44 protein-coding genes, 1 tRNA gene and 4 pseudogenes (2 of these 49 running past the window's edge) are annotated in these 57,671 nt (G+C 62.7%); 28 read left to right on the top strand and 21 right to left on the bottom strand.

Features of this window, described 5'->3' with window-relative positions; genetic code table 11:
- The 4 genes from ACXAEH_RS12385 to ACXAEH_RS12370 form a co-directional block, all read left to right on the top strand.
- Positions 1-218: the 3' end of a LysR substrate-binding domain-containing protein gene (locus tag ACXAEH_RS12385; RefSeq protein ID WP_475033147.1), read on the top strand. The gene continues 679 nt to the left of window position 1, outside the view; 218 of the gene's 897 nt are visible here — the last part of the coding sequence; its start codon lies beyond the left edge, outside the window; its stop codon occupies positions 216-218.
- A 114-nt stretch (positions 219-332) separates the two neighbouring features.
- Entirely contained in the window at positions 333-1,034 is a 702-nt protein-coding gene (locus ACXAEH_RS12380) for a GDSL-type esterase/lipase family protein (RefSeq protein ID WP_475033146.1), read from the top strand.
- A 24-nt stretch (positions 1,035-1,058) separates the two neighbouring features.
- Positions 1,059-1,460, top strand: coding sequence for a hypothetical protein (locus tag ACXAEH_RS12375; RefSeq protein ID WP_475033145.1), 402 nt, complete (start codon positions 1,059-1,061; stop codon positions 1,458-1,460).
- Complete coding sequence (locus tag ACXAEH_RS12370) at positions 1,457-2,023, top strand: hypothetical protein (RefSeq protein WP_475033143.1); 567 nt, start codon at positions 1,457-1,459, stop codon at positions 2,021-2,023. The genes ACXAEH_RS12375 and ACXAEH_RS12370 overlap by 4 nt, the downstream gene beginning before the upstream one ends.
- A gap of 84 nt (positions 2,024-2,107) precedes the next feature.
- Here the strand turns inward: ACXAEH_RS12370 and ACXAEH_RS12365 are convergent, their stop codons facing one another.
- Entirely contained in the window at positions 2,108-2,527 is a 420-nt protein-coding gene (locus ACXAEH_RS12365) for a cupin domain-containing protein (protein WP_475033141.1), read from the bottom strand.
- 136 nt (positions 2,528-2,663) lie between these two features.
- Between ACXAEH_RS12365 and ACXAEH_RS12360 the strand changes: the two genes are divergently transcribed.
- Entirely contained in the window at positions 2,664-3,518 is an 855-nt protein-coding gene (locus ACXAEH_RS12360) for a LysR family transcriptional regulator (RefSeq protein WP_475033139.1), read from the top strand.
- Positions 3,519-3,560: 42 nt separating this feature from the next.
- On the opposite strand, the gene ACXAEH_RS12355 is transcribed toward ACXAEH_RS12360, so the two are convergent.
- Complete coding sequence (locus tag ACXAEH_RS12355; RefSeq protein ID WP_475033137.1) at positions 3,561-3,902, bottom strand: winged helix-turn-helix transcriptional regulator; 342 nt, start codon at positions 3,900-3,902, stop codon at positions 3,561-3,563.
- A 179-nt stretch (positions 3,903-4,081) separates the two neighbouring features.
- On the opposite strand from ACXAEH_RS12355, the gene ACXAEH_RS12350 reads away from it, so the two are divergent.
- Both ACXAEH_RS12350 and ACXAEH_RS12345 read left to right on the top strand, forming a co-directional pair.
- On the top strand, positions 4,082-5,047 hold the full coding sequence (locus ACXAEH_RS12350) for an MBL fold metallo-hydrolase (RefSeq protein WP_475033135.1): 966 nt from the start codon (positions 4,082-4,084) through the stop codon (positions 5,045-5,047).
- A gap of 81 nt (positions 5,048-5,128) precedes the next feature.
- The gene (locus tag ACXAEH_RS12345) at positions 5,129-5,677 is read left to right on the top strand and encodes a glutathione S-transferase family protein (protein WP_475033133.1); all 549 of its coding nucleotides are present in this window, start codon (positions 5,129-5,131) and stop codon (positions 5,675-5,677) included.
- Positions 5,678-5,711: 34 nt separating this feature from the next.
- On the opposite strand, the gene ACXAEH_RS12340 is transcribed toward ACXAEH_RS12345, so the two are convergent.
- Positions 5,712-7,063, bottom strand: a protein-coding gene (locus ACXAEH_RS12340) for an IS3 family transposase (RefSeq protein WP_475031037.1) whose coding sequence is annotated in 2 segments (ribosomal slippage) — positions 5,712-6,727 and positions 6,727-7,063 — 1,353 coding nt in all. Because the reading frame shifts where the segments join, the coding sequence is not laid out codon by codon here.
- A gap of 314 nt (positions 7,064-7,377) precedes the next feature.
- Positions 7,378-8,709: an aminotransferase-like domain-containing protein gene (locus tag ACXAEH_RS12335; RefSeq protein WP_475033132.1), complete on the bottom strand. Its 1,332-nt coding sequence runs from the start codon at positions 8,707-8,709 to the stop codon at positions 7,378-7,380.
- Between the two features lie 95 nt (positions 8,710-8,804).
- Here ACXAEH_RS12335 and ACXAEH_RS12330 point away from each other — a divergent pair, with 95 nt between their 5' ends.
- On the top strand, positions 8,805-9,965 hold the full coding sequence (locus tag ACXAEH_RS12330; protein ID WP_475033131.1) for an MFS transporter: 1,161 nt from the start codon (positions 8,805-8,807) through the stop codon (positions 9,963-9,965).
- Between the two features lie 174 nt (positions 9,966-10,139).
- Here the strand turns inward: ACXAEH_RS12330 and ACXAEH_RS12325 are convergent.
- Positions 10,140-10,940 (bottom strand): annotated as a pseudogene (locus ACXAEH_RS12325) (IS5 family transposase).
- Positions 10,941-11,436: 496 nt separating this feature from the next.
- Here ACXAEH_RS12325 and ACXAEH_RS12320 point away from each other — a divergent pair.
- From ACXAEH_RS12320 to ACXAEH_RS12305, 4 genes and pseudogenes are all read left to right on the top strand, one after another.
- Positions 11,437-14,315 (top strand): annotated as a pseudogene (locus ACXAEH_RS12320) (Hint domain-containing protein).
- 104 nt (positions 14,316-14,419) lie between these two features.
- Positions 14,420-14,698, top strand: a complete 279-nt coding sequence (locus ACXAEH_RS12315; RefSeq protein ID WP_475033129.1) for a hypothetical protein — start codon at positions 14,420-14,422, stop codon at positions 14,696-14,698.
- 622 nt (positions 14,699-15,320) lie between these two features.
- Complete coding sequence (locus ACXAEH_RS12310; RefSeq protein ID WP_475033128.1) at positions 15,321-24,065, top strand: Ig-like domain-containing protein; 8,745 nt, start codon at positions 15,321-15,323, stop codon at positions 24,063-24,065.
- 232 nt (positions 24,066-24,297) lie between these two features.
- A complete protein-coding gene (locus ACXAEH_RS12305; protein ID WP_475033127.1) occupies positions 24,298-26,355 on the top strand; it encodes an adenylate/guanylate cyclase domain-containing protein in 2,058 nt (685 codons plus the stop codon).
- Positions 26,356-26,714: 359 nt separating this feature from the next.
- Here ACXAEH_RS12305 and ACXAEH_RS12300 read toward each other — a convergent pair.
- The 3 genes from ACXAEH_RS12300 to paaZ form a co-directional block, all read right to left on the bottom strand.
- Positions 26,715-26,791, bottom strand: a tRNA-Met gene (locus ACXAEH_RS12300).
- Between the two features lie 152 nt (positions 26,792-26,943).
- Positions 26,944-27,756: a PaaX family transcriptional regulator C-terminal domain-containing protein gene (locus tag ACXAEH_RS12295; protein WP_475033125.1), complete on the bottom strand. Its 813-nt coding sequence runs from the start codon at positions 27,754-27,756 to the stop codon at positions 26,944-26,946.
- 72 nt (positions 27,757-27,828) lie between these two features.
- Positions 27,829-29,859, bottom strand: coding sequence for a phenylacetic acid degradation bifunctional protein PaaZ (gene paaZ, locus ACXAEH_RS12290; RefSeq protein WP_475035567.1), 2,031 nt, complete (start codon positions 29,857-29,859; stop codon positions 27,829-27,831).
- A 124-nt stretch (positions 29,860-29,983) separates the two neighbouring features.
- On the opposite strand from paaZ, the gene paaG reads away from it, so the two are divergent.
- From paaG to ACXAEH_RS12265, 5 genes are all read left to right on the top strand, one after another.
- The gene (paaG, locus tag ACXAEH_RS12285) at positions 29,984-30,769 is read left to right on the top strand and encodes a 2-(1,2-epoxy-1,2-dihydrophenyl)acetyl-CoA isomerase PaaG (protein WP_475033124.1); all 786 of its coding nucleotides are present in this window, start codon (positions 29,984-29,986) and stop codon (positions 30,767-30,769) included.
- 2 nt (positions 30,770-30,771) lie between these two features.
- On the top strand, positions 30,772-31,197 hold the full coding sequence (gene paaI / locus ACXAEH_RS12280) for a hydroxyphenylacetyl-CoA thioesterase PaaI (protein WP_475035565.1): 426 nt from the start codon (positions 30,772-30,774) through the stop codon (positions 31,195-31,197).
- Between the two features lie 15 nt (positions 31,198-31,212).
- Positions 31,213-32,523, top strand: coding sequence for a phenylacetate--CoA ligase PaaK (paaK, locus tag ACXAEH_RS12275; protein WP_475033123.1), 1,311 nt, complete (start codon positions 31,213-31,215; stop codon positions 32,521-32,523).
- Between the two features lie 3 nt (positions 32,524-32,526).
- Positions 32,527-33,123, top strand: coding sequence for a TetR/AcrR family transcriptional regulator (locus tag ACXAEH_RS12270; protein WP_475033121.1), 597 nt, complete (start codon positions 32,527-32,529; stop codon positions 33,121-33,123).
- Between the two features lie 104 nt (positions 33,124-33,227).
- On the top strand, positions 33,228-33,443 hold the full coding sequence (locus tag ACXAEH_RS12265; RefSeq protein ID WP_475033119.1) for a hypothetical protein: 216 nt from the start codon (positions 33,228-33,230) through the stop codon (positions 33,441-33,443).
- 48 nt (positions 33,444-33,491) lie between these two features.
- Here ACXAEH_RS12265 and trpS read toward each other — a convergent pair whose 3' ends face one another.
- Positions 33,492-34,520 carry a tryptophan--tRNA ligase gene (trpS, locus tag ACXAEH_RS12260; RefSeq protein ID WP_475033118.1) on the bottom strand — a complete coding sequence of 343 codons (1,029 nt, stop codon included), beginning with the start codon at positions 34,518-34,520 and terminating at the stop codon, positions 33,492-33,494.
- A gap of 101 nt (positions 34,521-34,621) precedes the next feature.
- Here trpS and ACXAEH_RS12255 point away from each other — a divergent pair, with 101 nt between their 5' ends.
- Positions 34,622-35,308, top strand: coding sequence for a rhomboid family intramembrane serine protease (locus ACXAEH_RS12255; protein WP_475033117.1), 687 nt, complete (start codon positions 34,622-34,624; stop codon positions 35,306-35,308).
- Between the two features lie 224 nt (positions 35,309-35,532).
- On the opposite strand, the gene ACXAEH_RS12250 is transcribed toward ACXAEH_RS12255, so the two are convergent.
- From ACXAEH_RS12250 to ACXAEH_RS12220, 7 genes and pseudogenes are all read right to left on the bottom strand, one after another.
- Positions 35,533-35,730 carry a YgaP family membrane protein gene (locus tag ACXAEH_RS12250; RefSeq protein ID WP_475033115.1) on the bottom strand — a complete coding sequence of 66 codons (198 nt, stop codon included), beginning with the start codon at positions 35,728-35,730 and terminating at the stop codon, positions 35,533-35,535.
- Between the two features lie 632 nt (positions 35,731-36,362).
- Positions 36,363-37,627, bottom strand: a pseudogene (locus ACXAEH_RS12245) (IS91 family transposase).
- A gap of 175 nt (positions 37,628-37,802) precedes the next feature.
- Positions 37,803-38,201, bottom strand: a pseudogene (locus tag ACXAEH_RS12240) (tyrosine-type recombinase/integrase); the annotation flags it as partial.
- Positions 38,202-38,582: 381 nt separating this feature from the next.
- A complete protein-coding gene (locus tag ACXAEH_RS12235; RefSeq protein WP_475033114.1) occupies positions 38,583-38,972 on the bottom strand; it encodes a Crp/Fnr family transcriptional regulator in 390 nt (129 codons plus the stop codon).
- Positions 38,969-40,519, bottom strand: a complete 1,551-nt coding sequence (gene murJ / locus ACXAEH_RS12230; RefSeq protein ID WP_475033112.1) for a murein biosynthesis integral membrane protein MurJ — start codon at positions 40,517-40,519, stop codon at positions 38,969-38,971. Before murJ ends, ACXAEH_RS12235 begins: the two co-directional genes overlap by 4 nt.
- A complete protein-coding gene (locus ACXAEH_RS12225) occupies positions 40,516-43,356 on the bottom strand; it encodes a [protein-PII] uridylyltransferase (RefSeq protein ID WP_475033111.1) in 2,841 nt (946 codons plus the stop codon). The genes murJ and ACXAEH_RS12225 overlap by 4 nt, the downstream gene beginning before the upstream one ends.
- The gene (locus tag ACXAEH_RS12220) at positions 43,316-44,482 is read right to left on the bottom strand and encodes a penicillin-binding protein activator (RefSeq protein WP_475033109.1); all 1,167 of its coding nucleotides are present in this window, start codon (positions 44,480-44,482) and stop codon (positions 43,316-43,318) included. Before ACXAEH_RS12220 ends, ACXAEH_RS12225 begins: the two co-directional genes overlap by 41 nt.
- An 88-nt stretch (positions 44,483-44,570) precedes the next feature.
- On the opposite strand from ACXAEH_RS12220, the gene rsmI reads away from it, so the two are divergent.
- From rsmI to ACXAEH_RS12200, 4 genes are all read left to right on the top strand, one after another.
- The gene (gene rsmI, locus ACXAEH_RS12215; RefSeq protein WP_475033108.1) at positions 44,571-45,428 is read left to right on the top strand and encodes a 16S rRNA (cytidine(1402)-2'-O)-methyltransferase; all 858 of its coding nucleotides are present in this window, start codon (positions 44,571-44,573) and stop codon (positions 45,426-45,428) included.
- Positions 45,429-45,431: 3 nt separating this feature from the next.
- Positions 45,432-45,806, top strand: a complete 375-nt coding sequence (locus tag ACXAEH_RS12210; RefSeq protein WP_475033107.1) for a YraN family protein — start codon at positions 45,432-45,434, stop codon at positions 45,804-45,806.
- Between the two features lie 71 nt (positions 45,807-45,877).
- Positions 45,878-46,813 carry a glutathione synthase gene (gshB, locus tag ACXAEH_RS12205; RefSeq protein ID WP_475033105.1) on the top strand — a complete coding sequence of 312 codons (936 nt, stop codon included), beginning with the start codon at positions 45,878-45,880 and terminating at the stop codon, positions 46,811-46,813.
- Complete coding sequence (locus tag ACXAEH_RS12200) at positions 46,813-47,721, top strand: alpha/beta hydrolase (protein ID WP_475033104.1); 909 nt, start codon at positions 46,813-46,815, stop codon at positions 47,719-47,721. Before gshB ends, ACXAEH_RS12200 begins: the two co-directional genes overlap by 1 nt.
- Positions 47,722-47,740: 19 nt before the next feature.
- Here the strand turns inward: ACXAEH_RS12200 and ACXAEH_RS12195 are convergent, their stop codons facing one another.
- The 4 genes from ACXAEH_RS12195 to cobU form a co-directional block, all read right to left on the bottom strand.
- Positions 47,741-49,243, bottom strand: a complete 1,503-nt coding sequence (locus tag ACXAEH_RS12195; RefSeq protein ID WP_475033103.1) for a YifB family Mg chelatase-like AAA ATPase — start codon at positions 49,241-49,243, stop codon at positions 47,741-47,743.
- A 114-nt stretch (positions 49,244-49,357) separates the two neighbouring features.
- Complete coding sequence (locus ACXAEH_RS12190) at positions 49,358-50,041, bottom strand: glutathione S-transferase (protein WP_475033101.1); 684 nt, start codon at positions 50,039-50,041, stop codon at positions 49,358-49,360.
- Positions 50,042-50,099: 58 nt separating this feature from the next.
- Positions 50,100-50,681, bottom strand: a complete 582-nt coding sequence (locus tag ACXAEH_RS12185) for a histidine phosphatase family protein (protein WP_475033100.1) — start codon at positions 50,679-50,681, stop codon at positions 50,100-50,102.
- Positions 50,678-51,196 carry a bifunctional adenosylcobinamide kinase/adenosylcobinamide-phosphate guanylyltransferase gene (gene cobU / locus ACXAEH_RS12180; protein WP_475033098.1) on the bottom strand — a complete coding sequence of 173 codons (519 nt, stop codon included), beginning with the start codon at positions 51,194-51,196 and terminating at the stop codon, positions 50,678-50,680. The genes ACXAEH_RS12185 and cobU overlap by 4 nt, the downstream gene beginning before the upstream one ends.
- Before the next feature lie 283 nt (positions 51,197-51,479).
- Here cobU and ACXAEH_RS12175 point away from each other — a divergent pair, with 283 nt between their 5' ends.
- The 5 genes from ACXAEH_RS12175 to ACXAEH_RS12155 all read left to right on the top strand — a co-directional run bounded on the left by ACXAEH_RS12175 (position 51,480) and on the right by ACXAEH_RS12155 (position 56,160).
- Entirely contained in the window at positions 51,480-52,358 is an 879-nt protein-coding gene (locus tag ACXAEH_RS12175) for an RNA polymerase factor sigma-32 (protein WP_475033096.1), read from the top strand.
- On the top strand, positions 52,355-53,191 hold the full coding sequence (locus ACXAEH_RS12170; RefSeq protein ID WP_475033095.1) for a ChaN family lipoprotein: 837 nt from the start codon (positions 52,355-52,357) through the stop codon (positions 53,189-53,191). Before ACXAEH_RS12175 ends, ACXAEH_RS12170 begins: the two co-directional genes overlap by 4 nt.
- A 239-nt stretch (positions 53,192-53,430) precedes the next feature.
- The gene (gene coaBC, locus ACXAEH_RS12165; RefSeq protein ID WP_475033093.1) at positions 53,431-54,627 is read left to right on the top strand and encodes a bifunctional phosphopantothenoylcysteine decarboxylase/phosphopantothenate--cysteine ligase CoaBC; all 1,197 of its coding nucleotides are present in this window, start codon (positions 53,431-53,433) and stop codon (positions 54,625-54,627) included.
- A 37-nt stretch (positions 54,628-54,664) separates the two neighbouring features.
- A complete protein-coding gene (gene dut / locus ACXAEH_RS12160) occupies positions 54,665-55,120 on the top strand; it encodes a dUTP diphosphatase (RefSeq protein ID WP_475033091.1) in 456 nt (151 codons plus the stop codon).
- Positions 55,120-56,160 carry a HesA/MoeB/ThiF family protein gene (locus ACXAEH_RS12155; RefSeq protein ID WP_475033090.1) on the top strand — a complete coding sequence of 347 codons (1,041 nt, stop codon included), beginning with the start codon at positions 55,120-55,122 and terminating at the stop codon, positions 56,158-56,160. The genes dut and ACXAEH_RS12155 overlap by 1 nt, the downstream gene beginning before the upstream one ends.
- Positions 56,161-56,264: 104 nt before the next feature.
- Here the strand turns inward: ACXAEH_RS12155 and ACXAEH_RS12150 are convergent, their stop codons facing one another.
- Positions 56,265-57,473: a trans-sulfuration enzyme family protein gene (locus ACXAEH_RS12150; RefSeq protein ID WP_475033089.1), complete on the bottom strand. Its 1,209-nt coding sequence runs from the start codon at positions 57,471-57,473 to the stop codon at positions 56,265-56,267.
- 110 nt (positions 57,474-57,583) lie between these two features.
- Here ACXAEH_RS12150 and ACXAEH_RS12145 point away from each other — a divergent pair, with 110 nt between their 5' ends.
- A protein-coding gene (locus ACXAEH_RS12145; protein ID WP_475033087.1) for a M3 family metallopeptidase crosses the window boundary here: on the top strand, positions 57,584-57,671 show its 5' portion. The gene runs 1,928 nt beyond the window's last position; the window shows 88 of its 2,016 coding nt (coding positions 1-88); it begins with the start codon at positions 57,584-57,586; its stop codon lies beyond the right edge, outside the window.

Raw genomic sequence — 57,671 nt, 5'->3', positions numbered from 1 at the left:
CCTACAACTTGGCATTCGACGCACTGAAACGCGGTCACGGTGCTGCTCTGCTAAGCCGGACGATTGTGAATTCCTCCGAGTTCGAAGACAGCCTAGTGCAGCTCGAAGGCCCGCAATTGCCGGGATATCACTACAGAGTGTTGCGCTCGCCCTCAGCGATGCGGAAACGGGCGGTGCGGCAGTTCGTGGACTGGATTTCAGACGCCGCCAAGGGCTGAAGCTCCCGCAAATGTGAACCGGATTGGCATAGTTACCAAAAAGTGCCTTCTGCATACAGCCGATCGCGGGCGGTAGATTGGCCAAAAAGCGTGCCGCCGAACGGAGAGCTTCTCATGCGCAAACACCTGATTGCCATCGCTATCTGCCTGCTGCCGAGCCTGGCTTTGGCGGAAGCGCGTATCCTGGTGCTGGGCGACAGCAATACATGGGGTTCGAATGCATCCGGTGCCCGGCATGATGGCGGCAGCCGCTGGGGCGCTGTTATGGGCGCAGAGCTGGAAGAGGCGGTTGTCATTGAGGAGGGCCGCATTGGACGCCGGACCGATTTGCAGCACGGGGCGCCCTTGGACAACATCGGTTTGGCGGTTCGCACCCCTATCCCGCAGGTGGCGGCGCAGCATATGCCGCTGGATCTCGCAGTCATCATGCTGGGCACAAATGACCTTCAGGCGGGGCTGCAGCGGGATGCTGAGACAATAGCGCGCTCAGCCTTCTCACTGGCCCGGATCCTGCGTGCGGGCGGGGTGCGGCAGGTTCTCGTCGTTGCACCGCCTCCCCTGATAGATCCGCACAAGGGGGCGCTGGGATATCTCTTTGGCGCTGCGGAGGAGCCTTCGGAGCGTCTGGCATCAGCCTTCAGCCTGATGTCGCAACGGACGGGCATACCGATGTTCGACGCGGGACAGATCATCAGGGCCGACGGGGCTGATGGCGTACACTTGTCTTCCGAGGCTCAACGCCGCTTGGGGCGGGCGATAGCTCCGGTGGCCCAGCAATTGCTGAGCGTTTACGCCCCGGATGCAGCCGAATGGTAGTTTTCCAGAACAGGAGATAAGATGATGAAAAGACGGATGTTTTGTGCCGCTGCAATGGTCGCGCTGGCCGTGGCCGCAGGTGGTCAGGCAAACGCAGCCGGGGCGGTTACGTTCCACTTTTATGGCGCCGAGGACTGCCCGCCCTGCATGGCTTTCAAAAGGGACCACCTGGCCGAGGTCAGAGCAGAAGGGAACGCGCTGGGTTTCGCGGTAGAGGACAACGTGATCCCGCGGACACGGGATGTGCCGACCCCGGGTGTCTACGGCGAGAGTGATCCAATCCTGCGTCTCGCGGCTCCTCATCTGGAGTTTGTCTATCCGCCGATCTTCTTTGTTTCGCAGGCTGGTGGGATTGTGTCAGTCCACGGCCATGACTGGCGTGCGGCAATGGAGGCAGCGCGGCAACTGGTAGGCCAAAGCGGATGAGCCGGCTGCGCGGCCTGGCCGGCGGCATCGGCCTGCTGATTGCGGGTGCCGCCGGAGCGCAAGACCTGCAAGGGCGTGACACCGCGGGGAATTGGCGGGTCACGCATTATTCTTCGCATGGCATCTGGAACACCATCTGCGATGAACGTGAGGAGCAGGGGGCCTTGAAAAAGAGGTGCTACATCCGCTGGGTGGATGTGTATGCCGAAGCCCCTAAATTCGGGGCCCTTTTTACATTCGTGACGCCGCAGAAGGATGCGAGCGGTGCGCATGATGTCATGTTTGGCCCAGAGCCGGGTACGGCCTTCGTGGCAGATGGTTTCCGGATAGACAGAGCTGGCCGGACCGTTTGGCAAATGCGGGACCGCCGGTGTCTTTTGTGGGCGGACTGCAGCCTGGATGAGGAAGAGTCGGCGGCAGTTCTGCAAGCCCTGCAGTTGGGCGGTGTTTTGCGGTTTGAATTCGTGGGCCGACATGGCCGCCGATTTAGCCTGGAATGGCCGCTGGAAAGGTTCGCTGAAGCTTTTGAAACTTATGAGCAGCAGTGGCGGAAACGGCAATAGGCCCTGCCCGGTGCCAGCAAGTTGCCTAGGCAAAAGCCGCCCCGGAAGGGGGCGGCTGTACTCGTGACAGACGGAACAGGCAGATTATTCGCTGTGGAAAATCGCATCGCCCTTGCCACTCTGGAAAACGAACAGAACGCAGTCCTCTTCGCTCACGCAGGCGTCACCGTGAAAGGCGTTGCCGGGCTGGGTAACGCGCGATCCGACTGGCAGCACCTTTGTTTCGCCAGCGAAGCTGTGCTGCCATTCGCCCTGGATAGTGATGCCTTCATAGGCGTAGGTGTGGGCGTGTTCGGGAACCTCGAAACCGCCAGGCATCTTCAGGTACATGGCATAGGGGCCGGTATTGCGGTCACCCCAAAGAATGGACAGCGACATCGGGGTGCCCTCGATCGGGGTCCATTTGATGTCGTCGAATTTCGTCATCAGCCCGGTGTCCGCAAATGCCGCGGTTGCTGCGGTGAGCGAAACCGCGGCTGCGGCGGCAAGTTTCAAAAAACCCATTTCATGATCTCCTTTGTCAATGGCAGGCGGCAGCCGATCCGGCTGCCCCATGGGCGGAAGTTGAGGCAAATGAACCTACGAAAATGGCGGAGAGGCGAAATATGCGCGGTTGCAATGATCTGTTTCGGGGGTGCCGATGAAACTGACCGGTGATGATCTCCTGGTAATCCTGGCACTGTGCCGGGAGCGGACCCTTGACCGGGCAGGCCGGTTTCTGGACCGGGATGTGTCTTCGGTGTTCCGGGCGATCAAGCGGATCGAGGCCAAAGCCGGCGCGCCATTATTTTCCCGCTCCAAGACCGGCTTTCACCCTTTCCCGGCAGCCGAAGAGCTGGCCGAACAGGGGCGGGAAATCAGCGAGGCGCTGTCTCAGGCTGAGGCCATCTGTTCTGGCTTGGATGATCAGTTGACCGGCCGTCTGCGGATCACCACTACGGATCTCCTGCTGGAGTATTTCATCTTGCCGAACCTTGCCGGCTTCCGGCGCGAATGTCCCAATGTCGACATTGATTTCAGCACCAGCAATCAATTCGCTAAGCTGTGGGAGCGCGGGTTTGATCTGGCGGTTCGCCCTTCGGCCAATCCGCCTGAACAATTGATGGGGCAGTTTCTCAGGAGGCTGGAATATGCTGCTGTGCGGGGCCATGGCTATACGCCGCCACATGGAGACGACAATAGCGGCAGTTTCGATTGGCTGGTGCCAGGCAGCGGCCTGGCACAGCATCCTGTCAGGAAATGGTTTGCAATGAACGCGGCGGAGTGTGCCTCGGTCACAAGTTTCGATTCTATGAGCCTCATGATACGGGCCGTTAGGGCGGACCTGGGTGTTTCACTGGTGCCGGACCTGCCTGCGCTCACCGATGGTTTGGTCAAAATGGATGGTCTGGAGGTCAGTGAGTTCTCCGAAATCTGGTGCTTGTACCATCCCAGCAACCGCGGCAATCCGCTGATCCAGGCCTTCAGTAAATTTATGAAGCGCACTCTGAACTGATACCGGGTTGAGGGCAGGGCGGGCACCGGATCAAGCGTGGCTTTACTTCCGGGTCATGTCCTCGAAGTTTTCAATCACCCAGTTGTCAAGCGAGCTGATCACGGCGGCCAGAGAATGCCCAAGCGGCGACAGGCGGTAGTCCACTCGGGGTGGTACCTCGCCATAGTCGCGGCGGGTGACCAAATTGTAGTCTTCCAGCCTTTTCAAAGTCTGGGTCAGCATTTTCTGTGAAATCCCTTCAATCGCCCGCATCAATTCGGCGTTGCGCATTGGTCCGTCCAGTAGCAGGGGGATGATTAGCAAGGACCATTTGTCTCCGATCACTGCAATGATCTGACGGGAAGGGCAGAGGGCTGCGTATGGATCGGGCTTGATATCAAGCATTTGTGAAAACCCTATAGGAACTAAAAGGTGCGTACTTTTGGTTCGGTTCCTTAAATCTTATCGTCTGCTTCGAGCGATGCAAGCAAGAGACACTGGTTTTAAGAACCTCACATGGGGTCTGCCGGCCGGTACGTTGTTTCCCCGGGCTTGCTTGCGGCTTATTTGCAAGGAGATCGAAGATGACACAAATCACTCGCAGACAGGTATTTGGTACCGCTGCTGCCGCTGCCGCCGCAACGGTTCTGCCGGCTACAGTTTCCGCCAAGGCTCCTTTGGCAAACGAGCAAGCCCCGGGATTCTACCGCCGCAAGGTAGGAGATGCCCAGGTCACGGCCTTGCTGGACGGTTATATTGACGTCGCCCACGGGTTTTGGACAGGTATCGAGCAGGCATCGGTGGAAGACTTGGCAGCAGCGGCTGGCTTGCCGGACAATGGCTCGATCCGGATTGGCGTCACCTCCTATCTGATTAATCAGGGCAACCGCCTGGTTCTGGTTGATACCGGATCGGCAGATTTGTTCGGTCCGACCGCTGGCAAATTCCTTTCCGCTCTCGCCGCGGCAGGGTACACGCCGGATCAGGTGGATGACATTCTGATCACTCACATGCACCCTGATCACATTGGTGCCCTCTTGGAAAACGGTGCAGCCGTGTTCCCGAATGCGCAAATCCACGTTGCTGGGCTCGAGTTCGACTATTGGACGTCGGCGACTGAACAGTCAAAAGCACCTGACTTCGCCAAATCCTGGTTTGATGCCGCGATCAGGGTGAAAACCGCATATGACGACCGGATCCACGTTTTCTCAGGCGCGCCCGAAGTGATCCCGGGCTTCACAGCGGTGCCGCTCTATGGCCACACGCCGGGCCACAGCGGCTACCGCCTGTCTTCAGGTGGCGAGGATCTGCTGATCTGGGGGGACGCTTGCGGTGTCGCGTCGGTTCAATTCGCCCACCCGGAAGCAGGCCTGGCCTTCGATGTCGATGGCGCAACCGGAAAACAAACCCGTGCCAGCCTGCTGGATTTGGCCGCCGGAGAAGGCGTGCTGGTTGCCTCCGCGCACCTGCCTTTCCCGACCTTTGGCAGGGTTCTGCGTTCGGGCGAAACCTATGCCTGGCAGCCGGACGAGTACCGTTTCGACGTCTGACATGACCAAGCGGTCAGGGTTTTTATTTGCAAACAGGAGCAGGCCGGCCGCCTGCTCCGCTTGAATTTTAAGGCGATGCACATGAGCACTGCACCCAAGCGCGGCATGTTTCGGGGCCAATGGTACAGGGATCTTGAAACTCTGCCCGATCGTGGCGCCGACATTGAAGCGAGCTTTGCCACCCCGGCATCAAGGGAAGAACCGGATGTTCAGCGCCTGCGGGACTGGCCCGGGAGCTACCATCTTTTTGCAGCAAAGGCCTGTCCTTTTGCCCACCGGGTTCTTTTGATGCTGGCAATTGTTCCGCAACCAGCCTTGGGTATTACATATTGCGGCCCATGGCTGGGTGGACCAGAGGGCTGGAGTTTTGCCCCAGGATCTGCGCCGCCCGTGGGAGAAGATGTTCTTTGGAAAGTTTATGCAGCTTCAGATCCTGCTTATTCAGGCCGGGTAACTGTACCCGTCTTGTGGGATAATACCGCTGGCGCCATTGCCTCTGCAGACTCCCTGGAAATCATGCAGGCCCTTACGAGAGCTTACCGGCCGGAAATGTGTCCGGAGGACGCAGCCTTTGCAAAACTTTGTATCTGGTGTCCGTTGTCAGGGATTTTGGGACAGATTGCGGCGTGATCTAAGAGAGGGTCTGGCTCATCTGGTGGTCTGATTATGCTGCGGATTTGCGGTGAAGCAAGCGCCGCGTTTCGATGGTCTTTCGTTTGATCCTTTCTCGTTGTTTTAGAATGGCTTGCCCTCGCCCGAAGTAGACGTCAGCGGGTGTCAGGTTCAGCAGGCTCTCGTGATAACGGTGGTGATTGTAGTGCTCGACGAAGGTGCCGATCTTCTGCCTGAGGTCGCCCGGTAGGTAGTAGTTTTCCAGCAGGACGCGGTTCTTCAAGGTCTGGTGCCACCGCTCGATCTTGCCCTGGGTTTGCGGGTGATATGGCGCACCGCGAACGTGATGCATCTGCTGATCTTCCAGCCAGTCAGCCAACTCGCCAGAGATGTAGCTGGAACCGTTGTCTGATAGCAGCCGTGGCTTGTGCAGAACCTTCGCCTGGTTGCAGCCCGAGGCTTGCAGCGCCAGATCCAGGGTGTCGGTCACGTCGCCCGTCTTCATCGTCGTGCAGAGCTTCCAAGCGATGATGTAGCGGCTGTAATCGTCCAGGATCGTGGATAGGTAGAACCAACCCCAACCGATGACCTTGAGATAGGTGAAGTCAGTCTGCCACAGCTGGTTGGGACGCGTTGTCTTGTCCTGGAACTCGTCTGCCGCCGACAGAACCACGTAAGCCGGGCTGGTGATCAAATCATAGGACTTGAGGATGCGATAGACCGAAGCCTCTGACACAAAATACTTTTCCGTGTCAGTGAAGCGCACGGCCAATTCGCGCGGCGACAGTTCGCTTTCCTTCAGGGCCAAGTCCTTGATCCTCTCCCGGACCGCCTCGGGAATGCGGTTCCAGACCCGTGGCGGCCTGGGGCGGCGGTCCTCAAGCGCCTCAGGGCCGCCAGACAGATACCGGTCATACCAGCGGTAGAAGGTCGCTCTGGGGATGCCCAGTTTGTCCAGCGTGCGTTTGGTTGGCAAATGCGATCCTTCCACCAGCCGGATGATCTCCAGCTTCTCGGATGCGGGGTACCTCATTCGCCATCGCCCCCATCCCCGAGTATGCTTTTTTTCAGAAGGCGCAGTTCCAATGCCTGCTCGGCAACGACCTCTTTAAGATCGCGCGCCTCACTTCGCAGATCCTTGACCTCGCTCGACGTCGCTGCACGCGCCGTGTCGCCCGCCAGGCGCTTCTTCCCAGCCTCGAGGAATTCCTTGGACCAACTGTAATAGAGGCTCTGAGCAATGCCCTCGCGGCGGCACAGCTCAGCAATACTGTCCTCGCCCTTCAGGCCGTCCAGAACGATCCTGATCTTCTCTTCCGCTGAATACTGCTTGCGGGTGGCCCGGCGGATATCCTTGACGACCCTCTCGCCGTGGCTCTGCTTGGTTCCGGGTTTCTGTCTCATCTCCACTCCTTGGCGGTTACGATGTGCCAGAAACCCTCTCTTATCAAATCAGCCTAAACTGTCCCATTGGCGCTGACGTCAGACAATTCCGAGGTTTCTGCGAATTTCTACAAAATCCCAATCGCAATGTAACGCAGATGGCATGAATGATGCCTGCTTTGCGGCGGAGGCAGCAGGGCAGCCTCTGCCCCGCCTGCCGTTGCGCATCAGGACACACCCTAGTTTTGCCATGCTTTCGGTTCACTGCACGTCTTAAGAGAATCAGAATTGTCACTAGTACAAGCCGGAGTAACGGCCGAATCTGCCAGGGGTCTTTAGAGCGCGGAATTCAAGGCAACCAGCTCATTGCGGACCCTCTCCAAACCAAAACTCAGTTCATGTTCGGAGATACCGCCAAAGGCGAGGCGAATTGCTTGCGGGACAGCATCGGTGATCGCATAGGGCACCGCTGAAGAGACTGCAATTCCTTGCTCGGACAAACGTGCCGTGATGGGCTCTGCGCGCGCGCCTTTCTTCAGGGGGAGCCAAATAAAGCTCGCGTTGGGATGCGCGCACATCGGAAATTCTTCGAGAATTTCCCGGCACAGCTTTTGGCCTCGCACCCCCAATGCGCGCCGCCCGGCTTCGAACTCCTGTACTGTTCCGTCCTCGATCCAATGTGTGACAAGTGCGGAAATCAGTGCTGGTGTGTTCCAGGTGGTCGCCCGGATGACCCTGGAGGCCGCGCCGGTGAAGCGTTCCGGAACCACAATGTAGCCGATGCGCAGCCCTGTTGCGATATTCTTGGAGAACCCGCCAACATAGACAGTCTGCTCTGGCAGCAGATCCACAAACCTGGGGGGCGGATCGCTTTCGAGAAAGGCATAGGCGCTGTCTTCGATAAGGATCAGATCATGCCGCCGCGCCACGTCGCAAATGGCCAGCCGGGTTTCCTCGGGCATGACAGAGCCAAACGGATTATGCACCGTCGGCATCAGGTAAAGCGCCTTGAGCTTCCGCTCCCGGCACAGTTTTTCAAGCTCGCCGGGATCCATCAGGCCCTGACAGCCGGGGACGACCACCAGTGAAATTCTGTGCAGCCCTGCAACTGAAGCGAAGCCGGGATAGGTCAGGCAGTCCGTGCCGACGGCGTCGCCGGTTTGCAGCAGGCCGAGAATGGCGATGGCCAGACCGTGCTGGCCGCCTGAGGTCAGGAATACGCGCTGCGGGTCCATCTCATCGGGCCAGGATGACAAAAAGTTGGCCACAATTTTGCGTTCATGCGGCCGACCGCCATGCGGCTGGTAGCGCAGCATGGCTTCCAGATCGCCTGAGGCCGCAAGCCGTTTCAATCCGGACCGCAGGAATTCCGCGTCGCTGGCACCGCCCGGAATGTTAAAGACCAGGTCTATCAGGCTGTCGTTGCCGCTCTGCTCAAGTCCGAGCGTCAGAGGCAACACCGGGTCGCGCACAAACATGCCCCGGCCGGCTTCACCCAGGATCAATCCCTGTCGCTTCAGCTCGGAATAGGCACGCGTGGCCGTTGCCAGGGCGACCCCGTGCTCTTCGGCAAACGTCCGGTGGGTTGGCAGCCGGGTGCCGGGCGGGAGCGCACCGCTTTTGATACGCTCGCCAATCAGTGCCGCCAGTTCTGTGTATTTCATCATGAGCAAAATGCCGCTGTCCTTAGTACAATAAAAAAATTGTACTGATGTCGGCGCTGTGTCAACCAAAAGTAAATGCAGACGACACGGACACACCCATGACGAAACTTATTCCCTGTACACTCCTCGCCGCGGCACTGTTCACTGTGACCTTTGCTGTAAACCTTCAAGCCCCGCTGTACAGCCTGTACGCTGCGGAAAGCGGGGTTGGTGCAACGGCCGTGACCTTCGCCTTTGCCGCCTATGTCGCCGGGCTGATGCCGACCCTGATGCTGCTGGGCGGGCTGTCGGACCGCATCGGGCGCCGGGTTCCGATCGCGATTGCGCTTCTGCTCGGGTTTGCGGCAACCGTGTTTCTTGTGATGTCGCCAAGCTGGACGGTGCTGGTTACAGCCCGCTTCATGCTGGGTGCCGGAACCGGTTTTGCCACCACCGCGGGCACGGCCTATATGACCGAGATCCTGGGGGAAGCCAAAGCCCGGCAAGCGGCTTTGTATGTCACCTCTGCAACATCGCTGGGGTTTGGCGGCGGCGCCCTGGCAACGGGTATCAGCCTGGACCTGCAGGGTCCCAGCATCATGCCGGCAAGCTTCCTGGTGCTGTTTGCCCTAGCGCCGGTTCTGGCAGGCTGCGCGCTGCTTCTGCCCCGGGTGGATGTGCGGAAGTCTGTCTCGATGCTGCGGCTGCCCGTCTTTCCGCCGCGGACCTGGCCGTTTGGCGTGGCACTAGCCCTCGCCTGGTCCACCACGGGGATGACCATCGCAGTTGTTCCGCTGCAACTGGAAGCGCAGGGTTTCGGCGCTTACACGGGGCTGGTCATTTTCCTGGCGATCTTCATCGGCTTTCTGTGCCAGCCGTTTGCCCGCCGGCTGAGCAACCCCAAGGCCCTGCTGACCGGCTATGTGCTTGTGCCTCTGGGCTTTGTGATGGTGCTGGGCGGAGTTTGGACCCAGTCCATCATTCTGGTTCTTGCCGGCACCGGCCTTACCAGCTCCGCCAGCTACGGGTTCGTCTACCTCTCTGGACTGTCGGAATTCTCCATGCGCGCCCCCGAAAACCGGGCCCGCGCCACGGCTGGCCTGTTCGTCTACGCCTATGTCGGGTTCTCCTTCCCGGTCATTGCCAGCGGCGCGCTTGCCGACATGTTCGGCCTGCTGCCCGCCATGAGCGCCTTCTTCCTTGCCCTGCTGGCCGCGACGGTCCTGTCGGTCGCCGTCTGGCAGGTCCGGACGCCGCATGGAGAGGCTGAGCCCGCCTGAAGCAGAACGCCCCCCAATCAGAAGCTTGTTGCGAGGGCGCGCTCCCAGCTCAACGCCAGAAGCTGCTCACGAATGACAGAAAAAGGTGCTAAAATGGACAATAAAGCTGCACCAACCGTTGCCGGTATTATTTCCCGCCCCTTTTTTCTCCTGACACAATCTTAGGGTCAGGACTCATAGCCAGTAAATGACGAGTGCGGCGAGTGCTATGGCTGACAGAAAGACCTTTGAGCATCTGTCGTATCGGGTTGCCACACGCCGCCAATCCTTCAGCCTGCCGAACATGATCTCGATCCGGCTGCGCCGTTTGTATCGGCGCTTGTCGTATTTGACGGTCTTCTTGCGTTGTTTCCGGCCGGGGATGCAGGGGCGTATCCCTTTGTCTTTCAACGCTTCTCTGAACCAGTCGGCGTCGTAGCCGCGATCACCGAGTAACCAGTCGACATCTGGCAGGCTGCTCAGTAACGCCCTTGCGCCAATGTAATCGCTGACTTGCCCGGCAGTAACGAACAGATTCAGCGGACGGCCTTTGCTATCGCAGACGGCGTGCAGCTTTGTATTCATGCCGCCCTTGGTCCGCCCAATCAGCCGTCCACGCCCCCGTTCGTCGGGGAATTGATCCACTGGATCAATTCCTTACCCTCCTTACTTGACGCCCATGCTGGTCGCGGTGCGGTGGGCCTTCAGATAGGTTGCGTCGATCATTACAGTCTTCTCCTCGCCATGCTCGGCGGCCAAACCCACCATCATCTGAGCAAAGACACCCTTATCGCTCCAACGCTTCCAGCGATTGTACAGCGTCTTGTACGGGCCATAGGCAGCAGGCGCGTCACGCCAGCGTAACCCATTGCGATTGATGAAGATAATTCCACTCAGAACGCGCCTGTCATCGCCTCGAGGCTTGCCGTGGGACTTTGGGAAGAACGGTTTTAAACGCGCCATCTGCGCGTCGGTCAGCCAGAAGAGATCAGACATATTCACCGCTCGTTTTAGAACCGTGAATCATGCTGCAAGGCGAAAATCAATGGGTCCTGACCCTAGGGCGACGTATCGTTTTGCCGTTTTCGGCATTCCAATTCCGTTTTCGTGCGCCCGGCATCCCCGCTCGCGCCTCCTGTTCCACCGGTGGCGAAGGCGTCCTGATGTTCACTTCGGAAGACCTCGTGTCTTCCAGAGGGCAAAGCAGGCTGAGCTCCTCCCCAACATACCAGAGAGATGGAACCGAAGCAGGCGGGCGGACGCAGGCGATGGCAGCCACGGCACCGCGGGGCTGGAACAACGGTTTGGCGGGTTAGCGCGTTCCGCCCGCCCTTGCCGGCATCCTGCCGCTAAGATTTCTGCTGGATTCACGATTTGTTATTTGCGGCTGCTTATCGGTGGTTTCACTGGCGCAAGACGCCGGGCGCGGAACCGGTGCTAGACACGTGCCGGTTTGCGCTTTCAGCCACAAACGTTTGAAAGCAGAAGAAGTATGCCCCTTCCAGATTGGCTGTCCGGCCTTCTCGCTAGCCTGACTGGCGGCGCAGGCAACGATAAAATGGACGGAACCACAGGTGACGATGTCATCGACTCAGGCCAAGGCAACGATACGGTTGCGGGGGAAGAAGGCAGTGATGTCATCGATGCAGGCGAGGGCAACGATGTCATCTATGGCGACATGGGCGACGGGTTCAACCAGGGGGCCGATGCCACGCCGCTGACACTGGATATCGGCAATATCCAGCAGATCTCTCATGACGGCTGGACCGGCTCGGCCGGCGATTACGCGGTCTTCAGGGATATTGCTGAGCTGAGCGACGGCACCAAGGTCTGGGGCAAGCTGGTCCTGGTCGAAAAGTCCAACGATTACATGTCGGTTGAATTCGGATACACCGAAGGTGCTGAAATCCTCTTGGATGGCGCCCAGGCAGGTGACCAGGCCACATTCCGGCTGGAGTTCTTTGATCCGGCGACCGGCGAGCCCATCTATCTGAACTCGACCGCCACCTTCAATGATGTCGATGACAACAGCGGCTATGGCGACGCCGAAGCGGTCATCATCGATGGCAACAGCTTCACCAATTACGGCGTGTCCTCGGACTCGTCGCTGCAAACTTCGACCGATGGCAACAGCGTAATGGCCACCGGGACCGAAATGAACAGCTACACCGATCAGGATGGCTGGTTCTCGGCGGAATTCGAAGACCGCTCCTCCATCGAGTTCACCTTGCAGACACGCGACGGGCTGGCAGGGTTCACCCTGTCCGGCGACCTGATCGACAACCCGATTGTTACCCCGCTTGAGCAGGGGGCGGATACCGTTATGGCCGGCGATGGCGATGATATCGTCTTCGGGCAGGGCGGCGACGACTCGCTGCATGGCGAGGATGGCGACGACAGTCTCGACGGCGGCGATGGCGACGATGTGCTGGACGGCGGCACCGGTGCGGACACGCTGATCGGCGGTGCCGGCGGCGATACGCTCTCTGGCGGCGACGGCAATGACTATATCGAGGGCGGCGCCGGCAACGACAGCCTGACCACCGGCCTTGGCAACGACACGCTGATCGGCGGCGAAGGCGATGACACGCTGAGAAACTCCGCCGGGGACGACAGCCTTGTCGGCGGCACCGGCAACGACAGCATCGTCGCCACCGACGGCAACGACACGCTTGAAGGCGGCGAAGGTGCCGATACCTTGTACGGCGGCAACGACAACGACCATTTGTCGGGCGGCGACGGTAACGACCTGATGTATGGCGAGACCGGCCACGACAGCCTGGACGGCGGCGATGGCGATGATGTGATGGACGGCGGCACCGGCAATGACACGCTGATCGGCGGCATCGGCGCTGACACCATCGCCGGCGGCGACGGCGACGATTATATCGAGGGCGGCGCCGGCAATGACAGCCTGACCACCGGCCTTGGCAACGACACGCTGATCGGCGGCGCAGGCGATGACACGCTGAGAAACTCCGCCGGGGACGACAGCCTTGTCGGCGGCACCGGTAATGACAGCATTGTTGCCACCGACGGCAATGACACGCTCGAAGGCGGCGACGGCGCTGATACCATGTACGGCGGCAATGACGATGATCTGCTGATTGGCGGCAGCGGCGATGACGTGATGCACGGCGAGGCCGATGCCGATACCTTCCGGATGTCAGACGGCTTTGGCAATGACACGCTGACCGGCGGCGAGGCGGGGCACGACCACGATACGGTGGATGTTTCCGGCGTTTCAAACGGCGTGACCGTCACTTACAGCGGCGATGAAGCAGGCACGATCACCGACGGCTCGGACACCATCACCTTCTCGGAAATCGAGTCTTTGAAACTCACCGGTCAGGGCGACCTGGTGGATGCCTCCGCGGACGGCGCGGGCGTGGTGATCGACGCTGGCGCAGGTGATGACACGATTACCCTTGGCAGCGGCGATGACTATATCACCACCGGCAGCGGCTATGACGAGATTTTCTGACCGGGTCGGGCGGCGCTGATACCATAAGCGATTTCGATATTGCCGACGATGACAGCGACGGCTTCTTCAATGACCAGCTGGATGTGTCGGACCTAGCCGGAGGCACGGGGCCAGGCGGGGCCATCCGCACAGCCGATGTAACTGTCTCCGACGATGGCTCCGGCAACGCCCTGCTGACCTTCCCGAGTGGTGAACAGGTGGTGCTGAAGGGGGTGGCGCCGGCGCAGATGGCATCGCATGCGCAGCTGATGTCTGCCGGCATTCCCTGTTTCACGCCGGATGTTCTGCTCGGCACCAGCCGCGGCCCGGTGCCTGCGGGGCGGATCCGGCCGGGTGATCTCTTGCAAACCGCCGACAATGGGTTTCAGCCGGTGATCTGGGCGGGGAAACGCACACTGACCCCGGTGGAACTGGACCGGCGCCCGGAGCTCAAACCGTATCTGGTTCACCCCGGCGGCCTGCTGGCGCCCAGCCGGCCGATGCTGCTGTCGCCGCAGCATCGCCTGCTGGTGGACAAGCGGACCTTCGGGCCGGAGTTTCATTTCGACGAAAGTTTCATCACCGCAAAACTGCTGGCCGAATTCGACCCGCACGGCGGCCGGCCGCCGGGACCCGGGCAGGCCGTCACCTATGTGCACCTCATGACTGAACGGCATGAGGTGATCTTTGCCGAGGGCATCCCAACCGAAACGTTCTGGCCCGGTCCCGAAGCGGTCCGCAGCCTGTCCCCTGCAGACCTGCGCGAGCTGCTTCTCCTGTTTCCGGAACTGGCCGGCGTTTCCTGCCTGTTCGGCGCGCAGGGGCGCGCGCATGTGCGCAAAAGTTACGGCGGGCTGGCCCGGTGTTCTCTCAAGCGGCGGGACCTGCGGCCTCTCCTAGCCGCGTGATCCGTTCCTTCCCGGAAGGAAATTTCCGGAAGTGTCCGCCGCTGCCGGCCTGCTGGGGTTCAGCGGCGCCGGCCCCGACTGCATTGCGTGTCCCGCATGCGCCGATGACCGGCTTCATGACCGGCAAGTTCGATTCCCGGGTCTGTTTCATTGCCGTGGCCGCTTTCATCTTTACCGCTTGCGCCGTCATGTGCCTGGCGGTCTTGATCACCTATGCTGTCATCAGTGCGCAGTTCTGGGCTGCGGCCGTCAAGGGCATACAGTCCGTCACCTGTGCTGACCCGGTGCCGGAGGTCTTGGTTGCATTTGGCAGGTATTCTCATCGGTGCAGCATGTGCAGCCCAGGGCCCCCTGCCTTCAAGGACAAGCTGGGTCCGCAGTGACAGCTTTGCTGCGCAGGAAGGCTGGGGACACCGCGTTGTGCCGCACATGTCAGGCGCGGCACGCAGGGCCGGTTATCCGTCGGCCGGAAACGCTTACCATCGCATCGAAGAGGGCCGGCTTTAGGCTTCTGTTGTGCCGGCGGGCTGAAAGCAGGCATGTGAAGAAATTTGCCAAGAGAGATGTGCCTGGCGCGATGTTGGCGGGGCTCCGCGCGAGTTCGGAATCGCGCGTTTTCGCTTGCCGGGTGTCGCTCTCAGATGGCTTGGCGGCAAGGGCTGGAGCGCCTTTGTGGAGCAGCATTCTGCTGTCCTAACTGGCAGTGGCTGCTTGAAAAAAACGCCCCGGGCAAGTGGCTTATACCTTAGGTTTATGGGGGGCAACCCGTTGGTTTAGGCAGTCCGGCCATAGGTTTATTGCGATCGGGCTTGCTGTTGCGCCAGTTAAACGGGAGCGGGTGCAGAAGTACCGTTGGTGTGGCTTTTGGAGGCCGCGCCGGGCAGAGAATACTAGCTAGGCGTTTTTTGTTCAGGTGCTTTCAGGCGCCTTTTTCGATTGACTGCTTGCGTTCTCTAATGGGTTTTGCGGCGCCTGTTCCGGCCCGCGGCGGGCAGGAGAACACGAGTGGTCAAGACTGTTACAACGGATGCCGGGGCCTTTGCGGTTTACGAGGCTTATTTCCGGGCGGCGGAAGGCGGCAGAGAGCCGCTGCTGGATCTGAGCGATGCGGGTTTTTACGGCAGCAGCGGCCTAGGGATGACCGCGGCAGAGCTGCAGCAGGAGAACATTGATGTCTCCGCTGCGCTGCTGGCCGGCGAGCAGGGGTATAGCGGTGCCAACCCGCTGTCGGTGGAGGCGGTCAGCCAGATCGCCGACTCGCTGATGGCGCAGGTCAACGAAGTTTCCGGCCTGACAGCGGAGCCCGAGGCCAATTTCACCGATGCCGAGCTGCAAGCGCGGGCCGACCAGTTGTCCGCCGACATGCTGGCCCAGTTTCAGGCGCAGATTGCGGCCAATCCTTCTGTCGAAGTGGTACTGCCCAGCACGCCGGAGCAAGAAGCCCGGTTCAACCAGGGTGTGGTCACCGCGGTCAGGGATCTGGCTGAAGCGCGGTCATTTTTCCAGAGACTGTCGGCGGGCGACACCAGCCCGGAGGTGATCGGGCTGACGGTCGCAGCGGCGGTGAAGACCGCGACCTCGATCCTGGCGGTGCTGCCGCTGCCGCCGGCCGCCAAGGCGGCCGTGAACATTGTCAAGTTTGCAACCTATCTGGCACCCGGGATCGCTGCGGCCGCAAAAGGCGATGGCGATCCGGCAGCACTGCTGACGATTGCAGGGCAAATGGCCGCGTCGGTGCTGACGTGGGGCGTCTCAGACTATTTCTTTGACTATATTGCGCCGATCATTGTGACCGCGGCGGTTAACGCCGAGATGGGTGCAAACGGGCTGATCGACTTGTCGCCGACCGCGGTTACCCAAGGGCTGATTGAAGCCGCGGTCAATGATCACGGCGGCACCCTGCCGGACTGGTGGTACACCGCCACCGGCGGCAACAGCGGCAGTTTCGATCAAACTTATCAAAACGCACAGGCAATTGCGGATGCCTATGGCGGATTTGACAGCGGCAGCTTCATGGCCGGGCTGTCGGCACAGATCCGGGCGCAATACGGCAGCTATGGGAAGTATTACCAGGAACTGACACTGGACTTGAATTCGAACCTGGGCGCGACACGGTATTACTTTGCGTTCAACGGGATTTGGGAAAGCAGGCCGGTTTTTTCCGCTTCAAACGTTATCCTCCCCGGTGTTGATCCCAACACGACCAATCCCTGGGATCTGATCCACGTCTCCAATGCGCCCACTGCGATCAATGGCGGATTGTACATCCTGGAGAAGGACACCGCTGTTTTCACTGCCAGCGATAATGTGGATACCGTTTACGCGCCGGCCGGGCGGCCAGTCAATCTGCTGGCAGGCAACGACTCGTTCAATTTCTCACAAGACGCCGCGGGCGGCACGGGTGTCAGCCCCTATTACCAGAGCGTCACAGCCGGGCTGATTGATGGCGGCGATGGCTGGGATCTGCTCAGCACGGTTGGCCTGACCGAGGGCAACCCCGCGGGTTACACCGGCGATATCGTTATCGACCACAACACGGTGCGCTATGTCACCGGGCCGTTCTATGGCCTGGATGCGTCGAATTTCCGCACCATTGCCACCCATCGGAACTTCGAGGAGTTCCACACCGGCAGCCTGCGCCTGTTCGACATGCGCCAGTCCGCATATGCGGTGAAGCTGACGACGGAAAATGCGACAGACGGTGTTTCGCAATCTCATATCTATGGCTCTGCCTATGGCGACACGCTGATTGTTGACAGCGGCCGCAGCGTCACTGCCCGCATCACCCTGTGGCAGGGGCAAGTCACCTCGGTCAGCTATGGGGACAACAGCAGCCAGTTCATTGCTGTCGATGCAGGCGCCGGCCACGACTATGTCGCGGGAGAACTGGTCAATGGCGCTAGCTACCAGGGCGGTGCAGGTGTCGATACGTTTGAAATCCTGACGCCAGAGGTGGCCCGTGCGCCGGAGCCGGGCGTCATTGCCAATACCTACTTCCTGACCTCGCTCGATCTGGAGAGCGGGGCGACATGGATGCGGACCCACGCGGTGGGGAACTCGATCCACTACTGGATCACCACGCCGCATTATGACGTTCTGGTCCACACCGACACCACGGCAACCGTTCAGGGGTTTGAATGGGCGGTAGGCAGCCAACACAGCGATTTTATCTATGCGCAGAATGCAGGTTCGCGCATTCGCGGCCAGGGCGGCAACGATACGCTGCACGGCCGCGGCGGGCGCGACCAGCTTTATGGCGGCGACGGTAATGACTCGCTGCTGGGCGGCGGCGGCACCGACCGGCTGCAGGGCGGGGCTGGCAACGACACCCTGGACGGCGGCGCGGGCCGCGACGTCATTATGGGCGGGAGCGGGCATGACGTGATCAGCGATCTGCAGGGCGCCAACCTGATTTCCGGCGGCGCTGGAAATGACCGCATCACGGCGGGGGATGCCGCGAGTGAGATCTTTGGCGGCGACGGGTATGATACCATAACCGCGGGCAATGGTGGCAACACGATCTCGGGCGGGGCCGGTAATGACCGTATCACCACCGGCAGCGGCAACGACAGTGTCGATCTCGGCGCGGGAGTTGATGAGCTCTTTGCGGGTGCAGGTGATGACACTGTCACAGGCAGCTGGGCTCCAGGCGCTCTGGTTGCGTATTACGACCGGTTTACGCTGCAGAACGTTTACCGAAGTGCCACGGTGGATGGCGGCGAGGGGTACGATGTTCTGACCCTGGACATGGCAGGCTCTTCGATGGTTTTTGCCGATATCGGCACTTTCCAGTCCGCCAGCTTTTCCTATGATTTTGTTACAAGCGTCCGCCAGGGTGCTCTGCCCACCAGCTATGTCAATTTCGAGGAAATGCACCTGACCGGCGGCAACATCACTGTCGATATGGTGGACTGGCTGGATTACGAACCGGATTTCCGGCCTTCGATCGCGGGCCATGCAATCGACAACGCCATCGGCACCGGCGGCGGCAATGACAATGTGGCGCTGGGGGCTGGCAACGACACCTATTACGCAGGCCTTGGCAATGACACCCTTGCAGGCGAAAGCGATTACGACACGCTTGACTACAGCCGCCTTGATCCGGCCTATTCGGTCGATTTCTCCGGTCTGGATGCCAATGGCAACGGCAGCATCCGCATTCTGAACGGTGACGGCACGCTGGCGGCTACTGATAGTGTTTCCGGCTTTGAAGCGATCATCGGAACCGGACATGGCGAGGCGATCTCGCTGGATGCGGGCGACAATGAATTGCGCGGTGGCGGCGGCAACGACACCCTGCGCGGCGGCGCCGGAAATGACCGCTTCCTGTTCGGGTCGAACGACGGCGCCGATGTGCTGGCGGATGCGGCGATTGGCGATGTGCTGGTGTTTGAAGGCCCGGATGGCAGCACTGCGCCGTCGCTGGTGCGCACGGGCAGTGCCGGCAGCTACACCTATACCGTTACCTTCGGCAGCACCACGGCCACCTTCACATCGCCTGATCTGCTGGATCTCAATACAGCCTCCGCCAGCGCGGGCGGCACCACCACCTGGCAGATGACGGTGGTGGACGGCACGCTGGTTGCGCGCAATGACAGCGGCACCGCTTTCAACACCGATGAGGACACGGTGCTGACCACCGGCGATGTGCTGGCCAATGACACCGATCCGGGTATCACCAATGTGCAAATCGTGTCCTTTGACCCGGTGTCTGCCCATGGCGCCACGGTCACACGGGTGCCGGGCACCGGCCAGTTCACCTATGACCCAGCCGATATCTTTGACGGGCTGATCGACGGGCAATCTGGCACCGATACGTTCACCTATACGGTCTCAGACGGGACCACGGTGACAACCGCCACCGTCACCATCAATATCGCTGGCTTCACCGACAACCCGGTGGCCTATGCCGACAGTGCTGCCACCACCGAGGAGGCGGCAGTTACCATTGATGCGCTGGCCAATGATCTGGATCCGGGGGCGCAGGATGCCGTGGTTAGCCGGTTCGACAGCACTGGAAGCAACGGTGGCAGCGTCACCTACAATGGCGACGGCACCTTCACCTATACTCCCGGCGCGGCGCAGAATGCGCTGAAAGCGGGGGAGACCGGCACCGACACGTTCACCTATACGCTGGACGATGGCCGCTATGCCTCGACAACCACAGTCACCGTGACGGTCACCGGCGTAAATGATCCGGTTTCGGCGCAGGATGACAGTCGTGTGGTGCTTGAGGATCAGGTGCTGACGCTGGATGTGCTGGCCAACGACGTTGACCCGGATGGCGACATGCTGAGCCTGGTGAGTGTCGGAACCCCGAATGTCGGAACCGCTGAGATCGTCGGCGGGCAGATCGTCTATACGCCGCCGCTGAACTATAACGGGCCGGTCACCTTCACCTATGAGGCGACCGATGGGGTGGCCACCAGCACTGCCAGCGTTGCGCTGAATTATGTGCCGGTGGATGACGTGCCTGTTGCCAACCCGGACAGCTATTACGTGACTGCTGGTGACTTTGTGCTGCTGGATGTACTGGCGAATGACACGGACCCCGAAGGCAGCAACCTCGAAATCACGACTGCCTTCACGCCGTTCACAGACCTCGGGCAGGTGACGATTGTCGGCAATCAGGTTGGCTATTATGTGCCTGTTGGCATCACCGGCACCGAGGTAATCGCCTATGGGATCGTGGATGATGCAGGCCATCACGCGGACAGCTCTGTAACAGTCACCATAATTGGGGAAGTGGCGCCGACAGTCATTTCCTATCTCTATAATGCCGTCGAAGACACGCCTTTCACCATGCAGGCGATTTCCGGCTTCCGGGACTTGAACGGCGATACGTTGAGCGTGGTAAGCATCGGTACCGATGTGGCCAATGCAACGATAACGGACAATGGCGACGGCACCTTTACCGCCACTCCGGATGCCAATTTTAACGGGACGATATATGTTCCTGTTGTTATCACGGACGGTATCCATGAGGTAACGCACAATCAGGCGATCAGATTCCACAATACCTATGATCCGATTGTCTTGGCAGATGATACCTTCCGGGTGGCCCCAGATGAGCTGCTGACTGTACATACCTCGGAACTGCTGGCCAACGATTACAGCCCCAATGGGGGGCTTAGAGGCTTTGTGACCTCGGTTGGCCTTGGGGTTGACGGCACTGTTACCGGCTACACCGGGGAAAGTGTCAGCAGGAACGCGTCATATTCCAACCATCCGGGTCTTATGATTGGCCCAAGCGCCATTGTGCAGTCCACTTCCGGTGGCCGGGTCAATTTCACGCCTGACGCGGGTTTCCACGGGGTGGCATCCTTCCAATATAACTTCTACGATCAGAACATTTTCCAATACTACTTTGGCAACGTCACAGTTTACGTAGATACCGATGTCGCGGCAGTTGACGACGCAGTAACAACCGCCGAGGATACCGCTGTCGTCATTAGTGTGCTTGCCAATGACAGCGATGCCGATGGCGATGCGATGGTGCTGCACCGGGTGGACCAGCCTGCCAATGGCACCGCTGAGGTGCTGCCGGACGGCACCATCCGCTATACCCCCGATGCCAACTTCAGCGGCACCGAGACAATCACCTATTATGTGGGGTCTGAGTTCCAGCCAGAAAGCGCTGCCAGCACCGCGACCATCACCGTCACGGTGACACCGGTCGCCGATCCGATCATGGCCGTAGATGACAGCGTGGCCACGGCAGAGGACCAGCAGGTGGTGCTGGACCTGACCTCAAACGACCTCAACCCGGACGGGCTGGGCGGGGCAGTGCTGTCCGTTGGCACCCCGGCGCATGGCTCCATCGTGCAGAACGGCCAGACGTTTACTTATGTGCCGGATGCCAATTTCAACGGCGCCGACAGCTTCAGCTACACCCGCGAGGACGGGCTGGGCGGCACCACCACGGCAACGGTCACGGTCAATGTGACGGCAGTCAATGACGCGCCGGTGGCAAATGCCGACAATGTGACGGTGGCCGAGGACGGCAGCCTGACCTTCGATCCGCGCAGCAATGACAGCGATCCGGAAGGCAACGCTCTAAGCGTCACCGCCCTGGGCACGCCCGGCCATGGTACCGCACAGATCAACGCGGACGGCACCGTGACCTATGTGCCGGATGCCAACCACTTTGGCAGCGATAGCTTCACCTACACGGTGAGCGACGGCGATCTGACCGCGACCGCCACCATCACCGTGGCAGTGCAGCCGGTGCAGGATGCTCCAGTTACCGTGAACGACGGCGCTACCACGGCAGAAGACACCGCCGTCGTGATCAACGTCATAGCAAACGACACGGAGCTGGACGGCGAGACGCTGACCGTGACGGCTGTGGCCGGGGCTGCGAACGGCCAGGTGCAGTTCAGCGGCGGGCAGATCACCTACACGCCGGATGCGGATTTCAATGGTGTTGAGCAGCTGACCTATACCGTCTCGGACGGCAATGGCGGCACGGCTACCGCCTCGGTGGACATCACCGTGAGCCCGGTGAACGACGCGCCGGTGGTGGTGAGTGACACCTCAAGCGCAGTGCAAAGCGCCGCCCAGACGTTGGACCCGCTGGCCAATGACAGCGACGTGGACGGCAGGCAGCTGAGCATTGCCGCGTTGAACGGCACCGCCGTGCAGCCGGGGCAATTCGTGAGCCTGGCCAGCGGTGCGCTGGTGTTCCTGAACGGCGATGGCACCGTCAGCCTGTTTCCGGGCGGCAATTACGACCATCTTGCGCAGGACCAGAACGTGGTGGAGACCATCAGCTACACGGTCTCCGACGGGGCGGGCGGTGTTGCCTCAGGCACCATCCAGTTCACCGTGACCGGCATCAACGATGCGCCAGTGGCGGTGTCCGACAGTGCTGCCACGCAGGAGGACACTGCGGTAACGGTGGGTGTGCTGAGCAATGACACCGATGCCGAGGGTAATCCGCTGAGCCTGATTTCGGTGGCCGATCCGGCAAATGGCAGTGTCAGCTTCACCGCCGATGGCAGCATCACTTACACGCCGAATTCGAATTTCAACGGGGTGGAGGTAATCACCTACACCGTCTCGGACGGAAACGGCAGCACTGCAACGGCCTCGGTGGAGATCACGGTTGCGGCAGTGAATGATGCGCCGGTGGCGGTGGTGGATACGGCTGCGGCTTCGGAGGACAGCGTCATAACCCTGTCTCCGCTGGCAAATGACAATGACCCCGAAGGCAGCGCGCTGGTGATCACCGCACTGGATGGCACTCCGGTTGCCGCAGGAGAAAGCGTCAGCCTTGCCAGCGGCGCCATCGTGACGCTGAACGCCGATGGGACCGTAACATTCGACCCCAATGGTGCCTATGAAACCCTGCAGTCCGGTGCCGCGCCTGCTGTGGTTCAGGTGCCTTACACCGTGGCGGATTCGAGCGGGCAGGCGTCCAGCGGCACGATCGAGATCACCCTGCACGGAGTCAACGATCCGGCTGTCTTCTCTGGCGATCTGAGTGCGGAAATTTCCGAAAACACAAGCAGCGCCAGCGGCCGGATTACCGTGACCGATCCGGACAGCCCGGCTCAGATTGCGCCGGGCAGCTTTGCTGGCAGCTATGGCAGCCTCAGTGTGGCGGCGGATGGCAGCTGGATCTATACCCGCACCGCTGTCCTTGACCACCTGGAGCCTGGTGACAGCATCATTGACAGCTTTGTGCTGGCAGCCGCAGATGGCACTTCGGTTGTGCTGGAGGTGACCATCGAAGGGGCGGCGACCGGTCTCAGCATCACCGGCACTTCCACGGGAGAGAGCCTGACCGGCGGCACCGGTGATGATACCATCACCGGCATGGGCGGCGATGACGTGATCGCAGGCGGCGCGGGTTTCGACTATGCGGCTTTCCTGGGCAGCAGCGATGAATTCGACTTAGCGTTTGCCGCAGATGGCAGCGGGATCAGAGTAACGGACACCAATTTGCTTGATGGTCTGGATGAGGGCAGCGATGTGGTGCAGGCAGGTACCGAAGCAATCATCTTTGGCGACGGTGCCGTCGGAGAAATCGTCTGGGACGGCATTCAGCCTGTTTCAATGGTTTTGCGCAAGAACGGGCAGACCATTTCCAAGCTCACAGAAACCAGCGGCGGGGCGGAAAAGGCTGTCACATTCAAGGACGGTGCGGTCGATACGATCACCTATTTGGATACCGGAGCAGATGGCGGCGCCAAATCCTGGGCCTCGCGTACCAAGACGTTCAACAGCAACGGCCAAGCGGCGCAAATCGACGTTGTTTATGATGACGGCACCACCCGCTCTACCGCGAACACCTACGAGAACGGTGTTCTTTCCGCCAAGACATTGACTGATGGCGCAGGCAGCGCCAGCAGTGCCCCCTGGCAAAGCATCCGGCGCAGCCTGGATGCTGGCGGCAACGTCCTGCAGACCGAGATTGTTTTTGATGACGGCACCACACAGGTCCGGGAAAACCACTATGAGGGCGGCGTCCGGGTCAAACAGGTCCGCACCGATGGCAGTGATGCCCAGGGCCGGGCCGATTGGAGTATTCTGGAACGCTATTTCGATGCGGATGGGAACGTGACGATGAAAATCGCACATTTGGACAATGGCGACAGGACGACCAAACTTTACGAGTTAGGCGTTCTCACCACCCGTATCCGCGAGGATCTGAACGGTGACCAGCCGTTTGAGATAAAAACTACAACTTTCGCGTCCGACGGCTCAGTCATTGGCACCGAATATGTCTGGGATGTGATCGGGTAATTCTGAGACAAGCTTGTTCTGCCCCTGCCAGAAGCTATGGGGTAGCTGGCTTCCTTGCGCCATCAGCCGGCGCAGCGGCACTGGACCGCTGCAAGCCAGTGCGGCAGCGAAGACGGGTTTGAGCCCGCAGACCTGCCCCCTGGTTCCGGATCCACTCAACAATGGGCTTCCCTTGGGCTGGCCTGCCATCTAAAATTTTGGCCTCAACGCATACCGCTGCGAAGGAGCCAAGATGCGCGTCAATGTGGGGATCGCCGTGTCATTGCTCGTGGCGTTTGCAATCGGTGTATCCACCTTTGTTGTCCATTCGCTGTGGTGGACGACGGCACGCGGGAACAGCCGTATGCTTGCGGCCGAAATCAACAGCCAGATTGCCAACACCGTCCGGATCGAAGTTGGGCTGACGCTGCGGTCGGCCGAGGCGGCCTGGGCGGCCGTGCGCACGATTTTTGTTCAGAATGTCATTGAAACGCGGCAAGCCGACAAGCGGGAGTTTGTCTTTCTGTCTCAACTGCAGGCTCAGCCAAATATTTCCTGGATCATGTTTGGCTGGGATGACGGGGACTTTTTTGCCGCCCACCGCCTGGGCGACGCCGGTTTGGAAATGATCGAAATCGACGATGCAATCCGCGACGGGATGCTGCGCACGGACCGCTACATTTTCATTCCTGGTGACATCCAGTTCGAAGACCGCTCCTTCACGCCAACAGCTTACGATCCGCGTAATGCCAGCTGGTTCCGTGATTTCATCGGCGCCGGCGGTCCGGACTGGGCGGAGGCCGGGGAACTGCCAGGTCTTAAAAAGGAAGCTTATGCATTTGCCGGCCCGGTCGACGTCTTTCGCAGACGGCAAGGCGTATTGGCGGTTGTTATCGAAACGGACCGGCTGTCGCGTTTCCTGGGGACGCTGCGGCCGGGTGAGTTCGGTGCGGCTTTCATTCTTGATGCGGACGGGAAGGTCATCGCTGCTCCGGACCCGGAGGCAGACGAAATCACACCTGCGCGCATGGGCGAGGGGGCGCTGTATGACGTCGCCAAAACGGCCGGAGAACAGCTGCTGGGCCCTTCCGGCGCACACTCCGGTGCAGGGGCGACGATACGGATCGTCAGCGATGGCGTGCCGCATGCAGTGGCGCTGACACCGTTAGGGTTTTACGGCTGGCGCGTTGCAACCGTTATTCCGGAAACGGCGTTTCTGTCGGAGATTGATAGGACCCTGACGCAGCTCATCTATGTGCTGGCCGGTGCCGTGCTCGCAGCGACGGGATTGGCGATCTGGCTTGTGCGAAGGGTGGTCTCGACTCCACTGGCGCAGATTGTCGACGACCTGAACAAGGTTGAACGCTTTGACGTCGAGCAGATCGCGCGCCGGAAATCCAACCTGTCGGAGCTCGCAGATCTCTCCGCCGCGACCGCCAGCATGGCCGCGGGCCTGTCTGCCTTTCGCAAATACCTGCCGGCCGACCTTGTCCGCATGCTGGTGGCGGAAGGCATCAGCACACAGCCAGGCGGCAGTATCAAACAGGTTTCGGTGCTGTTTTGCGACGTCGCCGGATTTACCGGCCTTTCAGAGCGGCTGGGCACGAAGATCATCCAACTGATGGAGCTCTACTTCAGCGCTGCATCTGATGCCATTACTCGCCATGGCGGCACCATCGACAAATACATCGGTGATGGGCTGATGGCGTTTTGGGGGGCGCCGCGCCGCGACCGGAGCCATGCCGAAAACGCGTGCCGTGCGGCGCTCGACCTGGTTACGGCCGTTGCCGCGGCAGACATAAGGGACGATTCCGGGCAGCCGCTGCGTATCCGCCTTGGGCTGAACTCTGGTGAGGCGCTGGTCGGGAATATCGGCTCTGAACAGCGGCTTAACTATACGGCCATGGGGGACGCCGTGAACGTCGCCAGCCGGCTGGAGGGGGCGAACAAGGTTTATGGCACGACAATCCTGATCGGGCCGGAAACCCGGAAGGCCGCTGGCGGCAAAATCGTAGTGCGGGAGCTGGACACGCTTGCCGTGTTCGGGCGGGCTGAGGGGATTGCGGTCTTTGAACTGATTGCGATGGCGGGCGAGTTCGAAGGATCGCGCGCTTGGATCGATGCCTACGAGGAAGGCCTTGCGCTGTACCGGCAAAGACGTTTTGACGAGGCAATCGCGGCCTTTGAGAGGACAGAGGATGCGCGGGGCGGCGATCCCGCCTCTGCGGTCATGAAGCAGCGTGCTGCCGCGTTTCGGGCTGTGCCGCCAGCAGATGACTGGACAGGAGTTGCGGTTTCAAAGGCAAAGTAACACCGGAGCGGCAGGTGTTAACGCCTTTGCACTGCATGTCACCCGGTCAAGTTCGGTTACTCATCTTCAACGGCCTGTTGCCGGCAGGTATTCCCGCCATGGGCGCTGGATTTAAACTCGGCAGCTCGAAGGGCTGGAGACCGGTTCCGCGGCGTGCTGCAGCTTTGAGCGGAATGTTCATGCCACGCAGGAAGTGGCCTCTGCAGCCGCCCTTTAACGCGCTTCCCTTTGGGGGAAATGACCGTGACTTTAGCAGGATTATCCGGCGGTACAGACGGGATTTCAGGCCGCTTCAATGTGCTTGAGGTCTGCGAAGGTTTCACAGCCTTTGCCCAAAGCGTCCGGTAATCTGGAAAGGGTGGTAGCGGAGGAGGGACTTGAACCCCCGACACGCGGATTATGATTCCGCTGCTCTAACCAACTGAGCTACTCCGCCGCTCGCTGTGTGGAGGCGATTTACGGAATGCCGCGGGCCGGGTCAAGCGGAAAAGCGGCCGAAATGCGGATTCTCCGGAAGTTTTTCCAAAGATCAGGGAAATACTATGAAAAGCAAGGGCTTGCACAGGGGGGCGCCAGTGCGCCCAGGGATTAATCCGGCAGACTGTCCAGCGAAGACAACTCCGGCAGCGGCAGTTGGTCCAAAAGCTGGAACACCAGCGTACGGCAGGCCTCTCCGGCCCAGTCCGCCGGATGGAAGCTGGCAGGCAAGTCCGGGTGACGCAGCACCACGCGGCGCCAGCGGTGCACGATCAGCGTGCGCAGGGTGCCGGTCTGCGAGGGTGCCAAGCCGGCGGGCGGCGGGGTGATCCGGCTCAGGTCCTGCTGCAGGGCGGCGCAGGCCTCGCGCAGAGGTCCGGGAAACAGCCGGGTCTTGAGCCAGCCAGGCACCGCAACGTTGCTGACCTCGGCGGCCATCAGGTCGTTCAGACTGCGGGGCATCGGGCCGTGGCCCAGGGCGGTGGTGCGGTTCACGGCCACGTAATTGGGCAGCAGCAGAACATCATCCAATGTGGCTTGCCCGGCGCCGTCCTCGGCGATCAGCACGTGCCAGTCGCCGGGCGCAGCGGCGCGGCGTTCATAGATCCGCGGGGTGACGGCAGCCGATTGGCTGCGTCCGTATTCCGTCAGGTAATGCACCGAGGCGCGGCCCGCGCGGGCGCTTTCGATCCAGCCGTCCTTGCGCAGCCGGTGCAGGGCTACGCGGATCGCTTCGGGCTTGATCCCCATCGGCGTGATGATGCGGGTCAGCGCACCGCCGCTGATCTGGGCGCCTTTTTCCTGCGCCAGATCACCGAACAGCGACACGATGACAGACCAGACCCGCTGGTTCTGCGGATCGTTCAGCTGCTGGACGGCGGTGTCAAACCAGGGGTTATGCTGTTCGTTCATAGGGATAAACATAGTTCGCCCGGACGGGTTAGACCAGTCCGGGCGCAGGGCAGTGTTACCGCTGCCTACCACTTTTGCGCTGGTTCAAAAGGCGTTCATGGTCAGCAGTTCGTATTCTGCGGCCACTTCGCCGTCCTGGTTGGTAAGGGTCACATGCCAGCGGACCTCGCCATATTCCTCGTTGCGGGGGGTCTTTTTCTTGACCGTCAGGCGGACCTTGATGCTTTCGCCCGCTTCAATCGGTTTCATAAAGCGCAGGCTATCAAGGCCGGTGTTGGCCAGAACCGGGCCCTCATCGGGCTGTACGAACAGGCCCGCGGCGAAGGACAGGAGCAGGTAGCCATGCGCGACGCGGCCCGGGAAGAACGGGTTCCGCTTGGCGGCGGCGTCGTCCATATGGGCATAGAAGGTGTCACCGGTGAAATGGGCGAAGGTCTCGATATCCTCCAGGGTGACGGTGCGCGGGGCGGTGTGCAAGGTCTCGCCAATGGACAGCTCGCCAAACTTGCGGGTGAAGGGGTGGGCCGGGCCTTCGATCTCAGTGCCGCCGGGAACCCATTTCTCGCCAATCGCGGACAGGATGTCGGGCGAGCCCTGGATCGCGGTGCGCTGCATGTAGTGTTTGACGCCGCGCACACCGCCCATTTCCTCGCCGCCGCCTGCACGGCCCGGGCCGCCATGCACCATGTGGGGCAGGGGGGAGCCGTGGCCGGTGCTCTCCTTCATCGAGTCGCGGTTGTTGAAGTAGAGGCGGCCGTGGTAGGCGCCGGCACCGATGGCGACCTCGCGTGCGACGGCCGGTTCACGGGTGATGACCGAGGCCACCAGCGAGCCCTGCCCGCGGTTGGCCAGACCAATGGCGTGGTCCAGATCGCGGTAGCCCATGATGGTGGAGACGGGGCCGAAAGCCTCGGTGTCGTGCACGCGGCTGGCGTTGTCCGGGTCGGCGCAGTGGAACAGCATCGGCGGCACAAAGGCGCCTTTGTCGGCGTCGGCGCCGTCGACGGTGAAGCTGTCCGGGTCGCCAAAGACGCGTTCTGCTTCCTGACCGATGATCGCGGCCTTTTCCAGCACATCGCGTTTCTGGCTGTTCGAGACCAGCGCACCCATGCGGGTGGTTTCGAGGCGCGGGTCGCCGATTTGGGTTTTTGCCAGGCGGGCTGACAGTGCCTTGATCACCGCGTCCACCTGTGCCTGCGGTGCAATAATGCGGCGGATGGCGGTGCATTTCTGGCCCGCCTTGGTGGTCATCTCGCGGCTGACTTCCTTGACGAACAGATCGAACTCCGGTGTGCCGAGCTGGGCGTCGGGGCCCAGGACGGAGGCGTTGAGGCTGTCCTGTTCGGCGACGAAGCGGACCGAGTTTTCCAGGATCACCGGGTTGGCACGCAGCTTGAGCGCGGTATTGGCGGAGCCGGTGAAGCTGACCACGTCCTGCATGGTCAGGTGGTCCAGCATGTCGCCGAGGCCGCCGGAGACCAGCTGCAGCGCACCCTCAGGCAGGATGCCGCTGTCGAGCATCAGTTTCACCGCCAGTTCCGTCACATAGCAGCTGTTGGTGGCGGGTTTCACGATGGCGGGGACGCCTGCCAGCAAGGTGGGGGCGAGTTTTTCCAGCATGCCCCAGACCGGGAAGTTGAAGGCGTTGATGTGGACCGCAACGCCGCGCAGCGGGGTGCAGATGTGCTGACCCAGGAAGGTGCCGTTCCGGCTGAGCTGCTCCACGTCGCCGTCAAGGTAGACATGGGCGTCCGGCATCTCGCGGCGGCCCTTGGAGGCGAAAACGAACATGGTGCCGATGCCGCCGTCAATGTCGATCATGTGGTCGGACTGGGTGGCGCCAGTGTTGAAGCTGAGATCGTAAAGCGCCTGCTTGTGCTGGTTCAGGTGGCCTGCCAGCGCCTTCAGCATCCGGGCGCGGTCGTGGAAGGTCAGCTTGCGCAGGTTGGCGCCGCCCACAGCGCGGGCGTAATCCAGCATGCCTTGCACGTCGAGCGCGTCATTTCCCGCGCTGGCGATCACCTCGCCGGTGATGGCGCTGGCGATGCTGCGGGCACCTGCGCCCGGTGCGACCCATTGACCCGCTGCAAAGCTGGAAATCTCTAGAAGGCTCATCATGTCGTCCTTTTCGTCAGGCCGGCGCGGGGCCAGGCTGGAATCTGATGTGGAGATATATTGACCGTCCGGTCGGTTTATGCAAGAAATTTGTCAAATGCGCCGCTGACAGGGTGAGGGAGCGATGAGCGATACGATTCTGGTTGAGGACCACGGCACCTGGGTGGAGATCACTCTGAACCGTCCGGACCGGCTGAACAGTTTCAACGAGGAAATGCACACCGCCTTGCGCGGTGCACTGGAGGCAGCGCGTGACAACGGTGCCCGTGCGATGCTGCTGACCGGGGCCGGGCGCGGCTTTTGTGCCGGCCAGGATCTGGGCGACCGCGATCCGCGCAAGATGGACGGGCCGCCGGATCTGAGTCAGACTGTACGCACCTTCTATGCGCCGCTGGTGCGGCTGATCCGCTCGCTGAATTTCCCGGTGATTTGCGCGGTGAACGGCGTGGCCGCCGGGGCAGGGGCCAATCTGGCGCTGGCCTGCGATATGGTGCTGGCGGGCGAAAGCGCCAAGTTCATCCAGTCGTTTTCCAAGGTGGGCCTGATCCCCGACACCGGCGGCAGCTGGCACCTGCCGCGGCTGCTGGGCGAGGCGCGGGCCAAGGGCTTGGCGCTGACGGCTGAGCCGCTGCCTGCCAAGAAGGCCGAGGACTGGGGGCTGATCTGGAAGGCGCTGCCGGATGAGGAGCTGATGCCGGAAGCCTGCGCCATGGCAGAGAAGTTCGCCAATGGTCCAACCCTGGGCCTGGGCCTGACCAAACAGTGCATCCAAGCGGCTGCGGTCAACACCCTGTCCGGCCAGCTGGAGATTGAGGCGGACGCGATGAAGACCTGCGGCGAGAGCGCGGATTACGCCGAAGGCGTCGCCAGCTTCCTTGAAAAGCGCGCGCCCGTGTTCAAGGGTAAATGACCATGACCCCTAAGGAACGCGCCGAGAAATCCGCTGCCGCCATGTGGGCGGATGACCATGCCTCGAAATGGGCGGGGATGGAGATCACCCACGTGGACGAGGGCGAGGCCACGCTGGAGCTGACCATCGCCCAGCACCACTGCAACGGCCACGGTATCTGCCACGGCGGCGTGACCTTCATGTTGGCCGACAGCGCCTTTGCCTTTGCCTGCAACAGCCGCAACCAGGCGACCGTGGCGCAGCACAACGTGATCAGCTTTACCGCGCCGGGACGGCTGGGCGACAAGCTGATTGCCAAGGCCCGGGAGATTTCCCTGACCGGGCGCAGCGGCATTTACGACGTGACAGTGACCAATCAGGACGGCCAGCAGATCGCCGAGTTCCGGGGGGTTTCCCGGGCGGTCAAGGGCCAGTTGTTTGACGAATAAGGTGTGGAGGACGCCATGGAAGACCTGAGCCCCAAGAAGGGTGACCTGGACCCGATCGAGATCGCCTCGATTGACGAAATCCGCGCACTTCAGCTGGAGCGGCTGAAATGGTCGTTGCGCCATGCCTATGAAAATGTGCCGATGTACAAGCAGCGGTTCGACGAAGCAGGCGTGCATCCGGAAGATCTGCAGGAATTGAAGGATCTGGCCAAGTTTCCCTTCACTTACAAGAACGACCTGCGGGACAATTACCCCTTTGGCTTGTTTGCCGTGCCGCGTGAGCAGATCATCCGCCTGCATGCCTCCTCCGGCACCACCGGCAAGCCGACTGTGGTGGGCTATACCGCCAATGACATCAGCAATTGGGCGGATCTGGTGGCGCGGTCTTTGCGTGCGTCAGGCTTGCGCAAGGGCGATATGGTGCATAACGCCTATGGCTACGGGCTGTTCACCGGCGGGCTGGGTGCACACTACGGGATCGAACGGCTGGGCGCCACTGTCGTTCCGATGTCAGGCGGTCAAACGGAAAAACAGGTGGGTCTGATCACCGATTTCAAACCCGACGGGATCATGGTGACGCCCTCCTACATGCTCAACATTCTGGAGCAGTTCCACAAGGTAGGCATGGACCCGCGGGAATGCTCGCTGAAGGTCGGTATCTTCGGCGCCGAGCCCTGGACCGATGCGATGCGCAGGGAGGTCGAGGAGGCTTTCGACATGCATGCGGTCGATATTTACGGTCTCAGCGAAATTATGGGCCCCGGTGTGGCCAACGAATGCGTCGAGACCAAGGACGGCCCGGTGATCTGGGAGGATCACTTCCTGCCCGAGATCATCGACCCGGAAACCGGTGAAGTGCTGCCGGACGGCGAGCTGGGTGAGCTGGTCTTCACCACACTGACCAAGGAAGGATTGCCGATGGTGCGCTACCGCACCCGCGACCTGACCCGCCTGCTGCCGGGCACCGCGCGGTCGATGCGGCGGATGGAGAAGATCACCGGCCGCAGCGACGACATGATCATCCTGCGCGGCGTCAATGTCTTCCCCAGCCAGGTGGAGGAACAGCTGCTGGCGACCGGCGGCCTCGCGCCCTATTACCAGATCGAGCTCTATAAATCCGGCCGCATGGACGCGATGCGGGTGTTTGTGGAGGCCAGTCCGGATGCAACGGATGAGCTCAGCAAGACCGCCGCTGCGCGGATGCTGACCAAGCGGATCAAGGATATGGTTGGCGTTTCCACCGAGATTATTGTAGGCGACCCGGGTTCCGTCGAGCGCAGCCAGGGCAAGGCCAAGCGCGTTGTCGACAACCGCGGCAGGGAGTGAGACTTGGCCCGCACGATTGCAAAAGACCATGATCAGAAACGCACGCAGATCCTGAAATCCGCAGCCAAGGTGTTTGCGGAAGCCGGTTATGACCGCGCGTCGATGACCCAGCTGGCGCGCGAGTGCGGGATCTCCAAGGCGAATATCTATCACTATTACGACAGTAAGGACGCCGTGCTTTTCGGCCTCCTTGATACCTACCTCAGCGAGCTGCGCGACAGGGTCTGCGGCGTTGAGCTGGAGGGGCTTGGCTCCGAAGACCGCCTGCGCCGCATCGTGGGGGAGATCATGGCCGCTTATCAGGGAGCGGACCACGAGCACCAGGTGCAGATCGGCGCCATGGGAGCGCTGCCGGAGGAGCAGCAGGAGCTGCTGCGGGCTTATCAGCGTGAGATGGTTCAATTCGTGAGCGATGCGCTGGCGGCAGTGGCGCCGGAGGTGTTCAATGGGGATACTGCCAAGCTGCGCGGCGCCACCATGTCGGTCTTTGGCATGCTGAACTGGTACTACATGTGGAATTCCGGAGCCGGGGCGCAGGCGCGCGAGGATTATGCGCGCCTGGCTGCGGAGCTGGTTTTGAACGGAGTGAGAGGGCTTTAACGGCCTTTGGCGCCTTGCACGCAAATGTGAAGTGAAACCGCAGCAGAGATTGTTTTGCGTTTGCGGCGGCCCGCGGTAGCCTTTGCCCTCAACAGGAGGGCAGGATGGCAAATTCCGAAAGCTTTGAAAAATTCTACTACAAAAAAGTCGGGCTGGGCGAAGGCTGCGGCTGCGCTGAACGGGTCATCGACAATCACGAGCTTGACCGGCTGTCCGCTCGGGTAGTGATAAAATCCCTGGGGAGCCGGTTCTCGCTGCGCAGGGCCGCTCTCAAATACGGGTTGATTTCCCGGCGCCATCCCGCACCGGACGCGGAATAGAGGCCGCGCCAGCAGGCCAGGCCGGCCCGCTGACGCTGCTTGATCTGTTTACAGCGCGACCGGCGGCACCATGCCGACGATGTCATAGGTTTTGCGCAGGATCGGCGCGGTGATTTCGCGCGCGCGCTCGGAACCGCGAGCCAGGATGCGGTCGATTTCGTCCTGGTTGTCCATCAGGCGGGCCATCTCGGTGGAGATCGGCGCCAGTTTCGACACTGCCAGATCGGCCAGCATCGGTTTGAACTCCGAGAACTGCCTGCCGCCCACATCGGCCAGCACCTGATCGACGCTTTGTTCGTTCAGGGCGGCGTAGATGTTGACCAGGTTGCGGGCCTCGGGGCGCTCTTCCAGTCCCTTGACCTCAGACGGCAGCGCCTCGGGATCGGTCTTCGCCTTGCGGATCTTCTTGGCGATCGCGTCGGCATCATCGGTCAGGTTGATGCGGGAGGCGTCGGACACATCCGATTTCGACATCTTCTTGGAGCCGTCGCGCAGAGACATCACGCGGGTGGCAGCGCCTTCGATGACCGGCTCGGTCTCCGGGAAGAAGTTGACGCCGTAGTCGTGGTTGAATTTGATCGCGATGTCGCGGGTCAGTTCCAGGTGCTGCTTCTGGTCCTCGCCCACCGGCACATGGGTGGCGTGGTAGACCAGAATATCCGCCGCCATCAGCGCCGGATAGGCAAACAGGCCCAGCGAGGCGTTCTGCTGGTTCTTGCCCGCCTTGTCCTTCCACTGGGTCATCCGCTGCATCCAGCCCATGCGGGCGACACAGTTGAAGATCCACGCCAGCTGCGCGTGCTCAGGGACTTGCGATTGGTTGATCAGGATAGACTGCTCCGGGTCGATACCCGCGGCGATGAAACCGGCGCACAGCTCGCGGGTCGATTTCATCAGATCCTTGGGATCTTGCCAGACGGTGACCGCGTGCAGGTCGACCATGCAGTAGATGGTCTCAAAATCCTGGCCCTGCATATCGACAAAGCGCTTCATCGCGCCGAGGTAATTGCCGAGGTGCAGGTTGCCCGTGGGCTGGATGCCCGAGAACACACGCGGGGTGAAGGCGGATTTGCTCATTTGGGCGGAACTCCCGTCTGGAAATAGCAACCCCGGTGGCTTACCCATGGGGCCAGGATAGGTCAACAGGCGCGGGGGATTCCGTGCCGCAAGGAGCCCGGATGAGCAGTGAGCCCCATAATGCCCCAGTGAACCCTTTGCCCGCCGCCGTGGTGGCGCTGGTGCTTGTCATCATGGGGATTGAAGCGGTCTTCTCGCTTGGTGCCCGTGGTGTTTTGGGCGATGCCTCCGCGATCGGCTGGCGGCTGGAGGCGATCCAGTCCTATGCGTTTTCCAGTGAAGTCTTCTGGTGGATGCAGGAAAGCGGCCGCTGGCTGCCTGAGCATCTGGTACGATTTGTCTCCTATGTCTTTGTGCATGGCGCCTTCACCCATGCGCTGTTTGTTTGCGTCTTTGTGCTGGCGATGGGCAAGATGGTGGGCGAAGTGATGGGCGATCTGGCGATGGTCATCATCTTTCTGCTGTCCGGTGCGGGCGGCGCGCTGGGCTATGCGCTGCTGATTGGCGGCGGCCAGCCCTTGATCGGCGGTTTTCCGGCGGTCTACGGGCTGATCGGCGCCTTCACCTTCCTGCTGTGGCGCTCGCTGGCGCTGGTGGGGGCGCAGCAGAGCCGGGCGTTTTCGCTAATTGCCTTCCTGATGGGGGCGCAACTGCTGTTCGGGCTTCTGTTTGGCGGCCAGAAGGATTGGGTGGCCGACTTGGCAGGCTTTGCCACCGGGTTCGGCCTGTCATTCTTTTTGGCGCCGGGCGGCTGGGCAAGGATCCGCAACCGGATCCGCCACGATTGAGAACGGAGCACTCCCGCCTGCTGTCAAAGCCCCTGGCGGGGCATCTCCAGCCGTTGGGCCTGGCAGCGCGTTCTGCGCGCTGCGGAAGGTTTGCTGAGAAGCGCTTCAGGGGCAGGTTCGCCCTGAAGGCGCCTTGCCGATTGCAGGATTGACCGGTCCCGCCTCAAAGAGGAACCGCCGCTATGGTGCAGACGCCTTTGCGGTCCTGGGACCAGCCGGGAGGGTCAGCCTTGTTTCTTCAGCGGACAGGTGCTGAAGCCGAGAAGCCGGTAAAGCGGGCAGTAGCCGGCCAGACCGGTGGCCAGTGGCACCAGGCCGATGAGACCCCACAGGGTTTGCAGGCCAATGAAGATCAGCGACAGGAGGATCAGGCCAAGGAGGATGCGCAGGCTGCGGTCGAGGGGGCCTTCGTTACGGGGCATGGAACTGTCCTTTCGAACTCACGTTGAGGATTGCGAGTCCGTTCTAGGCTGCCGGATCCGCCTCGTCGGTGACAGAGTCACCAAACCTCAGGCTTGATCCCGCGCGATTTTGTCCAGTCCGCCGCGGTCCAGCAGCAGCCGGCCGCTGGCCCGGACCGGGCCGTCAAAGCAGTCCCAGGCCGTGAACCGCTTTGGCTTTCCGGCCTTTCCCTGGCTGAGGCGCAGCTTCCCGTGATCTTTGGACAGCACGAAGCCGCCCCCGGCAGGCGGCGTGATCAGGAAGAACTGTCTGGAAGCTTGAAGGTTTTTCGATGCGGGCCGCTGCGTGACAGCGGGGCGTCTGCGGGCGCCGGCCCGCGTTGACAAACCTCGGAAGGAGGAAGCCGCGGGACCCGGGCGCTGTCTATGGGAAAGCGTGCTGCGGGTGATTGCGAGGGCGGGGTCCGGCCACCGGCCGGACATGGCGTGCCTGTCACTGGAGGCCGCTCGGACGGCTGGGGGCGTGGGTTTCGGATGGCGGCGGAACAGCTGATTGCATTTTCCTGAGCAAAGCGCAGTAACGGGCAGGCCAGGAGCGGCCCGGCCTGCGGGCGGCAGCTGGTGAGTTTCGCGCGTTTGAGACGGGCGTTGCGTCATGCGGCCTGCTCCCGGGGCGGTGCCCGGGATGGCGGCTTCCGACCGCGGCGGAAGATCCCGATGATGCGCACCGCCCCGCCACAGCAGGGGCACGGTTCGCGCAGTGTGAGGGGGATGGCCTCAGCACTCTCCTGCGGGTCCGGGTCCTGGGGCGCCCCGCCGGGCAATCTGCGGATGCGGGCGATGGTGGCCTTGCGAGCCGCGCTGGCCAGCAGCCCGTAGTGCCGGATGCGGTGGAATCCATCGGGCAGGACGCGGATCAGGAACCGGCGGATGAACCCGCCGGTCTCGAGGCGCATCACCTTTTGCCGGCCGCCGTGCTTGATGCGGCAGTCCTTCCAGCGGAACGCCACGGCCGCAGCATCGGCGCCGGTCAGGCGGGGGTTCGAGACCGCCGCGCGGTGCGTGTACCGGCTGAGACAGGCGGGCACGGCCGCGGGGCCGCCGAAGGGCGGTTTGGCGCAGATGACCCGCTCGGTCTTGCGCAGCGGGGCGGGGCAGGCGGCAAAAGCGGCGGCCTGAGCCAGGTTTTTGAGGTCGCCGAAGAACTGAAGCGCGCCCACCTTGTGCAGGACCGCCGGCCCTTCGGGGAAGAGCCGCCGGAATAACCGGGAGAGGACGCGCACCGGCAGGAAGAACCCGGGGCGGCAGGCGATCCATTTGTGCCGTCCGGCGGCAGGCCGCCGTCCCATTGCCCGGCAGGCGATTGCGCAGCGATCTGCCGAGAGGGGGCACGATCATGCGGGCATGCGGATGGCGGGTCAGCGCCGGACCCCAGGTGTGGAGCACGCTGGCCATGCCGGCCCGGGCGCCGGGATGCCGGGGATCCGCGGCGATGGCCGTCACGGTCTCAGCCGAGGCGCGGAACAGCAGGCTGCAGACTGCCTTCTTGTTCCAGTAAGCGATTTGCGCGATCCCGGCCGGCAGGGTGAAGACCGCGTGGAAGCACCCGGCCGGCAGCAAGTCCTCGGCCCGCGCGGCCATCCAGCCACCTGCGGCTGGTCCCTGGCACTTCGGGCAGTGCCCCCCTCCCGGCAGATTTGGCGCCGCCAAATCGCCTGCCGGTCAATGGTATCTTGCAGGAACTGCAGGCGATGTGCCGGTGACCGCATTTTCCGCACGCAGCGGCATGCCCGCCGGGCACCTCGGTCCGGCAGGCCTCGATCGCCGGCATCCCCTTGAGCCGGGTTAGGCTGGCATGCCCGGCATTGGCCCGCCGCCACGCGGGTCCGTGTCTTCGGAAGATGCCAGCAAGCTCCAGTCCCGGCCGCCCGGGCCCCCCCGGCGTCCGGCCGCACCAGTCCGCGCCGGAGAGTGCGGTCCTGCAGCTCCTTCAGACGTTCGTACGGGCTGACGGTGGAGCGGATCGTCCTGGTGGCCGCATGCGCGTAGCGGGCGGTGGTGCTGAGCTTGGCGCGGCCCAGCAAAACCTGGATGATCCGCACATCCGTCCCCGCCTCCAGCAGATGCGCCGCGAAGCTATGGCGGAGCGTGTGCAGGGGTGCGGGCTTGTTGATCCCTGCCATGTGTTTTGCGGACGTGAACGCCCGGTTCAGCTGCCGCGGTGACAGCGGGTTGATCTTCGGCTTGCCCGGGAACAGCCAGCCCTCCGGCCGCGCCTCGCGCCAATAGCCGCGCAAAAGCTCCAGCAGCCCCGGCGGCAGCATCGCCTTGCGGTCCCGGCTGCCCTTGCCGTCCCCGACGCGGATCAGCATCCGGTCACTGCCGGTATCCGTGACCTTGAGATTGCAGACCTCGGAGGCCCGCAGACCTGCTCCGCAGCTGATACCCAGGGCCGCACGGCACTTCAGCCCGGGTCCGGGCACCGCGGCCATCAGGCCGCCCCCCTCTTCGGCGCTGAGGACGATCGGCAACTTCCGGGGGTTGCTTCGGAACGGCATGTACCGCTTCATCTCCCCGCGGCCGCATGCGATGCCGAAGAAGAACCGCAGCGATGAGATCCGCACGTTGAACGCCGAGGCCGGGACGCCGGTATCGGTCATGTGCAACTGGCAGGCCCGAAGCTCTTCCGGCGCCGCTGTATCGGGCGCATGCCCGAGGTATCCCGCGAAATCCTTGACCGCCCGAATACGGGCTTTCCGGGCGCTCTCGCCCAGGCCACGGATGCGCATGCCCTCGATCATCCGCGCGCAGCGGCGCGGTTCCATGATCCTTCATGGGACCCTCCTGTCTGTGGATTGAGAAGGTCCCAATCATCAGACAGATCCGGTCATTCCCAAATGCACAGGGGGGGTCAGATCAGCGAGGTGCGCCCGCCACAGCCGCCCCTGCCGCCCCTGCCGCGCGAGCGGCTTCGTCCTCCTGCTGTCTTCGGACATCGCCCTGCGGAAGTCCGCATGGGGAAGGATCGCGCCTTCGAAGGCGGTCTCTGCGATGCCCTCCGCCGAATAGGTGCGGTTTTCGGTCAGGCAGGCAAAGGTCTGCAGGCAGACTTCACCCGGTCCGACACGGTAAAGCACCACTTCCCGGCCGTTTGCGGCGATCAGCGTGACCTTGATGCTGCCGGAGGTGAGGCGGACAAAGCCGGGACATTCCTGGCCAGGGCTGAACAGCACCGTGCCGGCGGGGCAGGAAAGGCGGCTCATGCCTGTTTCCGGCGGCGGAAGGCGGTGCGGAACTCGGACAGGCGGAAGGCGCCTATGGTTTGGCCTGCAGCGAAGTAGACCGCACAGCCCAGGACCACCAAGCCAAGCAGGGAGAGATAGCGCCAATAGTCCAGCATGAACAGCTGGCTGCCCCAGGTGGCCGCAGCATAAAGCACTGCACCCATGGCTGCTGAGGCGGCGAGGATGCGCCAGACGCGGCTGCGGAAACGGGCGTCGAAGCGGGCTTCTTCGCCCATGCCGCGGGCGCCAAGGGCCAGCAGCAGCACCATCGCCCAGCCAGCGGCCGAGGCGGCGATTGCCGGGGCGATCCATCCCAGTACCGGTTTCAGTCCGAAAGCCAGCGCGGCGTTGACCAGCATGGCCACCAGCGCGTAGCGGAACGGGGTCTTGGTGTCTTCTCGGGCGAAATAGAGCGGCTGCAGCACCTTTTGCAGCATGAAGGCGGGCAGGCCTGCGCCGTAGACGGCGACGGCCAGCGCGATGGCGGCCACATCCTCAGGGCCGGTTGCCCCGCGTTCATAAAGCACCGAGACCAGCGGCACCGGCACAGTCATGAAGGCCACGGCGGAAGGGACCGCCAGCAACAGGGAAAACTCGCCGGCCCTGGACAGCGCGTCCTGTGAGCCCGCGCTGTCACCCGCACGCAGGCGGCGCGACAGGGCGGGCAGCAGCACGATGCCGACGGCAATGCCAACAACGCCCAAGGGCAGCTGGTAGAGGCGGTCGGCGATGAACAGCCAACTGGCGGCCTTTTCGATGTCCGAGGCGACATACTGGCCGACCACCAGATTGATCTGGGTAACGCCCATAGCCAGGGCGGCAGGCACGGCGACCCGCACCAGGCTGGACATTTCGCTGTTCCAGCGCGGCAGGCCGGGGTGCAGGGCGATGCCTGCGCGGGCCGCGGCAATCCAGACCAGCGCCAGCTGGGCGACGCCCGCGACAGGAATTGTCCATACCAGCCAGGTGACGACCTCTCCGCCCAGGAGCGCGCCGGCCGCCATCGCCGCGCAGGCGAAGATGTTGAGCAAAACCGGTGCGGCGGCGGCGGCGGCAAAGCGTCCGGTGGCGTTCAGCACACCGGAGAACAGCGCCGCCAGCGACATGAACAGGATATAGGGGAAGACAATATAGCCGTAGCCCACCGCCATATCAAAGCGCCCGTCGCCGACAAAACCGCCGGCGGTCAGCCAGACCAGCCCCGGCATGAAGACCATGCCAAGCCCCACCAGCGCCAGCACCGCGGCGGCCAGCAGGTTGAAGGCCTGCTGGGCATAGGTCCGGGCATCCGCCCCCGCTTCATAGCGTTTGGCAAAGGCCGGCACGAAGGCCGCATTGAAGGCGCCTTCGGCAAAGAAGCGGCGGAACATGTTGGGCAGGCGGAAGGCCACGATGAAGGCATCCAGCACCGGCCCGGGACCGATGAAGGCGGCAATCAGGATTTCGCGGGCAAAGCCCAAGATCCGGCTGGCCAGCGTCCAAAACCCGACGGTCAGGAAGCCCGAAAGCAGTTTGATCGGCTTCATGTATCTGCCCGTTTGGCGCCTTCGGCTATGGCCTCGCGCAGTTTCTTCTCCAGCGTCCGCTGCTTGGACACGGCATGGTATTTCAGGCCGAACATGTCCTTCACATAGAAGGTATCCACCACCTGTTCGCCATAGGTCGCGATCACCGCATTGGCGATATAGACATTGGCCGCCGCCAGCGACCGCGCCAAGTCATAAAGCAGTCCGGGCCGGTCGCGGGTGTCGACCTCGATGATGGTGTAGATTTCGGAGCCGTCGTTGTCGAAGGTGATATGGGTCGGCACCTTGAAGGCGCGTTCGCGTTTCTTGATCTTGTCGCGGGTCTTCAGCGCGTCGCGGGTGATTACCTCGCCCTTCAGTGTCTTCTCGATCATCTGCTTGAGCCGGTGCAGGCGCAGCGGGTCAAACGGGTGGCCGTCGGCATCCTGGATCCAGAAGGCGTCGGTCACATAGCCGTCCTTGGTGGTATAGGAGCGGGCATCGACCACATTGGCGCCAACCAGTGCCAGGGCGCCTGCGATGCGTGCAAAGATGCCGGGGTGGTCTTCCATCACAAAGGTCGCGCGGGTGGCGTCGCGGTCCTCGTCCGGGTAGAGCCGGATCATCACCTCGCCCGGGTCGCCCCGGGTGGTAAAATCCCGCAGCATTTCGGCAAAATCCACATGCGCGGTGATGTGCAGCCCGTGCCAGTAAGGCGGGTAGTGGCGGGCGGTCTCGGTCTTGAGTTCGGCCTTGGACCAGTCCGGCAGCGCCTCGCGCAGGGCCTTTTTGGCCGCAGTGCCGCGCTGTTCGCGGTTCAGCGCTTCCATACCGCCCTCAAGCGCGGCGCGGGTGTGCTTGTAAAGCGCCCGCAGCAGGGCGGCCTTCCAGTTGTTCCAGGTGTCTGGGCCGACGCCGCGGATGTCGCAAACGGTCAGCAGCAGCAGCAGGTCCAGCCGCTTCACGGTCTGCACCGCCTTGGCGAAATCCCGCACCGTGCGCGGGTCGGCGATGTCGCGTTTCTGCGCCATGTCCGACATCAGCAGGTGATAGCGCACCAGCCATTCCACGGTCTCGCATTCGGACTGCTTCAGCCCCAGCCGTGGCGCCACCTTGCGGGCGATCTGGGCGCCCAGGATCGAGTGGTCCTGCTCGCGGCCCTTGCCGATGTCATGCAGCAGCATTGCAACCATCAGCACCTTGCGGTTGAGCCCCTTGCGCAGGATCGAGGAAGATAGCGGCAGTTCATCCTCCAGTTCGCCGCGTTCGATGGCGGCAAAATTGGCGATCACTTGGATGGTGTGCTCATCCACTGTGTAGGAGTGATACATGTTGAACTGCATCATCGCCACGATGGGTTCGAATTCCGGCAGGAAGGCCGACAGTACCCCCAGTTCGTTCATCCGCCGCAGGGCGCGTTCGGAATTGCCGTGCTTCAGCAGCAGGTCCAGAAAGATCTGCTTTGCTTCCGGGTCCTTGCGCATGCCGTCGTCGATCAGATGCAGGTTGGCGGTCACCAGCCGCATTGCATCCGGATGGATCAGCATGCCGGTGCGCAGGGCTTCCTCGAAGATCCGCAGCAGGTTCACCCGGTCGGCGAGAAACGTCTCCGGGTCCAGCACGTCCAGCCGGTTGTGCACCACCTTGTAGTCCGGCTTGATCCGCGGGCCGCGGCGAAAGATGCGCTGCAACAGCGGCGCGCCCTTCTGCTGGCTTGCTTCCAGCTTGGTCAGGAAGATCCGAGTCAGGTCGCCGACGCAGGTGGCATGACGGAAAAACTCCTGCATGAAGACTTCCACGCCGCGGCGCCCGGCCTTGTCCTGATATCCCATGCGGCTGGCGACCTCGACCTGCAGGTCGAAGGTCAGCTGTTCGGTGGCGCGCCCCGTTGCCAGGTGAAGATGCGAGCGCACCGCCCAGAGGAACGTCTCGGCCTTGGAAAACAGCTCCAGCTCCTCTGGCCGGAACAGGCCGAGCGGCACCAGCTCAGCGGCGTCCTGCACGTGATAGAGGTATTTGGCGATCCAGTAGAGCGATTGCAGGTCGCGCAACCCGCCCTTGCCTTCCTTCACATTGGGCTCAACCATATAGCGCTGGCCCTGCTTGATGTGGCGCGCATCGCGTTCCCCCAGCTTGGCCTCGATGAACTCGCGGGTGTCCTGTGAAAACAGCTCGGTCTTCAGCCGGTTGTCCAGTTCTTCTGCCAGCGGCCTGTGCCCGGCCAGAAAGCGGTGTTCCAGCATCGCGGTGCGGATAGTGTAATCCTCGCCGCCCAGCCGGATGCAGTCCTTGATGGTGCGGCTGGCGTGGCCAACCTTCAGGCGCAGGTCCCACAGGATATAGAGCATGGATTCAATCACGCTCTCCGCCCAGGCGGTGATCTTGTAGGGAGTGATGAACAAGAGATCGACATCCGAGGCCGGCGCCATCTCGCCGCGCCCGTAGCCGCCCACCGCCATCACCGCGATGCGCTCGCCCTGGGTGGGGGTGGCCAGCGGGTGCAGGATGCCGCTGGAGACGTACAACGCGGTGGTGACCAGCCCGTCGGTCAGAAAGGTGTAGGAACGGGTCAGTTCCCGCGCCGCAAAGGGTTTGGCAGCAAAGGCTTCGGAAATCGCCGCCCGTCCAGCCTTGCTGGCGGCGCGCAGGATCTTCACCGTCTCCCCGCGCAGCGCGGTGGGGGCGGTGTCTTCGGCCAATGCCTCGATCTGGGCGCGTACTGCCTTGGCATCAAAGATGGTGCCGGGGTCGCAAATCAGCGGCCCCAGCGGTTCGGGATAACCATTGGCGGAAGGGCGCGCAGGGCCGGCGGCCGGCTCAGAGCCCGGGGCCTGCAAAGCTGACTGGGGCTGGGTCAATGATCACGACCTTCTGTTCCTGGACGGTGGCAACAGCCAGACCGCGCTCATTGGTGCCATCGGGACGCAGGCGGAAGATGCCGCCGGCCCCCTGGAAGCCTGCACCCTGGGTCAGCGCGCCTGCGGTCAGGGCGTCGGACTGGCCTGCGGCGACCAGCGCGCCGATGGCGGCGATGCCGTCATAGGCCAGGCTGCCGATCGAATGCGGCGAGGCGCCGTAGTTCGCCTGGTAGCGGGCACTGAACTGCTGCACTTTGCCCTGATCGGGCATCGCAAACCAGCTGCCCTGCACGCCGGGAAGGGCCAGGGTCTGCGCCGGAATGTCCCAGCGGGTCAGGCCGATATACTGTTTCTCTGCCGGATCGACACCGGCTTCGGGCATCAGCTGCGCCAGCAGCGGCAGGGCTCCGGCCGTGGTGGCGGTCAGGAAGACCGCATCGGCGCTGGAAGATTCGGCGCGGATGGTGGGGATCGCGTTGATAACACCCTGCTGCGACAGCTCATAGCCGACGCTGCCGGAGACATTTGCGCCGGTCTGTGACGCGGCGCGCTGGATGGCACCGCGCCCGGCCACGCCAGCCGCGTCATTGCCGCTGACGACCAGGATGTTGCGCTTGCCGTTGCGGGCGGCAAAGCTGGTCAGCCGCCGCGCCGTGTTGTCAAAGGTTGGCCCCAGGATGAAGACATTGCCGCCGGCAATTGCCGGGTTGTTGGAGAAGGCCAGAACGTTCACGCCGCGTTGCCGGGCGGCAATGCCCGCGGCATTGGCGGCTTCGGCATAGACCGGGCCCAGGATCACCCGGGCGCCGTCCTTCAGCGCCTGCTGCGCCGCGCCGGTGGCCACTTCCGGGCTGCCGGCGGTGTCATAGACGCGCAGGTCGATCTGTACACCGTCCAGATCGGCAATCGCCATCCGCGCTGCGTTTTCCAGGCTCTGTGCCAGCACACTGTCGCCCTGCTGCGCCGAGCCGCGCGGCACCAGCAGCGCCACCGGAACCGGTTTCGAGGTGTTGATCGTCGGGCCGGTGCCGATGGCCACCGGATCACAGGCGGCCAAAGCAATTGAGGAAACTGCCGCGGCGGCTGCCAATGCCGCCTTGCGGGCGCGTTTGAAAACAGCAAACATAATGGACTTGAAACTCCGTTCTCCCGGCGCCGCTGCGCCGCGTGGGTTTAAGGGCAGATCATAAACGACCAAAAAGGCGGGTCCAGCGTTGAATCACCAGAATGTCATATTGTCTCCCGGGCTTTACTTCGTTGCCACGCCGATCGGCACCGCCCGCGACATTACCCTGCGTGCGCTGGATGTGCTGGCCTCGGCCGATGTGCTTGCGGCCGAGGATACACGTTCGCTGCGCAAGCTGATGGAGATTCACGGGGTGCCGCTGGGCGGGCGGCGGATCATTGCTTACCACGACCACAGCGGCGCCGGTGCACGCGCCAAACTGCTGGAGGCGATCACTGCGGGCAAATCCGTTGCTTATGCCTCCGAGGCCGGGATGCCGCTGATTGCCGATCCGGGGTATGACCTCAGCCGCGCTGCGGCAGAGGCCGGTTACAAGGTCACCTGCGCGCCCGGTGCCTCTGCCGCGGCCACGGCGCTGACGCTGGCGGGCTTGCCATCGGATGCGTTCTTCTTTGCGGGTTTCCTGCCCAATGCCTCCGGTGCCCGCCGGAAACGGCTGGAGGAGCTGCGGGAAATTCCTGGTACCCTGATCTTCTATGAATCTCCCAAGCGGGTCGCGGCCTCGGTTGCGGATATGGCGGCGGTGCTGGGCAACCGCCCGGCGGCGATGGCCCGGGAGCTGACCAAGAAATTCGAAGAAGTGCGCCGGGCGCCGCTAGCAGACCTGGCCGCCGGATTGGAAGAAACCCCGGTGAAAGGCGAGATCGTTGTGCTGGTCGACCGCGCCCAGGAAACGGAAGTCAGCGAGGGTGACCTGGAAAGCGACCTGCAAGCGGCCTTGCAGGGGAACTCGGTCAAGGACGCGGCCGGCATCGTCGCCGAGATGCACGGGCTGCCGCGGCGCAAGGTCTACCAGCTGGCGCTGCAGCTGGCCAAAGGCAGCTAAGCCGTGGCCGGCCCCCGCCAGCACCGCGGTGCCCGCGCCCATCTGGCGGGCGAGGCAGCGGAAGAGATTGTCGCCCGCCACTATGAAAACCGCGGCTATACCGTGGCCGAGCGCCGCTGGCGGGGGCCGGGCGGTGAAATCGACCTGATCCTGCGCGGGCCGGAAGAACTGGTGTTCGTTGAGGTCAAGCACAGCTCCACCAGCAGCGCTGCCGCCTTGCGGATCACACCGCGGCAGGTGGAGCGCATCTATGCCAGCGCCGGGCAATATCTGGAAAACGAGCCGCAGGGCCAGCTGACGCCGGTGCGTTTTGACGCGGCCCTGGTGGATGGCACCGGCACGGTAGAGATCATCGAAAACGCCTTTGGCATGAACTGATCTGCGTCTGACCCATTGAACCCGGGGCGGCGCTGGGCCATGTATTCGGGCAGTTTACAAGGGATACTGCCATGAAAATCGCCTTTCAGATGGACCCTATCATGGGCGTGGACATCAACGCGGACAGCAGCTTCCGCCTGGCCGAGGAAGCCCAGGCGCGGGGGCATGAGCTGTTCTTCTACACCCCGGACCATCTGGCATATCAGGAAGGCCGCGTCACCGCCCGCGGCCAGGACATGACAGTGCAGCGGGTGGCCGGCACGCTGGCTGTGCTGGGCGAAGAGCGCGAGGCGGATCTGGCGGATTTCGACGTGGTCTGGCTGCGCCAAGATCCGCCGTTCGACATGCATTACATCACCTCGACGCACCTGCTGGACATGCTGAAGGGCCAGGCGCTGGTGGTGAATGACCCGTTCTGGGTCCGCAACTATCCGGAAAAGCTGCTGGTGCTGAATTTTCCGGAGCTGACGCCGCCGACCACCATCGCCCGCGACCTGCAGACCATCAAGGCGTTCAAGGAAAAGCATGGCGATGTGATCCTGAAACCGCTCTATGGCAACGGCGGCGCCGGCGTGTTCCGGCTGGATGCAAACGACCGCAATCTCACCTCGCTGCATGAGCTGTTCACCGGTTTCAGCCGCGAGCCGCTGATCGTGCAGAAGTTCCTGCCCGACGTCAGCAACGGTGACAAGCGGGTGATCCTGGTGGACGGTGAGCCGGTTGGCGCCATCAACCGGGTGCCTGCGGCAGGCGAGACCCGCTCCAACATGCATGTGGGCGGGCGCCCCGAGAAGATCGGGCTGAGCGAGCGCGATCTTGAGATTTGCGCCGCCATTGGCCCGCTGCTGCGCGAAAAGGGCCAGATTTTTGTCGGCATCGACGTAATCGGCGATTACCTGACCGAGATCAACGTGACTTCGCCTACAGGCATTCAGGAGCTGGAGCGATTTGACGGCGTCAACATCGCCGAGAAGGTCTGGCAGGCGATCGAAGCCAAGATCCGCTGATGAGCTGGCAGCGCCGGGCCATAAACGCGTGGATGCGCTATGGCATGAAGCCGGTGCTGCAGCATACCAGCAGCCCCGATCTGGCCCGGCAGGTGTTCGAGCTGATGGCGCCGCGGCTCTACCCGGCTCTGCCATTCACCCGGCTGCTGCCGCGGCCAGCTCCTGTGCCGCTGACGCTGATTTCCGCAGGCAGGCCGCGCCAAAGGCAGATCATCCTGTTTCTGCACGGCGGCGCCTATCTGGCGGGCAGCGCCCGCGCGTACCAGGGGATGCTGTCGCGCCTGTCGCTGGCCGCAGGGCTGGAGATCGCGGTCCCCGATTACCGGCTGATGCAGGACGCGCCATTTCCGGCGCCCTATGAAGACGCCATGGCTGCGTGGAAGTATCTGCGGGGCACCGGCTACCGGTCGCATGATATCCTGCTGGCCGGCGACAGTGCCGGTGGCGGCCTGGCGCTGGCCTTGCTGGCAGGCCTTTTAGCGGAGCAAGAGCGTCCTGCGGGCCTCCTGGCCTTTTCTCCCTGGTGCGATCTGACATTGAGCGGGACCAGTATCCAATCAAACCGCAACCGCGATGTGATCATCCCGGCCGGCCGGATGCAGGAGGCAGTGGACCAGTATCTGGATGGTGCGGCCCCGTCGGACGGGCGCGCATCGCCGCTGTTCGCGGCCTTTCCTGATCCGCCGCCGGTGCTGATCCAGGTTGGAAGCACCGAAGTTCTGCTGTCAGATTCGCAACGCATGGCGGAGAAACTGGAGCAGGCGGGCGGAGATGTGCGTCTCAGCCTCTGGCGCAATGTGCCGCATGTCTGGCAGTTCATGGCCGGGCATCTGCCGGAGGGGCAGGCGGCGCTGGAAGAGGCGGCAGCCTTTGTAACCGGGGTGTTTACCGGGAAGCCCGCGGATTAAGGGCGGCGGGCGCCGTGCCTCAGGCGGGCAGGCGGAAATGCAGCGCTTCGGCAAAATGCTGGCGCTGGACATGTTCCTCGCATGCAAGGTCGGCAATGGTTCGGGCCACCCGCAGCACCCGATGGTAGCCGCGGGCGCTGAGGCCAAAGCGTTCGGCTGCGCGGATCAGCAGCTCGCGGCTTTCGGCATCCGGCGCGGCGATCCGTTCCAGCAGCGCGCCCTCGGCATCTGCGTTCTGGCGCAGGCCGGGATGATCCTGAAACCGTGCGGTCTGCATCTCCCGCGCTATGGCGACCCGCCGGGCCACCTCGGCGGAGCCTTCTGCGCTGGGCGGCAGATCCAGGTCCGTCACATCCACTGGCGGTACATCCAGGTGCAGGTCGAACCGGTCCAGCAGCGGGCCGGAAATGCGCCCCAGGTAATCTGCGCCGCAAACAGGCGCACGGGAGCAGGCGCGGTTGGCATCCGCCAGATAGCCGCATTTACAGGGGTTGGCGGCTGCCACCAGCATAAACCGGCTGGGGTATTTCACATGCGCATTGGCGCGGGCTACCATCACCTCGCCGGTCTCCAGCGGCTGGCGCAAGGTCTCCAGCACCGAGCGGCCAAACTCCGGCAGTTCGTCGAGGAACAGCACGCCATTGTGGGCAAGGCTGATCTCGCCAGGTTGCGCGCGCCGTCCGCCGCCGGCAATTGCCGCCATCGAAGCGGTGTGGTGCGGCTCGCGGAACGGGCGGGCCCGGCTGATGCCGCCCTCGTCGATCAGGCCGCACAAGGAATGGATCATCGAGGTCTCCAGCGCCTCGCCCGGTGACAGCGGCGGAAGGATCGAGGGCAGCCGTGCCGCCAGCATCGACTTGCCCGAACCCGGCGGGCCGACCATTAGCATGTGGTGGCGCCCGGCTGCCGCAATCTCCAGTGCCCGTTTGGCCTGCTCCTGGCCTTTCACATCGCGAAGGTCCCTGCCGCCAAGGCCAGTGACGGCCTCGCCGGGTGCGGCGGGTTCAATGCGGCGCTGACCGGTGTAATGCTGCACCACTTCGGTCAGCGTGGCGGCGCCGATCACTTGCGCGGCGTCAACCCAAGCGGCCTCCGGGCCAGAGGGTTTGGGGCAGAGCAGCATCCGCTCTTCTTCTGCAGCCGTCACCGCTGCGGGCAGGGCGCCCGCCACCGGCATCAGCTGGCCGTCCAGGGACAGCTCTCCCAAAGCAATGGTTTCCTCGGCCTTTTCCGCCGGGACGATGCCGATGGCCGCCAGCAGTGCCAGCGCAATAGGCAGGTCGAAGTGGCTGCCCTCCTTGGGCAGGTCGGCGGGCGACAGGTTCACGGTGATGCGGCGTGAGGGCAGGGCGATTGACATCGCCGCAAAGGCCGCCCGCACCCGCTCGCGTGCTTCCTGCACCGCCTTGTCCGGAAGTCCGACCACGGAAAAGGCGGGCAGGCCGGGGGCGACGGCGCATTGCACTTCGACCAGGCGGGCTTCGACCCCTTGAAAAGCAACTGTGTAAGAGCGTGCGGTCATTTCTCCCGGCCTCCTGCGGTTCAGGGAGAAATGCTTGTTAATCGTGGTTTCCGAGTCGTTAACGCAGGTGGCGGCCAGCAACGAATTCACGCAGATTTCGCGCTGGCCGCTGACTTAGCCCAAGGACCAGGGACGCCGTGGCAAATTCAGAGCATAGGGTTCCGGGTCATAGCTGACCTCATGCGCTTGGGCCTGCCAGCGCAGGACCGCTGGGTCAGACAGCAGAAGCGTGCAATAGGCCCGGGTTTCGGCAGAGACGGGCAGCCCGTACCCCATGATCCGGGCAGCCACCGGCGTGTAAAAAACATCTGCGAGCGAATAGGCGCCGAACAGGCAGCCTTCTGCCTGACCGGAAACAGTGCGGGCATGGGCAAACAGCGCCTCGATCCGTGCCAAATCCGCTTTCACAGCGTCAGAGACTTCAAACCCTTCGTACATATGCGCCAGCTGCATCGGGCATTCGCCGCGCAGCGCAGAGAAGCCGCCGACCATCTCAGCCGCCAGCCAGCGGGCGGTGGCACGCTGCGCTGTATCCGCAGGCCAAAGCCCGGCATCCGGGTGCCGTTCGGCCAGCGTCTCGGCGATGGCGAGGCTTTCGCCGATCACCGCGCCCTCAGGCGTGCGCAGCGCAGGCACCAGCCGCGCCGGGGCCAAATGTGCCATATCCGCCGCCATGGTTCCGGAATAGAGCCCCACCATATGCACAGTATGGGGCAGGGAGAATTTTTCGAGCATGAGCCAGCCGCGCAAAGACCAGCTGGAGAACATGCGGTCGCCAATATAAATTTCATAAGCCATGGCAGGAGGCTAGCGCAGCAATTTGCATTTCGAAATGGAATGTTTGTGATGGTATCCGTCACGGCAGGTGATTGATTGTACCCGTTTTCCAGCCGTCCGGCCCCAGCGAGACTTCACTGACGGACAGGTTGTCGATCTTGTAGCCAAAGGCCTCTTCTGCGGTCAGCATCTGCGCCCGCTGGATTTGGGTCAGGATCTGGCCGAAATGCCCGACCACGATCAGATCGCGGCCTTTGTGGGCGGCGAGCAGCCCGTCAATGGCGGCGTCGACGCGGGCACAGACCTGATTCCAGCTCTCGCCGCCTGGCGGGGTCACATCGCCTGGAGACTCCCAGTAAGCGCGGATGCGGTCCGGGTCCTCGACGTCAACCTCGGCCCAGGTCCTGAGCTCCCAGGCGCCGAAGTGGATCTCGCGCAGCGCTTGCACATGCGGCAGGCGGGTCCGGCTGCCCTGCAATGCGGTGGCGGTTTCCACGGCGCGGGACAGATCAGACGACACAACCAGTGCCTCTGCAGGGAGGTAATCCGACAGCCGTGCCAGCGCGGCGGTATCGGAAAGATCTGCGGGCAGATCGGACCAGCCGACCATGGACTTGGCGTGGGTCGGCCCGTGCCGGATCAGGAACAGCCGGGTGATCACAGTTTCCCCTTCAGCACCAGCGGCAAGCCCGCCGTCACCTGAACCACCGTGTCCGCCCGCGCGGCCAGTGCGATGTTGAGCCGCCCTTGCGCCTCGCGGAAACGGCGGGCGAGCCTGTTCTCCGGCACGATGCCCTGGCCGGTCTCGTTGGAAACAATCACCAGATCCGCCGCACAGCTGTCCATAGCCGCCAGCAGCTCTGCCTGCGCGGCCTCCAGATCATGCTCGGCCAGCAGGTGGTTGGTCAGCCACATGGTGGCGCAGTCCATCAGGCAGATTTGATCCTGCGTCAGCGCCCCCAGAACCGGGGTTGCGGTTTCCGGCTCCTCAACAGTGACCCATCCAGCGCCCCTTTGTTGCAAATGACGGGACACTTTTTCGCGCATTTCGCTCTCGAAAATTTGCGCTGTAGCCCAGTAAACCCTGTCTTTTCCAGTGTTTATGCAGACCTGCTCGGCAAAGGCGGATTTGCCCGATGCGGCCCCCCCGAGAATAAAAGTTACATTTGCAGGCATTTTTTGCTAACCTGTAGGTACCGAAGCCGTTCCTGTGGGTAACCGCAGGGCCCGGTGAAGACAAGAGACCGCAGTGTCCCGGGGTTCCACTTATTAAGGCCGGGAAAGTCTGCGCAGGGGCCAAAATACAATTTTGCTTTTCCGTTTTTGGCCCGTGGATGTGCCAAGAGTTGTATCCAGTGCGCTGATGTAAGCTGCCGGTCTGCACAAGAACCGGGCCCATCTTTGTTCCATACGCGTCCCCAGGCGGCAGTTTGTTAATTAGTTTCCGGGGGGAAAACACATGGCACTTGATCACACACTCGAAAACCCATTGCCGAGACAGGCGATGAAGGCGGAGCTGCTGGATGCGGAAACCGAGCTGCGCCTGGCATACGCCTGGCGTGACGACCGCGACGTCAAGTCGCTGCACCGTCTCATCAACGCCTACATGCGCCTGGCGATTTCCATGGCTGCCAAGTTCAAGCGGTACGGGGCGCCGATGAACGATCTGATCCAGGAGGCAGGCCTGGGGCTGATGAAGGCGGCGGACAAGTTTGATCCGGACCGCGGGGTGCGGTTCTCGACCTATGCGGTATGGTGGATCAAAGCGTCGATCCAAGACTACGTGATGCGCAATTGGTCGATGGTGCGCACGGGCTCGACTTCGTCGCAAAAATCGCTGTTCTTCAACATGCGAAGGGTGCAGGCGCAGCTGGAACGCGAGGCGCGGGTCTCGGGGATGCGCCTCGACCGCCATCAGCTGCACCAGAAGATCGCCACCGAAATCGGCGTGCCGCTGCGCGACGTCGAGATGATGGAGGGGCGCCTCTCGGGGGCGGATTTCTCGCTCAACGCGGTGCAGTCCTCTGATGAAGAGGGGCGTGAATGGATCGACGCGCTAGAGGATGATGCCACCCAGGCCGAAGAACTGGTGCAGGAGCGCCACGACCGCCGCCAGCTGCGCAAATGGCTGGTGTCGGCGCTGCAGGCGCTGAACGAGCGTGAGCGTTTCATCATTACAGAGCGCAAGCTGCGCGAACGGCCGCGCACGCTGGAAAGCCTGGGCACGGAACTGGGGCTGTCCAAGGAGCGGGTGCGCCAGCTTGAAGCCGGGGCGTTTCAGAAAATGCGCAAATGCCTTGAAAGCCAATCGCGTGAGGTGCACAGACTGCTTTCATGAGAAAGCGGTTTCAAACACTGAAAACACTGGCAGGCGCCGCCGTTCTGGCGGCGCTTTGCCTGTCCGGCGCCCGGGCCGAAGGACTGCAGGCGGCGATCCAGGCCTTGCGCGGCGCTGATGTGGCAGTTCTTGGCGAGGTGCATGACAATCCGCATCACCATGCGAACCAGGCGGCGCTGCTGCAGGCCCTGCAGCCAAAGGCCGTGGTTTGGGAGATGATCACCGAGGTGCAGGCCGCCGCACTGGATGCCGCCAGGCTGGAAGACGCCGCCTATGTGGAGGGGCAATTGGATTGGGCACAGTCGGGATGGCCGGATTTCAACCTCTACGCACCGGTCTTCGCTGCCGCCAGGGACGCCCGGCAGTACGGCGCCCAGGTACCGCGAGCTGAGGCTTCCAAGGCGCTGGAGCAGGGCGTGGCCGTCTATTTCGGTATCGGTGCCGCTGCCAGGTTCGGTCTGGATCGTCCCTTGCCGGACGCCGAGCAGGCGGCAAGAGAGGCGGACCAACTGGCCAATCATTGCAACGCCATGCCTGCGGAGATGCTGCCGGTTCTGGTGGACTTTCAGCGGCTGCGCGATGCGTCGCTGGCGGCGGCTGTTGATGCGGCGCTGGAGGATACGGGCGGCCCGGTTGCAGTGATCACCGGCAATGGTCATGCCAGAACCGATCGCGGCCTGCCTGTCTATCTCGCCAGGGCCCGCCCGTCGCTGGCGGTTGTCAGCTTGGGGCAAGGCGAGGATGGCAGCATTGCAGGTGCATTTGACCATGTCCTCGACTCGGTATCTGTGGAGCGTGCAGACCCCTGCCGGGCCTTTGGGAACAGCGGCTGACAGGCGCGGGCAATCCTGCATGCGGGCCGCTTTTCACACGCAACCGCGCCGGGCGCCACCCGGCGCCCGGCCCAACGCCGACAGTGGCAGGGGCCCTTGGCCCGTGCCGCGTGGGGGCGGGAGTGCACCGCTGACACCGGAAGGCATGGCTGAGAGGGGTGGGAAAACCGTTTCCCTCTGCCGCTGCAGCGCAGTAAAGTCGCCTGAATCCGGAGGCAAGCTGGGGCAAGGGTACAGAAATGCTGGCTGGCAAACATATTCTTCTGATCATCGGCGGCGGCATTGCGGCTTACAAGTCGCTGGAGCTGATCCGCCGCCTGCAGGACCAGGGGGCCCGCGTGACCCCGGTGCTGACCAAGGCGGGGGCCGAATTTGTCACGCCGCTGTCAGTCTCTGCCTTGGCCGGAACGCCCGTTCATCAGGAGCTGTTCGACCTGACGTCCGAGGCTGAGATGGGCCATATCCAGCTGTCGCGCAGCGCCGATCTGCTGGTCGTGGCACCGGCCACAGCGGACCTGATGGCCAAGATGGCCCAAGGCCACGCCAACGACCTCGCCTCCACTTTGCTGCTGGCCACCGACACGCCAGTGCTGCTGGCGCCTGCGATGAATGTGCGGATGTGGGAGCACCCCGCTACCCAGCGCAACATCAAGCTGCTGGCGGGTGACGGTGCTGCCTTCATCGGTCCTAACGAAGGCAGCATGGCCTGCGGCGAATTCGGTCCCGGCCGGATGGCGGAACCGGATGAAATCCTTGCCGCGGTTGCAGCCAGGCTCGCGGAGGGCCCGCTCAAGGGCAAGCGCATCCTGGTCACCTCCGGCCCGACGCATGAGCCGATCGACCCGGTCCGCTACATCGCCAACCGCTCCTCCGGGGCGCAGGGGGCAGCAGTGGCCCGTGCTCTGCGCGCAGCGGGGGCTGAGGTGGTGTTCATCACGGGCCCGGCAGCGGTGCGCCCGCCTGAGGGGGTGCAGGTGGTGGCAGTAGAAAGCGCACGTGAAATGGAGGCGGCGGTGCAGGCAGCCTTGCCCGCAGATGCCGGCGTCTTTGCCGCTGCGGTGGCGGACTGGCGCGTTGCCAGTGCCACGGACCGCAAGCTGAAGAAATCCAAGGACGGGCTGCCGGTGCTGGAGTTTGCCGAAAACCCGGACATTTTGAAAACCGTCTCCCAGATGAAGGAGGGCCGCCCCGGGCTGGTGGTCGGCTTTGCCGCGGAAACCAATGACGTGGTGGAAAATGCCACTGCCAAGCGCAAGCGCAAGGGCTGTGACTGGATCGTGGCGAATGATGTTTCGCCCGCCACCGGCATCATGGGCGGCAGCGAAAATGCGGTGACCCTGATTTCGGAAAACGGTGCCGAGGAATGGCCGCGCATGGGCAAGGATGAAGTGGCCCGCAGACTCGCGGACCGGATTGCTGCTGTGCTGGCCGGGTGAATTTGAGTATTTTCAGCAAGATGAAAGAGGAGCCGTGATGGTAACCATCCGTGTGATCCATGACGAGGGCGCAGACCGGGATGTGCCGCTGCCTTCTTACGAAACCTCCGGAGCGGCGGGTGCGGATATCCGGGCCAACTTTCCTGATCGCGGAATGCTGACGCTGGCCCCCGGTGCAAGAGCGCTGGTGCCGACGGGGCTGCGTATCGAAATCCCGGCAGGCTATGAGGTGCAGATCCGGCCCCGCTCCGGTCTTGCGCTGAAACATGGCATTACCCTGCCCAACACCCCGGGCACCATCGACAGCGACTATCGCGGCCCGCTCGGAGTGATCCTGCTGAATGCGGGGCTGGAGCCTGTTGCGGTCAACCATGGCGACCGGATCGCACAGATGGTGGTGGCACCCGTGCTGCAGGCGCAGTTCGAGCTCGTGGATGAACTCTCCGGCACGGCCCGCGGTGCGGGCGGTTTTGGCTCTACCGGCACAGCCTGATGCTGCGCATCCTCTTTCTTGCGGCGCTGGTCTGGTGGGGCGGGCGCTACCTCCGCCTGCCGCGCAACCTGCGCATCGCCGTGCTGGCGGTTCTGTTCGCGGCGGTGATCGCGATTCAATTGACCTTGCCTGCGGGGCACCCCTTGCGCGAGGGCACCGGCGGTTCTGTGTCTTCCTGGCTGCTGCTGGGCGGCTTGGCGCTTGCGGCCGGAAGTTATGCGCGTATCGTGGCGGCTCTGAAATCCCGTGCCCAGCCTCAGGACCGCCCTATGAGCCAGCCCGCCAGCACTTTCTCCGAGACCGAGCTTGACCGCTATGCCCGCCATATCGTTTTGCGGGAGCTGGGCGGCCCGGGACAGAAAAAACTGAAACATGCCAAGGTACTGGTGATCGGGGCCGGCGGGCTTGGCGCGCCTGCGCTGCAATACCTTGCCGCGGCCGGAGCCGGCACGATCGGTATCATCGATGGCGATGTGGTCGACAACGCGAACCTGCAGCGGCAGGTGATCCACCGTGATGAAGACATCGGCAAGCCCAAGGTCTTCTCGGCCCAGGCAGCGATGCAGGCTCAGAATCCCTATACCGAGGTGCGCCCCTACAACCGCCGCCTGTCCGAAGACATGGCGGCAGAGCTGTTTGCCGAATATGATCTGATCCTCGACGGCACCGACAATTTCGAAACCCGCTACCTGGCCAACCGCACGGCGGCAGCGCTGGGCAAGCCGCTGATCTCTGGAGCGCTGTCGCAATGGGAAGGCCAGATCAGCGTGTTTCATCCGGCCAAGGGCGGCCCCTGTTACCAATGTATTTTCCCTGAGGCGCCAGCCCCTGGCCTTGCCCCCAGCTGTTCCGAAGCCGGGGTGATTGGCCCGCTTCCCGGCGTGGTGGGATCCATGATGGCGGTAGAGGCGGTCAAGCAGATCACCGGCGCCGGTTCGGTACTGCGCGGCGAGATGCTGATCTATGACGGGCTCTATGGCGAAACCCGCAAGATCCGCCTGGCGCCGCGCCCGGATTGCCCGGTTTGCGGCACTGCCTGACCTGAATGTTGCCGGAACCGCCGCGCGCCGTCAGGCGCGCGGCCCGGCCCAACGCTGGGACGGGTATCTTTGATGCATGGACCAGAGGCGGGAGTGTTCCGCTGCTACAGCACCCGGTCCAGATCGGCGATCAGATCCTCGGCATCTTCCAGCCCTACCGACAGCCGGAAAATACCGTCGCCGGCATAGGCGCGGTAATCCGCCTCCTGGGCTGGGGCGAGCCGGAAGGACGTCTCCATCAGCCCCGCCGTCTCCATCCAGAACACCAGCGAGCGGTGATGGCCCAGCGACACCGCGTAGTGGATGACCTGAAGCTGGTCGATCATCTTTTGCGCCACCGCCCGCCCGGCTGCCGCATCGCCTACCTGGAAGGCGATCATGCCGGAGGTATTGGACATCTGCGCCTGCGCCAGGCTGTACTGGGGGTGCGAGGAAAGGCCCGGGTACATCACGCGGGTAACCCGGGGATGCGCCTCCAGCCATTCCGCCACCGCCTGTGCACCGGCCTCATGCGCCTTCATCCGCAAGGGCAGGGTGCCCATGCCGCGGGAGATCAGCCAGGCATTGAAGGGCGACAGGATGCCGCCATGATGGATCGCCGCCTCCAGCCGCATCCTGCCGATCAGTTCAGCAGACCCGGCCACCGCACCGCCCACTGCATCGCCATGGCCGCCAATGTATTTGGTGATCGAATGCATCACCAGATCGACCCCCAATGCCTGGGTGTCCATCCCCAGCGGCGAGGCAAAGGTGGCATCGCAGCTGAGCAGCGCGCCGCCTGCGCGGGCGATCGAAGCCACCGCCTTCAGGTCAGTCAGCCGCAGGATCGGGTTCACCGGGCTTTCCGAATGGATCAGCTTTGTATTCGGGCGCATTGCGGCGGAGACTGCCTCAAGATCCGACAGGTTCACGGTGGAAACCTCAATCCCCATCCGCGGCAGCGTGTCCCGCGCCAGTTCGGCCACCCCGGCATATGACACATCCGATACGATCGCGTGGTCACCCGCCGACAGGAAGGTCAGGAAGATCGCCGTCGCGGCTGCCATGCCTGACGCGGTGCACAGGCAATCCTCAGTCCCTTGCAGCGCAGCGATCTTCGCTTCCAGCGCGGCCACATTCGGATTGCTCCAGCGAGCATAAAGATAAGCCGGATCTTCACCAAGGTCATGCGCCGAGAACCCGGCCACATTCTCTGTCACAAAGGTCGAAGACATATGCAGTGGCGGGGCAGATGCCCCGGTGGCGGGATCCGGTGCTTCGCCTGCATGGATCGCGGTGGTTTGAATGCCCTTGTAGATGTTGCCCTTGCCCATCGAATCCTCCTTCGGCTCCGCAAAATCTGGACAGTTCTGTACGGGCTTTGCAAGCCCAATTGCAGCCCCCCGGCTTTCCCGTTAGCGTTCCCGGCAAAGGAGAGCCTCACATGTCCAACCCGCTTCTGTCCCGCTGGGACACGCCGTTTGAAATTGCCCCGTTTGCGTCCCTTTCCGATGACGATTTTGCCCCTGCGC

This window comes from Leisingera sp. ABM4_060 (genome assembly GCF_056158765.1).
The sequence above is the reverse complement of the archived record's forward strand: the minus strand, read 5'-3'. Positions and strand labels throughout refer to the sequence as shown.

Excerpts from the sequence above, each read along its gene's own strand:
- paaI (WP_475035565.1), top strand. The coding sequence starts at position 30,772 with ATGACCCCTAAGGAACGCGCCGAGAAATCCGCTGCCGCCATGTGGGCG.
- trpS (WP_475033118.1), bottom strand. The coding sequence starts at position 34,520 with ATGAGCAAATCCGCCTTCACCCCGCGTGTGTTCTCGGGCATCCAGCCC.
- ACXAEH_RS12150 (WP_475033089.1), bottom strand. The coding sequence starts at position 57,473 with ATGGGCAAGGGCAACATCTACAAGGGCATTCAAACCACCGCGATCCAT.
- ACXAEH_RS12265 (WP_475033119.1), top strand. The coding sequence starts at position 33,228 with ATGGCAAATTCCGAAAGCTTTGAAAAATTCTACTACAAAAAAGTCGGG.
- ACXAEH_RS12190 (WP_475033101.1), bottom strand. The coding sequence starts at position 50,041 with ATGGCTTATGAAATTTATATTGGCGACCGCATGTTCTCCAGCTGGTCT.
- ACXAEH_RS12375 (WP_475033145.1), top strand. The coding sequence starts at position 1,059 with ATGAAAAGACGGATGTTTTGTGCCGCTGCAATGGTCGCGCTGGCCGTG.
- ACXAEH_RS12350 (WP_475033135.1), top strand. The coding sequence starts at position 4,082 with ATGACACAAATCACTCGCAGACAGGTATTTGGTACCGCTGCTGCCGCT.
- ACXAEH_RS12330 (WP_475033131.1), top strand. The coding sequence starts at position 8,805 with ATGACGAAACTTATTCCCTGTACACTCCTCGCCGCGGCACTGTTCACT.
- murJ (WP_475033112.1), bottom strand. The coding sequence starts at position 40,519 with ATGAAGCCGATCAAACTGCTTTCGGGCTTCCTGACCGTCGGGTTTTGG.
- ACXAEH_RS12315 (WP_475033129.1), top strand. The coding sequence starts at position 14,420 with ATGACCGGCTTCATGACCGGCAAGTTCGATTCCCGGGTCTGTTTCATT.
- ACXAEH_RS12195 (WP_475033103.1), bottom strand. The coding sequence starts at position 49,243 with ATGACCGCACGCTCTTACACAGTTGCTTTTCAAGGGGTCGAAGCCCGC.
- paaZ (WP_475035567.1), bottom strand. The coding sequence starts at position 29,859 with ATGAGCCTTCTAGAGATTTCCAGCTTTGCAGCGGGTCAATGGGTCGCA.
- ACXAEH_RS12295 (WP_475033125.1), bottom strand. The coding sequence starts at position 27,756 with ATGTTTATCCCTATGAACGAACAGCATAACCCCTGGTTTGACACCGCC.
- ACXAEH_RS12365 (WP_475033141.1), bottom strand. The coding sequence starts at position 2,527 with ATGGGTTTTTTGAAACTTGCCGCCGCAGCCGCGGTTTCGCTCACCGCA.
- ACXAEH_RS12355 (WP_475033137.1), bottom strand. The coding sequence starts at position 3,902 with ATGCTTGATATCAAGCCCGATCCATACGCAGCCCTCTGCCCTTCCCGT.
- gshB (WP_475033105.1), top strand. The coding sequence starts at position 45,878 with ATGAAAATCGCCTTTCAGATGGACCCTATCATGGGCGTGGACATCAAC.
- ACXAEH_RS12360 (WP_475033139.1), top strand. The coding sequence starts at position 2,664 with ATGAAACTGACCGGTGATGATCTCCTGGTAATCCTGGCACTGTGCCGG.
- ACXAEH_RS12345 (WP_475033133.1), top strand. The coding sequence starts at position 5,129 with ATGAGCACTGCACCCAAGCGCGGCATGTTTCGGGGCCAATGGTACAGG.
- ACXAEH_RS12155 (WP_475033090.1), top strand. The coding sequence starts at position 55,120 with ATGCTGCGCATCCTCTTTCTTGCGGCGCTGGTCTGGTGGGGCGGGCGC.
- ACXAEH_RS12200 (WP_475033104.1), top strand. The coding sequence starts at position 46,813 with ATGAGCTGGCAGCGCCGGGCCATAAACGCGTGGATGCGCTATGGCATG.
- ACXAEH_RS12335 (WP_475033132.1), bottom strand. The coding sequence starts at position 8,709 with ATGATGAAATACACAGAACTGGCGGCACTGATTGGCGAGCGTATCAAA.
- ACXAEH_RS12175 (WP_475033096.1), top strand. The coding sequence starts at position 51,480 with ATGGCACTTGATCACACACTCGAAAACCCATTGCCGAGACAGGCGATG.
- cobU (WP_475033098.1), bottom strand. The coding sequence starts at position 51,196 with ATGCCTGCAAATGTAACTTTTATTCTCGGGGGGGCCGCATCGGGCAAA.
- ACXAEH_RS12305 (WP_475033127.1), top strand. The coding sequence starts at position 24,298 with ATGCGCGTCAATGTGGGGATCGCCGTGTCATTGCTCGTGGCGTTTGCA.
- ACXAEH_RS12220 (WP_475033109.1), bottom strand. The coding sequence starts at position 44,482 with ATGTTTGCTGTTTTCAAACGCGCCCGCAAGGCGGCATTGGCAGCCGCC.
- ACXAEH_RS12235 (WP_475033114.1), bottom strand. The coding sequence starts at position 38,972 with ATGAGCCGCCTTTCCTGCCCCGCCGGCACGGTGCTGTTCAGCCCTGGC.
- ACXAEH_RS12255 (WP_475033117.1), top strand. The coding sequence starts at position 34,622 with ATGAGCAGTGAGCCCCATAATGCCCCAGTGAACCCTTTGCCCGCCGCC.
- ACXAEH_RS12170 (WP_475033095.1), top strand. The coding sequence starts at position 52,355 with ATGAGAAAGCGGTTTCAAACACTGAAAACACTGGCAGGCGCCGCCGTT.
- paaG (WP_475033124.1), top strand. The coding sequence starts at position 29,984 with ATGAGCGATACGATTCTGGTTGAGGACCACGGCACCTGGGTGGAGATC.
- ACXAEH_RS12370 (WP_475033143.1), top strand. The coding sequence starts at position 1,457 with ATGAGCCGGCTGCGCGGCCTGGCCGGCGGCATCGGCCTGCTGATTGCG.
- dut (WP_475033091.1), top strand. The coding sequence starts at position 54,665 with ATGGTAACCATCCGTGTGATCCATGACGAGGGCGCAGACCGGGATGTG.
- ACXAEH_RS12380 (WP_475033146.1), top strand. The coding sequence starts at position 333 with ATGCGCAAACACCTGATTGCCATCGCTATCTGCCTGCTGCCGAGCCTG.
- paaK (WP_475033123.1), top strand. The coding sequence starts at position 31,213 with ATGGAAGACCTGAGCCCCAAGAAGGGTGACCTGGACCCGATCGAGATC.
- coaBC (WP_475033093.1), top strand. The coding sequence starts at position 53,431 with ATGCTGGCTGGCAAACATATTCTTCTGATCATCGGCGGCGGCATTGCG.
- ACXAEH_RS12250 (WP_475033115.1), bottom strand. The coding sequence starts at position 35,730 with ATGCCCCGTAACGAAGGCCCCCTCGACCGCAGCCTGCGCATCCTCCTT.